Source organism: Burkholderia sp. LK4, from assembly GCF_001043615.1.
GTDB lineage: Bacteria > Pseudomonadota > Gammaproteobacteria > Burkholderiales > Burkholderiaceae > Burkholderia > Burkholderia cepacia.
In genome coordinates, this window is sequence record NZ_LDUL01000009.1 from 225,546 (window position 1) to 281,407 (window position 55,862).

Consider the following 55,862-nt stretch of genomic DNA (forward strand, 5'->3'; position numbering starts at 1 on the left):
TGGATTCGGTCACGCAGCAGAACGCGGCGCTCGTCGAGCAGGCCGCCGCCGCGGCCGCGTCGCTCGAGGAGCAGACGCGCCAGATGAAGACGGTCGTCGCAGGCTGGCGCGTCGCGGGCGGCATCGTGCTCGCGCCGTCGCGCGGTGTCGCGCGGCCGGTCGCGCATGAACCGGCGCCTGCGCCGGCGCTGACGTCGGAGCCGCGTTTCGACGCGGCGCCGGTCGCCGCGCTGCCGGCCCCGCCGGCCGCCGCCCAACCGGCACGGCGTGCCGCGCCGGCGCCGCGTGCCGCGGCCGCGTCGGGCGCCGGTCACGAATCGAAGCGCGCGGCCGATGCCGTTGCGCATGCGCCGAAGGACGCGCCGGCTTCCCGTGGCGCCGCCGCGGGCGGCTACGGGCCGCGTCTCGCGAAAACCGCCGCGCCGGCCGGCAAGCCGGCCGCGAAGCCCGCGCTCGTGCGCCCGGCGCTGAACGGCGAGAAGCCGGCGCCGGCCACGTCCGGCACGTCCGATGACGATTGGGAGACCTTCTAAATCATGTCGCACGCGCGCGCGCCGTTTCGACCCGATGCACCGGATGCCTCGCCTCGCGCGGGCGAGCCGGGGCGCGACTTCGCGTTCACGGGCGCGGATTTCGCACGCATCCGCGCGCTGATCCATCAACGCGCGGGGATCTCGCTGTCCGAGCACAAGCGCGACATGGCGTACAGCCGTCTCGCGCGCCGCTTGCGGGCACGCGGCCTCGACACGTTCCGCGACTACCTCGACCTGCTCGAGCAGGAAGACGATCCGCTCGAGTGGGAAGCGTTCACCAATGCGCTGACGACGAACCTGACCGCGTTCTTCCGCGAGTCGCACCATTTCCCGATCCTGGCGGATTTCGTGAAAGGGCGCCCGGCGCCCGTATCGGTCTGGTGTTCGGCGGCGTCGACCGGCGAGGAGCCTTATTCGATCGCGATCACGCTGATCGAGGCGCTCGGCGAATCGGCCGCGCGCGGCGCGTCGATCCTCGCGACCGACCTCGACACGCAGGTGCTCGCGAAGGCGGAGGCCGGCATCTACACGTATGACCAGGTCAAGCACCTGGCGCCGGAGCGGCTGAAGCGCTTCTTCCTGAAGGGCACGGGCGCGCAGGCCGGCCGCGTGAAGGTGCGCCCCGAGCTGCGCGCGATGATCCGCTTCGAGCAGCTGAACCTGACCGATGCGGACTACGGGATCGCGAAGCCGTTCGACGCGATCTTCTGCCGCAACGTGATGATCTATTTCGACAAGCCGACGCAGGGGCAGGTGCTGTCGCGCTTCGAGCCGCTCGTGAAGCCGGGCGGGCTGCTGTTCGCCGGCCATTCGGAAAACTTCACGTACGTCACGCAGGCGTTCCGGCTGCGCGGGCAGACGGTGTACGAACTGACCCGCGACGCCGCGCAGGGCGCGCGGCCGCGTGGCGCGCAGGCGCCCGCGTCGGCCGCGACGGCGTCGCCGGTGCGTGCGCGGGCCGCGGGCGCCGTGCCCGCCTTTGGAGAGCGCGGATGAGCGCACTGCCGATCGCGACCAATCGCTACTTCGACAATCACTTCGGCCTGCCCGGCGTGAAGCTGCTGCCGAACGAGTTCTACACGACGTCCGAGGACATGGTGCTGATGACCGTGCTCGGCTCGTGCGTCGCCGCGTGCATTCACGATCCGTACGCGGGCATCGGCGGGATGAACCACTTCATGCTGCCCGACGACGGCGCCGATGCGGGCGCGGCCGCGTCCGACTCGATGCGCTACGGCGCGTACGCGATGGAAGTGCTGATCAACGAGCTGATCAAGGCCGGCGGGCGCCGCGAGCGCTTCGAGGCGAAGGTGTTCGGCGGCGCGGCCGTGCTGGCCGGCATGACGACGATCAACATCGGCGATCGCAACGCCGATTTCGTGCGCCGCTACCTGGCGCTCGAACGCATCCGCATCACCGCGGAGGACTTGCAGGACGTCCACCCGCGCAAGGTCGCATTCATGCCGCGCACGGGCCGCGCGATGGTGAAGAAGCTGCGGCTGCAGGTGCCGGGCGTGACCGAGCGCGAAGCCGCGCTCGCGCGCGAGGCCGATCGCCTGCGCGCCGCGCGGCCGCGCCCCCACGTCGAGCTGTTTGCGGCGAAACGGCCGGCCGCGCCGCAGCCGGCGCGCCCGCGTATCGAGCTGTTCGGCGCACGCGGCGCGGCGCCGGGCGGCGCCGGCGGCTCCAGCGGCTCCAGCGGCTCCAGCGGCTCCAGCGGCTCCAGTGGCTCCAGTGGCTTACGGGCAGCGAACCCGCAAGCCGGCAGCCCGTATGCGGCGAACCTATCAAGAAAGCAGGAGGCATGACCGCAGTGCAGAAGATCAAAGTATTGTGCGTCGACGATTCGGCGCTGATCCGCAGCCTGATGACCGAGATCATCAACAGCCAGCCCGACATGACGGTGGTCGCGACCGCGCCCGATCCGCTCGTCGCGCGCGAGCTCATCAAGCAGCACAACCCCGACGTGCTCACGCTCGACGTCGAAATGCCGCGCATGGACGGGCTCGACTTCCTCGAGAAGCTGATGCGCCTGCGGCCGATGCCGGTCGTGATGGTGTCGTCGCTGACCGAGCGCGGCTCGGAAATCACGCTGCGCGCGCTCGAGCTCGGTGCGGTCGATTTCGTCACGAAGCCGCGCGTCGGGATTCGCGACGGGATGCTCGACTACGCGGAAAAGCTCGCCGACAAGATCCGCGCGGCGTCGCGTGCGCGCGTGCGCCAGGCGCCGCAGCCGCAGGCCGTCGCGCGCGCGGCGGACAGCCACGCGGCCGCGCCGATGATCAACAACCCGCTCGTCAGTACCGAGAAGCTGATCATCATCGGCGCATCGACGGGCGGCACCGAGGCGATCCGCGAAGTGCTGACGCCGCTGCCGCCGGACGCGCCGGCCGTGCTGATCGCGCAGCACATGCCGCCGGGCTTCACGAAATCGTTCGCACAGCGGCTGAACGGCCTGTGCCGGATCGCGGTGAAGGAAGCCGAGCACGGCGAGCGCGTGCTGCCGGGCCACGCGTATATCGCGCCGGGCCACGCGCACCTGTTGCTTGCGAGGAGCGGGGCGAACTATATTGCGCAACTGTCGGACGAGCCGCCGGTCAACCGGCACCGCCCGTCGGTCGACGTGCTGTTCCGCTCGGCGGCGACGCACGCGGGCAAGAACGCGATCGGGGTGATCCTGACCGGGATGGGCCGCGACGGCGCGGCCGGCCTGCTGGAAATGAAACGCGCGGGCGCCCACACGTTCGCGCAGGACGAAGCAAGCTGCATCGTGTTCGGGATGCCGCGCGAGGCGATCGCGCTCGGCGGCGCGGACGAGGTCGCGCCGCTCGCCGACATGAGCCGCCGCGTGATGGCGCGCCTGGCGACGATGGGCGACCGCGTGCAGCGCGTTTGAATGGAATGTCACGGGGCGCGTGCCACGATACGCGTCCCGACGGAAACGAATCTGGAAAGGAACGACGATGGACAAGAGCATGAAAATCCTGGTGGTGGACGATTTCCCGACGATGCGCCGGATCGTCCGCAACCTGCTCAAGGAACTGGGCTACTCGAACGTCGACGAGGCCGAGGACGGCCTCGCCGGCCTCGCGCGGCTGCGCGGCGGCGGCTACGACTTCGTGATCTCGGACTGGAACATGCCGAACCTCGACGGCCTCGCGATGCTGAAGGAAATCCGCGCGGACGCGACGCTCACGCACCTGCCGGTGCTGATGGTCACGGCCGAGTCGAAGAAGGAGAACATCATCGCGGCGGCGCAGGCCGGCGCGAGCGGCTACGTCGTGAAACCGTTTACGGCCGCGACGCTCGACGAGAAGCTGAACAAGATCATCGACAAGATGGCGAAGGCCGGGAGCTGACGTGAACGAGCCGATCCATGCCGCGCTGACGGGCGCCGGGTTCAGCGCCGACGGCCAGGCCGAAGGTGCCGATTACGCGAGCGACCGCATCCTCGCGCGCATCGGCCATGTCACGCGCACGCTGCGCGATTCGATGCGCGAGCTCGGGCTCGACAAGCATGTCGAGCGGGCGGCCGAAGCCGTGCCCGATGCGCGCGACCGGCTGCGCTACGTCGCGACGATGACCGAGCAGGCCGCCGAACGCGTGCTGAATGCGATCGAGGTGGCCAAGCCGATGCAGGCGCGCCTCCAGAGCGAAGCCGAAGCACTCGACGCGCGCTGGGCGCAGTGGTATGCGGCGCCGATCGAGCACGCGGAAGTGCGCGAGCTGATGGACGATACGCGGACGTTCCTGCGCACGCTGCCCGAATCGACGTCGGCGACCAGCGCGCAACTGCTCGAGATCATGCTCGCGCAGGATTTCCAGGACCTGACCGGGCAGGTGATCAAGAAGATCATGGACATGGTCTACCTGATCGAGCAGCAGCTCCTCACGGTGCTCGTCGAGAACATCGCGCCCGAGCGGCGCGAGCAGTTCGCGGCCACCGCGGCCGCGCTCGCCGCCGAGCAGATGAGCTCGACCGGCAGCCCCGAGTCGCTGCTGAACGGCCCGCAGATCGCGCCGGAAGGCAAATCCGACGTGGTCCAGGACCAGGGGCAGGTCGACGACCTGCTCGCCAGCCTGGGCTTCTGACCCTGCCGCGTGCATCGGCGCGCCTCCGTTTCGCGGGGGCGGCGCGATGCATGCGTCGCGCCGTTTCCACAACGTCCACCACGTTTACCCGGGCTAGCCGCCTGCGCACGCGCCGGTCGGCCTGCGTCGAATTGACACTTCGACACACTCAGCAGGCATACTACGCGTCAGCAGCAACGAAGCGTCATTCATACGACTCATACGTCGGCAGGCGGCGCGGGCACGATCGCCGCGCACGCTGCCACGAAGCCAGTCCCGTGGGAGGGAATGTGAAGCTGAAACGCTTGGGCCGCGCCGTCGCGCACGCGACGGCTGCAACGGGTGTGCTGTGGGCCGTCCACGCGCACGCCGAACTGGGCGGCGCACCGATGTCGCCGCCGGCGGACGATCAGGCCGCAAGCGTGCGCGCGCTGCAGCGCGCGATGCGTTCGGCGGACGGCGTGCAGGCGAGTGCCGCCGCCTATACCGTCCGCGAAATCACGCTCGGGTCGGGCACCGTCATTCACGAATACACGTCGGCCGCCGGCAGCGTGTTCGGCCTCGCATGGCAAGGGCCGACGATGCCGGATCTCGCATCGCTGCTCGGCAGCTATTTCCCGCAGTACACCGCTGGCGTCCAGGCGGCGCACAAGGCGCGCGGCTGGCGCGCGCCCGTGTCCGTCGATACGAGCGGCCTCGTGATCCGGACGGGCGGCCACATGGGCGCCTTCTCGGGCCAGGCGTGGCTGCCGGCGGCGCTGCCTGCCGGCGTGGCCGGCACCGACATCCAGTGACAGCGGGAGAGCGACCTTGAGCATTCCTCGTACATTCAAGCGCTGGCTCGGCGTGCTGGGCCTCGCGGCGGCGACGGCCATCCTCGTGACCGCATGCGGTGGCGGCGGCGGCGACGGCGGCGGCAGCAGCAACTCGGGCAACAACGGCAACAACGGTTCGGGCGGCTCGGACGGCAATTCCGGGAACACGGCCGTCATCAACGTCAACGCCGGCGTGGCGAACGTGATCAACATCCCGACCATCAGCGTGAAGGTCTGCGCGCCGGGCACGTCGAACTGCCAGGTGGTCAACAACGTGCTCGTCGATACCGCGTCCTACGGGTTGCGGCTCGTCGGCAGTGCGGTGTCGGGCGTGCTCGGCAGCCTCCCGCAGGTGACGAGCGGCGGCGCGCCGGTCGCCGAGTGCGGCAAGTTCGTGTCGAGCTATACGTGGGGTTCGGTGCGCACGGTCGACCTGTCGATCGGCGCCGAGCAGGCGCGTTCGCTGCCCGTGCAGATCATCGGCGACCTCGGCACGACGAACGTGCCGGCCTCGTGCACGAACGGCGGAGCGTCGGCCAACTCGGCGAGCGCGCTCGGCGCGAACGGGATTCTCGGCATCGGGCCGGCGCCGGTCGACTGCGGCACGACCTGCGCGACGTCGACGTCGTCGAGCAACAACTACTACGCGTGCCCGAACGGCGACAACGCGAGCTGCGCGGTCGCGCTCGTGCCGGTAGCGCAGCAGGTGGCCAACCCGGTTCATCGTTTCGCCGACAGCAGCGGGGTGAGCGTGACGATGCCGAGCATCTCGAACAGCGGGCAGGCCAGCGCAACCGGGACGCTGACGTTCGGCCTGCCCGACCTGACCGGGAAGACCGTGATGACGTCGACCACGACGGGCGACGTCAACGCGACGTTCCTCGGGCGCAACGTGACCGCGTTCTTCGATACGGGCTCGAACGCGTATTTCTTCAACGATTCGTCGGCGAACGGGACGGCATGCACGAGGAACACGCAGTTTTACTGCCCGGCGACTACGGTCAATGACTCGGCGACACTGACCGGCCAGAACGGCGTGTCCGGCACCGTGCCGATCACGTTCATGAACGCGGATTCGCTGTTCTCGAACCCGTCGACATACGCGTTCAACGACATCGCGGGCCCGTTCGGTTCGTCCAGCTGGCTCGACATCGGCATGCCGCACTTCTACGGCAGGACGATCTACTTCGGGATGGACAAGACCTCGACCGGCGGCGCGGCGCCTTTCGTCGCGTTCTGACGCGGCAGGGCCGCACGCTGAAAGGAACGGGGGCGAGAAATCGCCCCCTTTTTTTATCCGGCGGCCGCGCACGGCACGACCGGCCGGGCCGGAGCGCCGCCGCGTGCGGGAAGAGCGCCTACGATGTAATACCGGCGGCCGTGCCGGCACGACATCGAGGAGGCAGCGCCATGAGCCCGCGCATACAACGCATCACCCCGTTCCTTTGGTTCGACCGCGACGCCGAGGCGGCCGCCGGTTTCTACGTGTCGGTGTTCGACAACGCGCGCATCGTGCACGTCGCGCGCTACGGCAAGGCCGGCGCGCACGCATCCGGCAGCGCGGAGGGCGCGGTGATGACCGTCGCGTTCGAGCTCGACGGGCAGGCGTTCATCGCGCTGAACGGCGGCCCCGTGTTCCAGATCACGCCGGCCGTGTCGTTCGTCGTCAACTGCCGGGACCAGGACGAAATCGACCGCTATTGGGCGCGCCTGTCCGAAGGCGGCGACGAGCGCGCGCAACAGTGCGGCTGGCTGCGCGACCGGTTCGGCGTGTCGTGGCAGGTCGTGCCGGTGCAGCTGCCGGAACTGATGGCGGGCGATCCCGCGCGCGCCGAGCGCGTGATGGCGCAGGTGATGACGATGAAGAAGGTCGATCTCGCCGCGCTGCAGCGGGCGGCGGCGGGCTAGGCGCGTGCGCCGGCCCGTTGTCGGCGTGAACGGTGCCTCGCGGGGGCCATGGCCGGCAGGGGGCCGGGAAAGCCCGTGATCGGCGTATACGGGCGCTAGACCGGCGGCCGGCCGGCACGCCTCAGCTGCGTATGGTCGAGGAAGCGGTGGCCGGGCCCGTACGCGGTGCTTTCGATCCGGACGGCATCGGCCGGCGCGACCGGGCGCCCGGCGGCATCGACCGACACCGATTCGATCTCGACGACCGGCACGCACCAGGCCGCGCGGGCGCGTTCCGACGGTTCGCCGCGCGCGTCGGCGCAGCGGAAAGCGACGCTCGCGGGGACATCCTGCGCGCGCAGGGTTTGCGTCGACCCGTTCCACACATGGTGCAGGGTGATCGTGCCGGGGTGCGGTGCGTCAGGCGCCTGCGCGCCGGGCGGCAGGGCCGGCGTGCCTGCGCAGCCGGCTGCCAGCGCGCAGGCGAGCGACAGCGACGGAACGAACGAATGACGGAGCATGATGCGGTCAGGCCGGAATCGGGAATGACGAAGCGTAGCGCGCCTTGCGCGCCGGCGTAATACCGGCCGGCTAATCGAATGCGTCACTCGCAGCGATTATCGATCGTACCGGGTTTCATTCGGTTGTAATCAAGTGCCGGATTATCCGGGGCTGTCGTTTATGTCAGGTGTTAAAGATTATTAAAATGACGCGGCATGCAAGTCTGTGGCGCCGCATTCCGCTGCGGTATCCGTTCCCGCGCCGTACTGGCATGCGCTGCAGCCGGGCGAACGCATTACCCGCCATGTGAAAATAGATTGGAGTCCGCCGAAATTCAAACATATAATGCCGGCGTTGTTTCCGGGGTCGTCAATATAAAACAGGAGGGTAATAAGATGAATTTTTCAGAAGCCGTTCGTTCCGTACTCAATAAATACGCGACCTTCGAAGGCCGCGCGCGCCGTGCCGAATACTGGTATTTCGCGCTGCTCACCTGCGTGCTGTCGATCGTCGCGCAGGTCGTCGGCGCGGCGGGCCACGACGCGGGCCTGATCACGCTGCTGCTGCTCGTCGTGCTCGGCCTGATCTCGCTCGCGCTGATCATTCCGAGCATCGCGGTCAGCGTGCGCCGGCTGCACGATACGGGCCGCTCGGGCTGGTTCCTGCTGCTGGCACTGATCCCGATCGTCGGCGGCATCCTGCTGCTCGTGTGGATGTGCTCGCGCGGCACCGAAGGCCCGAACCGCTTCGGCGCGGACCCGATCGCGGCGGCCTGACCGACGCCTGCCCCGACGCGCGACGCTGTCGCGTCGGGGCCTGGTTTCGCGCCGCACCCGCTACACCGCTTCACTGCTTCACCAACCGCTTCACCATTTTCCCGCTTCGCGCCGTCGTCGCTCGGCCCGAAGCCCCAAGCCCCGCGCCCACCCTCGCGTCGCACCGGCCGGCCCGTTTCGCCGCCGCGCCGCACCCCGTTCCGTCCCTCTTCCGGCCCCGTCCGGCCGCGTTTGCACCGGCTCGCCCGATTCCCCGAAATACCCCCCTTTCCCGGCTTTGCTCGACCGATCGGTGTTTGACGCCTCCATGAATAATCGGTGTCACTGGAAAGCGGCATTCCGCCGTACCCGACTGGAGGCCCCGTGGCAGACGAGAGCGATCTCGACAAGACCGAAGCCGCCACTCCCAGGCGCCGCGAGAAGGCGCGCGAGGAGGGGCAGGTCGCGCGTTCGCGCGAACTGGCTTCGTTCGCGCTGCTCGCGGCCGGGTTCTACGGTGCCTGGCTGCTCGCGGGCCCGTCGGGCGGGCATCTGCAGGCAATGCTGCGCGGCGCGTTCCTGTTCGATCGCGCGACCGCGTTCGACACGAACCGGATGCTGTCGGCGGCCGGCAGCGCGAGCCTCGAAGGCTTCGCCGCGCTGCTGCCGCTGCTCGCGCTCACGGGTGTCGCCGCGCTGCTCGCGCCGATGGCGCTCGGCGGCTGGCTGATCTCGCAGAAGACGTTCGAACTGAAGTTCGACCGCCTGAACCCGATCTCGGGCCTCGGCCGGATCTTCTCGATCCAGGGGCCGATCCAGCTCGGGATGTCGCTCGCGAAGACGCTGGTCGTCGGCGTGATCGGCGGCGTCGCGATCTGGCGCAGCAAGGACGAGCTGCTCGGTCTCGCGATGCAGCCGCTCGGCGTGGCGCTGCCCGATGCGCTGCACCTGGTCGCCGTGTGCTGCGGCACGACGGTCGCCGGGATGCTGGTGGTCGCCGCGCTCGACGTGCCTTACCAAATCTGGCAGTACAACAAGAAGTTGCGCATGACGAAGGAAGAAGTGAAGCGCGAGCATCGCGAGAACGAAGGCGATCCGCACGTGAAGGGGCGGATCCGCCAGCAGCAGCGCGCGATCGCGCGGCGCCGGATGATGGCGGCCGTGCCGAAGGCCGACGTGGTCGTGACGAACCCGACGCACTTCGCCGTCGCGCTGCAATACACGGACGGCGAGATGCGCGCGCCGAAGGTCGTCGCGAAGGGCGTGAACCTCGTCGCCGCGCGCATCCGCGAACTCGCGGCCGAACACAACGTGCCGCTGCTCGAAGCGCCGCCGCTCGCGCGTGCGCTGTATCACAACGTCGAACTCGAACGCGAGATTCCCGGCTCGCTGTACTCGGCCGTCGCCGAAGTGCTCGCGTGGGTCTACCAGCTCAAGCGCTTCCGTTCGGAAGGCGGCGCGTTCCCGGCGGTGCCGGTCGACCTGGACGTGCCGGCCGACCTCGACAAGGGCGCGTCGGTCTCCGCCGACGACGAACGCGAGGAAGCCGAAGACACGCTCGGTAACGGAGGCGCGGCATGAGCACCCCGACCGGCCTGTTCGCGAAGCGCCAGAATCCGTTCGCGGGCACCAACCTGCGCGCGCTCGCGGGCCCGATCCTCATCTGCATGATCCTGGGGATGATGATCCTGCCGCTGCCGCCGATGCTGCTGGATCTGCTGTTCACGTTCAACATCGCGCTGTCCGTGATGGTGCTGCTCGTCAGCATGTACACGATGAAGCCGCTCGACTTCGCGGCGTTCCCGAGCGTGCTGCTGTTCTCGACGCTCCTGCGCCTGTCGCTGAACGTCGCGTCGACGCGCGTCGTGCTGCTCGAGGGCCATACCGGGCCGGACGCGGCCGGCCAGGTGATCGAGGCGTTCGGCCACTTCCTCGTCGGCGGCAACTTCGCGGTCGGCATCGTCGTGTTCGTGATCCTGATGATCATCAACTTCATGGTGATCACGAAGGGCGCGGGGCGGATCGCCGAAGTGTCCGCGCGCTTCACGCTCGACGCGATGCCCGGCAAGCAGATGGCGATCGACGCCGACCTGAACGCGGGCCTCATCAACGAGGAACAGGCGCGCAAGCGCCGCCTGGCCGTCTCGCAGGAAGCCGAGTTCTACGGGTCGATGGACGGCGCGTCGAAGTTCGTGCGCGGCGACGCGATCGCCGGCCTGATCATCATGGCGATCAACGTGATCGGCGGGCTGATCGTCGGGATGGTCCAGCACGACATGACGTTCGCCGCGGCCGGCACGAACTACACGCTGCTGACGATCGGCGACGGCCTCGTCGCGCAGATCCCGTCGCTCGTGATCTCGACCGCCGCCGGCGTGATCGTGTCGCGCGTCGCGACCGACGAGGACATCGGCACGCAGATCACCGGCCAGCTGTTCACGAACCCGCGCGTGCTGAACATCACCGGCGCGATCATCGTGCTGATGGGGCTGATCCCGGGCATGCCGCACTTCGCGTTCCTCGCGCTCGGCGGGGGCGCGATCTGGCTGGCCCGTACGCAGACGAAGCGCGCGGCGGCCCGCAAGGCGGCCGGCGACCTGACCGACATCGCACCGCCCGCCGTGCTGCCGTCCGACAGCCACGAGGCGACCTGGGACGACGTGCAGCTGATCGACCCGCTCGGCCTCGAAGTCGGCTACCGGCTGATCCCGCTCGTCGACAAGAACAGCGACGGCGAACTGCTCAAGCGCATCAAGAGCATCCGCAAGAAATTCGCGCAGGAAATCGGCTTCCTGCCGCCCGTGATTCATATCCGCGACAACCTCGAGCTGCGGCCGAACGCGTACCGGATCGCGCTGAAGGGCGTCGAGATCGGCGTCGGCGAAGTGTTCCCGGGCCAGTGGCTCGCGATCAACCCCGGCCAGGTGACGGCCGCGCTGCCGGGCGCCGTCACGCAGGACCCCGCGTTCGGGCTGCCGGCCGTGTGGATCGACGTCGCGATGCGCGAACAGGCGCAGGTGTACGGCTACACGGTGGTCGACGCGAGCACGGTCGTCGCGACGCACCTGAACCATCTGGTCGTCCAGCACGCGGCCGAGCTGCTCGGCCGCCAGGAAGTGCAGGCGCTCGTCGAGCGCACCGGCAAGGACGCGCCGTCGCTCGTCGAGGACCTCGTGCCGAAGACGATCTCGCTGACGACGCTGCAGAAGGTGCTGCAGAACCTGCTCGAGGAAGGCGTGCCGATCCGCGACATGCGCACGATCCTCGAGGCCGTGTCCGAACACGCGGGCCGCGGCGACGCGTTCGAGATCACGGCCGCGGTGCGGCTCGCGCTCGGCCGCGCGATCACGCAGCAGTGGTATCCGGGCGCGGGCGAGATGCAGGTGATGGGCCTCGACGCGAATCTCGAGCGCGTGCTGTCGCAGGCGCTCGCCACCGGCGCGAACCCGGGCCTCGAACCCGGCCTCGCGCACAACCTTCTGACCGGCACGCAGCAGGCGATGCTGCGTCAACAGAATCTCGGGCTGCCGCCCGTGCTGCTCGTGCAGCACGCGCTGCGCGCGATGCTCGCGCGTTTCCTGCGCCGCAGCCTGCCGCAATTGAAAGTGCTGTCGTACGCCGAAGTGCCGGACACACGCACGATCAAAGTCGTTAACGTCATCGGGGGTTCCGCTTGAACATTCGCAAATTCACCGGCGCAACGAGCCGCGACGCACTTCGTCTCGTGCGCGAGGCGCTCGGCGCCGACGCGGTCGTGCTGTCGAACCGCACGCTCGATGACGGCAGCGTGGAAATCGTCGCCCTCGCCGATTCGGACCTGGCCGCCGTGACGCCGCCGGCCGCGGCGCGCGCACGCATGGCCGCGCCGCGCGTGCCGGAATCGGTGCCCGCCGCCGCGGTGCCGGGCATCGTGTCGCGCCCGGGCGCGGCGCTCGCCCGCCCGGCCGTCAATCCGTATGCGGCAGGCGAAGGCGGGTTGCCGGACGTGTTCTCGTCGATGTTCGGCGCAAGCGCCGATACGGACGCGGGCTCGGACGACACGGCCGCGCCCGCTTCGACGCTCGATGCGGACCCGCTGGCCGGCATGCCGGCGGCCGCCGCCGCCGCCGCTCCCGCCGCCGGTGCGCCGGCCGCGGCTTCCGAACCCGCACCGTGGCTGGTCGAGCACGCGAAGCGCCTGACCCAGCAGCGCGATGCGCTGATGGCGCGCACGCAGGCGGCGCCTGCCGCGCCGCAGCCGAGCCCGCCGGCCCCGCAGGCCGCCGCGAGCGCGACGCCACCCGGCTGGGCGCGCGACATCGTGCGCGACGCCGAACGCCGGATGCCGGCCGCCGCGACCCGCGCGCCGGACCCGGGCGCTGCGCAGGCCGCGAAGGCGGCCGAGCGCACGCGCCTGTCCGCCGACGCCGCCGCCGCGGTGGCCGATGCGGTGAAGTCGCGCATCGAGCGGATCGTCAACGATACGGTGATGCAGGAGCTGGGCGAGCTGCGCGGGATGATGGAAGAGCAGTTCGACAGCCTGATGTGGCACGACCGCCAGCGTCGCAGCGCCGTGCATGGCGCGCTGACGAAGCACCTGTTCGCGGCCGGTTTCTCCGCGCAGCTCGTGCGGATGCTGGTCGACAACATGCCGTCCGGCGACGGCGCGCAGAGCTTCGAACAGGCGGCCGAATGGGCGCAGTCGGTGCTCGCGGCGAACCTGCCGGTGCTCGACAGCGAGGACGCGCTGATGGAGCGCGGCGGCGTGTTCGCGCTGATGGGGCCGACGGGCGTCGGCAAGACGACCACCACCGCGAAGCTGGCCGCGCGCTGCGTGATGCGCTTCGGCGCGAGCAAGGTCGCGCTGCTGACCACCGACAGCTACCGGATCGGCGGCCACGAACAACTGCGCATCTTCGGCAAGATCCTCGGCGTGCCCGTGCATGCGGTGAAGGATGCGGGCGATCTCGCGCTCGCGCTGTCCGAGCTGCGCAACAAGCACATCGTGCTGATCGACACGATCGGCATGAGCCAGCGCGACCGCGCGGTATCCGACCAGATCGCGATGCTGCACGGCGCGAACGCGCCGGTGCAGCGCCTGCTGCTGCTCAACGCGACGAGCCATGGCGACACGCTCAACGAAGTCGTGCAGGCGTACCGCAGCGCGGGCGAGCATCCGGACCTGGCCGGCTGCATCCTCACGAAGCTCGACGAGGCGACCCACCTCGGCGGCGTGCTCGACACGGTGATCCGCTACAAGCTGCCGATCCACTACGTGTCCACCGGCCAGAAGGTGCCGGAGAACCTGTACGTCGCATCGACCCGATTCCTGCTGAAGAGCGCGTTCTGTGTGCCGCGCGACGGCTCGCCCTTCGTGCCGCAAGACGAGGACATGCCGACGCTGCTTTCCGCACTGACCGCACGTTCCACCGCCGAGCTGCACGAGGTGCGATTTGGATAAACGAATCATCGACCAGGCCGAAGGGCTGCGGCGCCTGCTGGCCGGGCGCGCGTCGCGCATCGTCGCGGTGACGGGCGGGCCGGCGGGTGTCGGCTGCACGTCCACCGTCGTGAACCTCGCGGCGGCGCTCGCGTCGCTCGGCAAGGACGTGCTCGTCGTCGACGAGCGCGCCGACGTGCATTCGGCCAGCGCGACGCTCGCGGGCGCGTGGCTGCGTGACGGCGAGCGCACGCGGGTCGCGGCCGGCTTCGGCCTGTGCGCCGCCGCGCGGCTCGCGCGTGCCGGCTACACCGACGCGCAGCTCAGCGATTTCATCGACGGGCCGGCCGACATCGTCCTCGTCGACGCGCAGCTCGGCGCCGACGGTTCGTTCTCGGCGCTCGCCCGCGAAGCGCACGACGTGCTGGTCGTCACGCGGGTCGCCGCGCAGGCGATCACCGAGGCATACGCATGCATGAAGCGGCTGCATTTCGCGCACGCGCTCGCGCAGTTCCGCGTGCTGACCAATCACGTCGGCAGCCACGCGGATGCGAAGGTCGCGTTCGACAACCTCGCGGGCGTCGCGAGCCGCTACCTGACGGTGTCGATCGACGACGCGGGCTGCGTGAGCGCCGATCCGCTCGTCGAGCATGCGCGCGAGCTGACGCGCGCCGCGGTCGACGCGTTCCCGTCGTCGGCCGCCGCGCGCGACTACCGGCAGATTGCCGCCGACCTGCTGTACTGGCCGATGCGCCCGCGTTCGGGTGCGGGCCGCGCCGTGCACGCGGGCGGCAAGCCGTCGTATGAGGCGGGCGCGGCACACGCCGCATGAGCGCCACCGGAAGGAGAGAGCCATGATGTACAACGCTCAAGGAAAGATGTCCCAGGCCGACGTGCTCGCGCAATATGCGCCGCTCGTGCGTCGCCTCGGGCTGCAGCTCGTCGCGAAAATGCCGGCGAGCGTCGACCTCGACGACCTGATCCAGGCCGGCATGATCGGCCTGATGGACGCGGCCGGCCGCTACAAGGAAGACCAGGGCGCGCAGTTCGAGACCTACGCGACGCAGCGCATCCGCGGCGCGATGCTCGACGAGCTGCGCAGCAACGACTGGCTGCCGCGCAGCCTGCGCAAGACGTCGCGCGAGGTCGAGCACGCGGTGCACCAGGTCGAGCAGCATCTCGGCCGCTCGGCGAGCGAGACCGAGATCGCGCAGCACCTGAACATGCCGCTCGACGAGTACCAGGGGATGCTGCAGGACCTGCACGGCAGCCAGCTGATCTACTACGAGGATTTCGATCGCGCGGCCGACGACGAGCCGTTCCTCGACCGCTACCGCGTCGACCACGCGGACCCGCTGTCGGCACTGCTCGACGAGCACCTGCGCGAAGCGCTCGTCGAGGCGATCGAGCGGCTGCCGGAGCGCGAGAAGCTGCTGATGTCGCTGTACTACGAACGGGGTCTGAATCTGCGCGAGATCGGCGCGGTGCTCGAAGTGAGCGAATCTCGCGTATGCCAGCTGCACAGCCAGGCCGTCGCGCGCCTGCGCGCGCGGCTGCGCGAACAGGCGTGGGTCGGCGCGGAATCCTGACCCTTTACCGTTCCTGACGGCCGCGCGCGTCGACGCCGCGCGTTCGGCATCTGCATCCGTGTGCGCATTCTGCGCGCCGATTTGCTACAATCCCCTCCGTTTTCCGAGGAGCGTTGCGACGGACCCCTGCGTCCGCCAGGCTCGGAAAGCTTCACCAAGCAGCCGTGCGGCGCGCGTATCGCGACCGTCGCACCGGCCCCGCTTCCTGAACGGCGCTCACGTCACCAATCTAGAAACTTTTTAGAAAGGAGGGCGTGATGAACGCCATTATCGATTCCAAAGTCTCCAACGATTTCGTCGTCGCCGACATGGCGCTGGCCGGCTGGGGCCGCAAGGAACTGAACATCGCCGAGACCGAAATGCCGGGCCTCGTGCAGATCCGCGACGAATACAAGGCGCAGCAGCCGCTGAAGGGCGCGCGCATCGCGGGTTCGCTGCACATGACGATCCAGACCGGCGTGCTGATCGAGACGCTGAAGGCGCTCGGCGCCGACGTCCGCTGGGCATCGTGCAACATCTTCTCGACGCAGGATCACGCGGCTGCCGCGATCGTCGAAGCCGGCACGCCGGTGTTCGCGTTCAAGGGCGAATCGCTCGACGAATACTGGGAGTTCTCGCACCGCATCTTCGAATGGCCGAACGGCGAATTCGCGAACATGATCCTGGACGACGGCGGCGACGCAACGCTGCTGCTGATCCTCGGCGCGAAGGCCGAGAAGGACCGTTCGGTGATCGCGAAGCCGACCAACGAGGAAGAAGTCGCGCTGTACAAGTCGATCGCGAAGCACCTCGACGCGGACCCGACCTGGTACTCGACGCGCCTCGCGCACATCAAGGGCGTGACCGAAGAAACCACGACCGGCGTGCACCGCCTGTACCAGATGGAAAAGGACGGCCGCCTGCCGTTCCCGGCGTTCAACGTGAACGACTCGGTCACGAAGTCGAAGTTCGACAACCTGTACGGCTGCCGTGAATCGCTGGTCGACGGCATCAAGCGCGCGACCGACGTGATGATCGCGGGCAAGGTCGCGGTCGTCGCGGGCTACGGCGACGTGGGCAAGGGCTGCGCGCAGTCGCTGCGCGGCCTGGGCGCGACCGTGTGGGTCACCGAAATCGATCCGATCTGCGCGCTGCAGGCGGCGATGGAAGGCTACCGCGTCGTGACGATGGAATACGCGGCCGACAAGGCCGACATCTTCGTGACGGCCACCGGCAACTACCACGTGATCAACCACGATCACATGAAGGCGATGCGTCACAACGCGATCGTCTGCAACATCGGCCACTTCGACTCGGAAATCGACGTCGCGTCGACCCGCCAGTACCAGTGGGAAAACATCAAGCCGCAGGTCGACCACATCATCTTCCCGGACGGCAAGCGCGTGATCCTGCTGGCCGAAGGCCGCCTCGTGAACCTCGGCTGCGCGACCGGCCACCCGTCGTTCGTGATGTCGAACTCGTTCGCGAACCAGACGCTCGCGCAGATCGAGCTGTTCGTGCGCGGCAACGAGTACGAGAACAAGGTGTACGTGCTGCCGAAGCATCTCGATGAAAAGGTTGCGCGCCTGCACCTCGCGCGCATCGGCGCGAACCTGTCCGTGCTGTCCGACGAGCAGGCTTCGTACATCGGCGTGCAGAAGGACGGCCCGTTCAAGCCGAACCACTACCGCTACTGATCCGATGCGCCGCCGCCGCGGTGCCGTGCGCGCGTCGCCGACGCGCACCCGGCACGGCGGCACGGCGCGGGATCGCCGGCTGCCGCGGCGCGCCTTCGGGCACCCGCGGCGGCCGGCGGCGGCCACTGATCGTACCGATCGACAACCGAACCGGAGCACTCCATGAGCGTCATCCTCACCTGGGTCATCAACGCGCTCGCGCTGCTGATCATCACGTACCTCGTGCCGTCGATCCACATCAAGAGCTTCGGCACGGCGCTGATCATCGCGGTCGTGCTCGGCCTGATCAACACGGTGATCCGCCCGGTGCTGATCCTGCTGACGCTGCCCGTCACGATCGTCACGCTCGGGGTGTTCATCCTCGTCGTGAACGCGTTGTGCTTCTGGTTCGCGTCGTCGCTGCTGAAGGGCTTCGAGGTGTCGGGGTTCTGGTCCGCGTTCTTCGGTTCGATCCTGTACAGCATCGTGTCGTGGCTGCTGTCCGCCCTGATCTTCGGTCAGCGCGACATCGGCTGAGGCCTGAGCCTGTTCCCACCGAATCATGAAACCGATCGAACTCTCGTTTGAATTCTTCCCGCCGAAGACGGCGGAAGGCGTCGAGAAGCTGCGCGCCACGCGTGCGCAACTGATGCCGCTGAAGCCGAAATTCGTCTCCGTGACGTTCGGCGCCGGCGGCTCGACGCAGCAGGGCACGCTCGATACCGTGCTCGACATGCAGAAGGACGGCCTCGAGGCCGCGCCGCACCTGTCGTGCATCGGCTCGTCGCGCGACAGCTTGCGCGCGATCCTCGACCAGTACCGCTCGTACGGCATCCGGCACATCGTCGCGCTGCGCGGCGACCTGCCGTCCGGGATGGGCGCGGTCGGCGAGCTGCGCTATGCGTCCGAGCTCGTCAGCTTCATCCGCGCCGAGCATGGCGACTGGTTCCACATCGAGGTCGCCGGCTACCCGGAGTACCACCCGCAATCGCGCTCGCCGAAGGCCGATCTCGAGAATTTCGCGCGCAAGGTGAAAGCCGGCGCGAATTCCGCGATCACGCAGTACTTCTTCAACGCCGACGCGTATTTCCGCTTCGTCGACGATGCGCGCAAGCTGGGCGTGGACGTGCCGATCGTGCCGGGCATCATGCCGATCACGAACTTCTCGCAGCTGATGCGCTTCTCCGAGATGTGCGGTGCCGAAGTGCCGCGCTGGGTGGCACGCCGGCTCGAGAGCTTCGGCGACGATCGCGAGTCGATCCGCGCGTTCGGCGCGGACGTCGTCACGGGCCTGTGCCAGCGTCTGGTCGACGCGGGCGTGCCCGGGCTGCATTTCTATACGCTGAACACGGCGGCCGCGACGCGGACGATCTGTGAACGGCTCGACGTGTAGGCGCGCTCACGTGCCTGCATGTGCGAAAGCCCCGCCGGTTTCTGCCGGCGGGGCTTTTTTTCGAGGGTTGCGGAGCGGGGCCGCGTGCGTCAGCGCTGCGCCTGCATCAGCGGCGGGCGGCGGTCGAACCACGGCCGCGCCTGTTCGAGCTGCCGTGCCAGCCTGAGCAGCAGCGCGTCGTCGGTGTGGCGCGCGGCGAACTGCACGCCGATCGGCAGCCCGCGCGCGTTCCAGTAGAGCGGCACCGACATCGCCGGCTGGCCGGTCAGGTTGAACAGCTCGGTGCAGCCGGCCCACGTGAACGCCTTTTCCGACGACCTCGCGAGCATTTCCTTCAGCAGCGGCTTCACCGGCAGCGCGGCGAGCACCTTCATCTGCGCCGATTCGAACGGCGTCGGCTGCAATTCGCCGATCTTCACCGGCGGCCCCGCGAGCGACGCGCACAGGATCGCGTCGTAACGCGACACGAGGCCGGAGACCTGCACGGTGAGCTGGCGCTGCCATTCGAGCACGTCCGGCAGGCGGGTGCGCGCGAGGCGCCGGCCGACCACGGCCATCGCCCACGTCGCGGCTTCGAATTCGCCGCGCTTCGGCGTGCGGCCGGTCAGCGCGCGCGCGCCGAGCACCATCTCCTCGGCGATCGTTGCCCACAGCGTGAGGAAGGTTTCGGCCGTGCGTGCGTAGTTGACGTTCAGCGTCGCCGGCTCGACGTGGTGGCCGAGCGATTCGAGCAGCGCGGCCGCGTCGTCGAGCGCCGCGCGGGTGTCGTCGGCGAGCGCCGGCGCGAGCATCGGGTCGAGCACGAGGCCGATCCGCAGCGGGCCGGGCGGCGTGTCGAGCTCGCCGAGGAACGTGCCGGGCGCGCCGGCCGGCAAGGTCTGGCCGGTCGTCACGTCGAGCAGCAGCGCGCTGTCGCGCACACTGCGCGTGACCGCATGCTGGACGACCAGCTCGCCGTTCGACGGCCGGTCGACGAGGACCGGGTTGCGGGTCGGCTTCAGGCCGAACAGCCCGCAGCACGACGCCGGAATGCGGATCGAGCCGCCGCCGTCGGACGCATGCGCGAGCGGCACGATGCCGGCCGCGACGGCCGCGGCCGCGCCGCCGCTCGAGCCGCCGGGCGTGTGGTCGAGATTCCACGGATTGCGGCACGCGCCGAACAGTTCGGGTTCCGTGTACGGCATCTGGCCGATTTCCGACGTGTTGGTCTTGCCGAACACGTTGAGCCCGGCCGCGCGGCTTCGCGCGATCACCGGCGAATCGTCGTCCGGCACGAAATACCGGTAGTGCCGGCTGCCCATCGACAGCGGCAGCCCGGCCACCGCCGCGCCGAGATCCTTGACCAGATACGGCACGCCGGCGAACGGTGCGTCGGCGCCGCCGCCGTCCGGCGTGGCGACCGCACGCTGGCGTGCGGCTTCGTAGTCCTGCAGCACGATCGCGTTGATCGCACTGTTGACCGCTTCGGCCTGGCCGATCGCGGCGTCGAGCAGTTCGCGCGGGCTCGCCTTGCGTTCGCGTACCAGTGCGGCGAGGCCGATCGCGTCGTGCGCGAGATAGTCCGAGTGCATCGCAGTCACCCCCGTTGTGACGCGTGGCGATGTCGGCAGCATAACGCGGGCCCGCTGCGAGGGGCCCGCTGCCGGCCGTTTTTAGAGGTGCTCGGCGAGGAAGGTCAGCGTGCGGCCGTGCGCGAGCGCCGATGCGCGCTGGTTGTACGACGCGCGATCCGTGCAGTTGAAGCCGTGCTCGGCGCCCGGATAGACGTGGAACGACGCATGGCCGTGGCCGGCGAACGCGGCCTTCACCTGGTCGACGGCCGTGAGCGGGATGCCGTGGTCGTTTTCGGCGTAGTGGAACAGGATCGGCTGCGTGACCTTGCCGGCGAGGTCGAGCGCGTTCTGGATGCCGCCGCCGTAGTAGGCCACGGCCGCGTCGATCTTGCCGGTCGCGGCCGCGCGGTACGCGAGCTGGCCGCCGAAGCAGTAGCCGATCGCGGCGATCTTGCCGGCCACTTCGGGGCGCGCGCGCAACGCATCGGCGGCCGCGCCGATGTCCGCGACCGCGAGGCCCACGTCGGTCTTTTTCATCAGCTCGATGCCCTTGTCGCGGTCCGCGCCTTCATAGGTCAGCTCGACGCGCGGCTGCGTGCGCCAGAACACGTCCGGCGCGAGCGCGACGAAGCCGTCGGACGCGTACTGGTCGGCGACCGCGCGGATGTGCGAGTTCACGCCGAAGATCTCCTGGATGATGATGACGGCAGGGCCAGTGCCGCGCTTGGGCAGCGCGAGATAGCCGCCGAAGCTGTCGTTACCGGTCGGGATGTCGATCCATTGGGCAGTCACGTTCTGAACTCCTGGCGAACGGGGTGCGCGATGCGCGCCCCGGGGTGAAAGAGGCGGCCTAGTGTGCCACCGATCGTGTGACGGTGCAGGAAGCGCTCCCCGGGTGAGAGGGGCGGCCTCATGTGCCGCCGATCGTGTATCGGCGCAGGACGCGCGCCTGCTTCTCGCGCAGCGATCGTTTCGATCTCGATTATTCATTTTTCGGTGCAGCGCCGCTTCGATAGAGTCGATGTGCCAGCCTTTACAAAGCGCTTTCGCGCATCGTCATCGAAGGATTCGCCATGTCTGCCCGCCTGTTTTCCACGCCCTTTTCCGAACGCTTCGGCCTGCGCGTGCCGCTCGTGCAGGCGCCGATGGTCGGCGCGACCACGGCCGAGATGGTCGCCGCCGCATCGAACGCCGGCGCGCTCGGCAGTCTCGGCGCCGCCGCGTTCGCGCCCGAGCGCCTCGCGACCGAAGTCGAGGCCATCCGCGCGGCGACCGCCCGCCCGTTCGCGGTCAACCTGTTCGTGCTGCCGGACGCGACGCCCGACGCGGCGACCGTCGCGCGTGCGCTGGCCGCGATCGACCCGCTGAACGCGGCGCTCGGATTGCCGCCGGGCACCGCGCCCGCGCGCTACGCGCCGGATTTCCGTGCGCAACTCGATGCGCTGGTGGCGCTGCGCGTGCCCGTTGCAAGCTTCACGTTCGGCGTGCTCGACGCGGCCGACGTCGCGCGCCTGAAGGCCGCCGGCACCTACGTGATCGGCACGGCGACGCACGTGGCCGAGGGGCTCGCATGGCAGGCGGCCGGGGCCGACGCGTTGTCCGCGCAGGGCGCCGAGGCGGGCGGCCATCGCGGCACGTTCATCGGTTCCGCCGACGACGCGCTGATCGGCACGTTCGCGCTCGTGCCGCAACTGGTCGACGCGACGGGCCTGCCCGTGCTCGCCGCCGGCGGCATCATGGACGGCCGCGGGATCGCGGCCGCGCTTGCGCTCGGCGCACAGGGCGCGCAGCTCGGTACCGCGTTCCTCACCTGCATAGAAAGCGCGATCGCGGCGGACTGGAAGGCGCGCCTGCTCGCGAGCACCGATACGTCGACGCAGGTCACGCGCGCGATCACCGGCCGCCACGCGCGCGGGCTGCGCAATACGCTGATGGCGCGGCTCGGCGAACGCGTGGCCGACGTCGCGCCGTACCCGGTGCAGAACGCGCTGACGCAGCCGCTGCGCCAGGCCGCCGCGCGCGCGAACGACGGCGACTACCTGTCGCTGTGGGCCGGGCAGGGCGCGCCGCTCGCGCGGCGGCGCGGTGATGCGCTGACGACGTCGCAGCTCGTCGCCGCGCTCGATGCCGAATGGCGTGCGGCGGCTGCCTGAATCGTTCATGCCGGACGACGAAACGCGCGCTGTCACGCGCGTTTCATTCAATGATCCCGGGCACAAAATACCGAATCGAAATGCCCCGGGAATACTTTGAAGCGACCTTTCGGCGAAGCCTCGGGAATTAGCGGAAACCCTTATCCGGCGGGGCTTGCAGCGATATTCGAGTAGTCGTTCCAAAGTGCGCATATCGGTAGTGTTACCACTACCCCAAAAAAGTCCCACAAATTAATTTGATCACCTACACTTGCGCGCAAGTACGGACGGGCGGCTGCTAAAAGCGGCGGTTTTCACGTGCTTGAGGCCAAGTGCATGAACGATGCATCCGGCGAATCGTCCAGTGATTGCAAACACAGGGATGGCAGCGGGGCACCGGGCGATGGCGTTTTTTGGGACCGAACTGGAGACTTACATGAATATCAAGATGCAAAAGCTGTTGCCGATCACCGCCGCAGCGATGCTGTGCGCTGCAGCTGCAAGCAACGCGTCAGCCGATCAAGTCGTCAAGATCGGCCACGTCGCGCCGTTGACGGGCGGCATTGCACACCTGGGCAAGGACAACGAAAACGGCGCGCGTCTCGCAGTCGAGGAGATCAACGCGAAGGGTCTCACGGTCGGCGGCCAGAAAATCACGCTGCAACTCGACCCGCAGGATGACGCGGCCGACCCGCGGCAGGCCACGCAGGTTGCGCAGAAGCTCGTCGACGACAAGGTCGTCGCGGTGGTCGGCCACCTGAACTCGGGCACGTCGATCCCGGCCTCGAAGATCTACAGCGATGCGGGCATCGTGCAGATCTCGCCGTCGGCCACGAACCCGGCCTACACGCAGCAGGGCTTCAAGACCACGTACCGCGTGGTGGCCACCGATGCGCAGCAGGGCCCGGCACTCGCGAACTACGCGCACTCGAAGGGCATCAAGAGCGTGGCGGTGGTCGACGATTCGACCGCCTACGGCCAGGGTCTCGCGAACGAGTTCGAGAAGAAGGCCAAGGCGCTCGGCCTGAAGGTGATGTCGCATGACGCGACGAACGACAAGGCGGTCGACTTCCGCGCGATTCTGACCAAGATCAAGGGCGAGAATCCGGACGCGATCATGTACGGCGGCATGGACGCCACCGGCGGCCCGTTCGCGAAACAGGCGAAGCAGCTCGGCCTGCGCGCGAAGATCTTCGCGGGCGACGGCGTGTGCACGGAAAAGCTGGCCGACCTGGCCGGCGACGCGACCGACAACGTGGTGTGCTCGGAAGCCGGTGCCTCGCTCGAGAAGATGGCGGGCGGCGCGGCGTTCAAGGCGAAGTACGAGAAGCGCTTCGGCCAGCCGATCCAGATTTACGCACCGTTCACGTATGACGCCGTGTACATCATCGTCGACGCGATGAAGCGCGCGAACTCGACGGATCCGGCGAAGATCCTCGCCGCGATGCCGGCGACGAACTACTCGGGCGTGATCGGCACGACGACCTTCGACTCGAAGGGCGACCTGCAGCACGGCGTGATCTCGCTGTACAACTACAAGGGCGGCAAGAAGTCGCTGCTCGACGAAGTGAAGATGTAACGCAACAGGCGGTCAACAGAAGGGGTGAAAGCGCGCATGCGGCAACGCATGCGCGTTTTCTTTTGGGCGGTTCGACCCGGTGAGCGCCGTACCGTCAGATCTTCAGATGGGCGAGCACCTTCGGCGCGACCAGCGCGACGAGCGCCGCGCACAGCGCGACGACCGACAGGCCGATCGTCAGGTTCGCGGCCTGCGCGACCGCACCGATCACGACCGGGCCGAACAACAGCCCGAAATACGCGAGCCCCGCCACGTGCGCGAGCCCTTCGGCTGCGTGGATGCCTTTCACGCGCGCGGCGGCGGCGAACAGCACGGGCATCATGTTCGCGAGGCCGAGGCCCATCAGCGTGAAGCCGGTCAGCACCGCGACCGGGTTCGGCAGCAGCAGCGCGCCGATCATCCCCGCGCATGCGAGCGACGCGCTCGCGAATACGAGCTGCGGCGCGCCGAAGCGCGCACGCACGGCGTCGCCCGCGAAGCGCGCGATGGCCATCCCGCCCGAGAATGCCGCATACGCGGCGCTCGCGAGCGCGGGGCTCGCCGCGACGACGTCGCGCATGTAGACCGTCGCCCAGTCGTACATCGCGCCTTCGGCGACCAGTGCAATCAGCGCGATGCCGCCGAGCATCCACAACGCGGGCGAGCGCCAGCGGTTGCCGCCGCCATGTGCGTGTTCGTGGTGCGGCACGTGCGGCAACACGGCCGGGCTGGCGGCCACGAGCACCGCGGCGCTCACGGCTGCCGCGAGCGCGAGATGCACGACCGGCGCCATGCCGGCCGACAGCAGCGCGCCGCCGGCGGCCGCGCCCGCCATCCCGCCGATGCTGAACATCCCGTGCAGCGACGACATGATCGGCTTGCCGAGCGCGATCTCGACGGCGCTGGCCTCGGCGTTCATCGCGACGTCGAGCGTGGCCATCGAGAAACCGAACAGCGCGAGCACCGCGAGCAGCATCCAGTAGTCGGGCACGACGAGGATCAGCGCCGCGCACGCGGACATCACGAGCCCGCCGGCGAGGCACGCGGTGCGCGAGCCGACGCGGGTGATCCAGCGCGCGATGGTCAGCATCGCGGCGATCGAGCCGCCGGCGACCGCGAACAGCGCGATCGACAGCAGGCCGGGGCTCAGCGCGAACTTGTCGCGCACGGTCGGCACGTGCACGCCCCACGACGCGTACATCATGCCGGCGACGAAGAACAGCGCCATCGACGCCGTGCGCGCGCGCTGGCGGGCCGGCAGCGGCAGCACGCGATGCGCATCGGGCGGCGCGGCGAACGGGGACGACGATTCGGGGGAGGAGGGTTCGGACACGGAAAGGCTCGTCAAAGGAAATGCGCGGACGCACGCGGCGTCCGTCGGACCCGTCCGATTCTATCGAACCGCTTACGATCCTGCCGGGCGATGGCCGCTTGGCCGATGTCCGGGCGGTCGCGGTGCCCTCCGGGATTCGCCGCATTGGCCGTTCGACCGATGCGCGGCGTGCCGCGCCCGCGGGTAACATCGAAGCGCATGGCGTGCCCGGCGCGCCGCCCTTCGACCGCAGGAGTCCTCTTGAACATCGATCCCGCTCTCGCCCTGCATCTGCTGCACCGCTGCGCGCTCGGCACGCTCGCCACCCATGCGCGCGATCCGCAGGGCTTCCCGTATCCGACGGTCGTTCCGTTTGCACCCGATGCAAGCCATCGTCCGGTGATCCTCGTGAGCGGCCTCGCGGAGCACACGCGTAACCTGGCCGCCGATCCGCGCGCGGGCTTCCTCGTGGTCGACGCGTCCGGCGGCGACGTGCTGAACGCCGAGCGCGCGACGCTGCTCGGCCGGTTCGTGCCGCTCGGCGACGATCCGCACGTCACCGCGCGCTACCTGCGCTACGAGCCGGACGCCGCGCGTTATCTGGCGCTCGGCGATTTCACGTTCTGGGCGCTCGACGTCGAGCGGCTGCGCTATATCGGCGGTTTCGGGCGCATGGGCTGGGTCGACGGCACGCATCTCGATGCGCTGCCGCCGCTCGCCTTCGACGAGGAACAGGCGTTATGGGACGCGTACGAGGGCGGCGCGGCGCGCCGCGACGGGCTCGAATTGCTCGGCGTCGATCGTCACGGCGCCGACTGGCGACACGACGGCCGCCGCGTGCGCACGCCGTTCGATACGCCATTGGCCGACGCGGGTGCGTTGCACGAGCGGCTGATTGCGTGCGCGCGGGATGTGACGTGACGTCGCGGTGCGGGCTTGTCCGCGGTTTGTCCGTTTAGCGTGTTGCGCCGTCCGATTTTCGTAAAACTGTCGTCCGATGAAAGCTTCTATTTTTCCGAATGCAGGGTAATTGCGTATGTTGATAGACCTAATAGCCAATGGCTAATGTCCTAATCTCTGTGTAGGAACGTAAAAATTTGAGAAAAGGCCGCGACCGGTCAAAATGACACGAGTGAATTTCAATTGATCTCGGGATTTTCATGAATCTCGCTTCTATCAAATCTTTTTTGTGCTAATCTCTGCCTTCGAAAATCCGAGGCACATATATTTCATGAATGGTGAGCTGGCTGCAGACCGGCGCCATTAGTCAGATAGAAAGGGAAACTATGTCTTCTTACAAGGACCTGCTGGCCCAGCGGGAGAAGCTGGAGAAGCAAATCGAAGAAGCGAAGTCGCGTGAATACGCTGAAGTGCTGAATGACGTGAAGCAGAAAATTGCCGACTACGGCTTTTCGCTCGCCGAACTCGGTCTCAGCCGCGCGAAGGCAGGCAAGGTTGGCCGTCCGCGCGCTGGCGTCGCCGCGAAATACCGCGATCCGGAAACGGGCGCGACGTGGTCGGGCCGCGGCAAGCCGCCGCGCTGGATCGCGGGCAAGAACCGCGAACAGTTCGCGATTTAAACGTTTGTTTAAGTCGCCTGCGCTTCAAAAGAGCCGCGTGTCCGTTCAGGAGCGCGGCTTTTTTGTTTTCAGCGGCCGCCGCGCGCATGGCGTTGTCATGAAAATGTAATGATGGAGGGTGCGAATGGAAATACGACCTGTTCGCATAAGCGATTGATTTGAATAAGAAATTTGTGGGTATTGGCGGGATTCGCGGGGCACCCTTGATAGAATTGCGTACCGCACACCGATATCTCATATTTCATGTCCACGTTTTCCGGCGACGCGCAGAGCGCAGATAAGCACGCGGTTGCACGCAAGAGCACGTTCGTCAGTATTGTGCTGAATGTCGTGCTTGCGACATTTCAGATCGTCGTCGGCACGATTGCGCATTCGCAAGCATTGATTGCCGACGGGGTGCATTCGATTTCCGATTTGATCTCGGATTTCGTCGTGCTGGTTGCGAATCGGCATAGCGGCGCATCGCCGGACGCCGACCACAATTACGGGCACAGCCGCTACGAGACCGTCGCGTCGCTGTTTCTCGGCGCAATCCTGATTGCAGTCGGCGTCGGCATGCTGTGGCGGGCCGGCGACCGTCTCGTTAATCTCGAAAATATTCCGGCGGTACATTTTTCCGCGCTGGTCGTCGCGCTGACGGTGCTCGTGTCGAAAGAGGCGCTGTTTCGCTACATGCTGCGCGAAGCGCGGCGCGTGCGCTCGGCGATGCTCGTCGCGAACGCGTGGCATGCGCGTTCGGATGCCGCCTCGTCGCTCGTCGTCGCGATCGGCATCGTCGGCAGCCTGGCCGGCGTGCGGCTGCTCGATCCGATCGCGGCGGCGATCGTCGGCTTCATGGTCGCGCGCATGGGCTGGACGTTCGGCTATGACGCGTTGCAGGATCTCTCCGACCGCGCGCTCGATACGACCGACACGGCCGAGATCCGCGCGCTGCTCGCCGCGACGCCGGGCGTGCGCGACGTGCACGACCTGCGCACGCGCAAGATGGGCGATGCGGCGCTCGTCGACGCGCACATCCTCGTCGATCCGATGATCTCCGTCTCCGAAGGGCATTACATCGCGGAAACCGCACGTGCACGCGTGCTGCGCGACCCGCGCGTGCTCGACGCGCTGATCCACGTCGACCCCGAGAACGATGCGGCGCGCCGTCCGGCGCTCGCGCTGCCGCCGCGCGGCGAGATCGCGGCGCGGCTCGAGGCCGCGCTCGCGCAGCGCGGGCTGCATGTGGCGGCGATCAACCTGCATTACCTGAGCACGGGGCTCGAGATCGACGTGACGCTGGCGTGCGATCCGCACGACACCGATGCGGCGCTGGCCGGCCGGCTCGACGTCGACGCGCTGAAGCGCGAGTTCGGCGCGCGCCGGATCGGCTTCACGCGCACGATGCCTGCGCAGGCGTGACCTGCCGCCGGCGGGCCGCCCGCGCGGGCGTGTGCGTTACAGCCGTTACAGCGGCAGCTGCGTGTCGAACTTGATCTCGCGCAGCACGACGCTCGTGCGCACTTGCGACACGGCGGGGATCTTGAAGATGCGTTCGTGCAGGAACACGTCGTAGGCCTTGATGTCCGGCGCGACGATCTTGAGGATGTAATCGGCCTCGCCGGTCGTGCTGTAGCACTCGGTGACTTCCGGGCAGGTCGCGATCTCGCGCTCGAACTGCTCGACGCCGCCTTCGTTGTGGCGGGTCAGGTGCACGTGCGCGAGCGCGCAGACGTGCAGGCCGAGCTTCTCGCGATCGAGCAGCGCCGTGTAGCGCTGGATCACGCCCGACTGTTCCATGTCCTTGATGCGGCGCCAGCACGGCGTGCTCGACAGGCCGACCTGGTCGGAAATTTCCTGAACGGAACGGCGCGCGTCGAGCTGCAACAGGCGAAGGATTTTTTGCGAAAAGGAATCGAGCGTCACCTGCGCCTCCATGCGGCAGCAACAACATGCTGAATGTTAGAGGGCCGGGAAAGGAAAGGCAATCTGGCGTCGCGTTGCTGAGCGAGATTCGCTAATTTGCTCGCGGATCCGTGGGGTTTTGTCCCGCCCCCGCGTTTTCCGACCGATCGGTGTCCGACACCGCGAGGCCCGCGAGCGCGGCCTGCTGGCGGCGCAGGTCGGCGAGCATGTTGCAGAACAGCGCGCCTTGCTCGATCGCGTCGTCGAGCGCGACGTGAGTGTGCGGATGGTCGTCGAACCAGTGCTTCGGAAAACGCGGCTTGATCGCCTTGCGGTACGGCAGGCCCGTCATCGCGAACGCGAGCGTCTTGATGTCGAGCGCGGACCACGAGAACGGGCAGCGCCCGGCGAAGCGCATCATGTACCAGAACATGAACGTGAAATCGAAGCCGGCCGGCATCGCGACGAACACCGGCTTGCCGGGCAGCGCCTCGACCCAGTCGACGTACGCGACGAGCGCAGCCTCGGGCGCCTGCAGGTCGCGGCGGCACGCGGCCCATGCGTCGGGCTCGGTCTTCCACCACGCCTCCTGCACCGGGTGCGCCTGCGCGCCCGGCAGCGTCTCGAGGTTGGCCGAGAAGGTCGCGATCAGCTGCTTGTCCTCGGTATAGGCGGCCGACGCGAAGCTCAGCATCGAGTGCGGGCCGGGAATCGGGCCGTCGGCCTCGACGTCGGTGCTGACGTAGATTTCCGGGATGGCGGTCTGGTTCATCCGAATACCTTGTCGGACACGAACGGGTTCGTGCGGCGCTCGTCGCCGAACGTCGACACCGGGCCGTGGCCCGGCACGAACGTCACGTCGTCGCCGAGCGGCCACAGCTTCTCCTTGATCGAGCGGACGAGATCCTCGTGATTGCCGCGCGGGAAATCGGTGCGGCCGATCGAACCGGCGAACAGCACGTCGCCGACGATCGCGACGCGATGCGCGCGGCTGAAGAACACGACGTGGCCGGGCGTGTGGCCCGGGCAGTGATAGACCTCAAGCGTCTCGTCGCCGAACTGCACGGTGTCGCCGTCGTTCAGCCAGCGATCCGGCTCGAAGGTTTCGGCGGCCGGAAAGCCGAAGCGCTCGCTCTGCATCGGCAGCTTCTCGATCCAGAAGCGCTCTTCTTCCTGCGGCCCCTCGATCGGCACGCCGTAGTGCGTCGCGAGCGTCTTCGCGCCCGCGCAGTGATCGATGTGCCCGTGCGTGAGCAGCACCTTCTCGACCTGCACGTTCTGCCGCGCGACTTCCTGCTGGATCCGGTCGAGGTCGCCGCCCGGATCGACGACGGCGGCGCGGCCCGTCTTCTCGCAGACGAGCAGCGAGCAGTTCTGCTGGAACGGCGTGACCGGAATGAGCGTGACTTTCATGGAGGCACCGGCGGCTAAAAGGAGCGATTGTACCGGTCGCGCGTGCCGCTTGCCGGCCGCGCGACGCGCGTCGCGGTGCGCGCCTCCGGGCATTCCCGGAGCATGTCGATTGTTACAGCCATAGTGAGAATCAATGGTCCGCCGGCGGTGCTTTTCAGGACAGCGTTTTGATTTATGTATAATGCGCTCCATTGCGCGTGAATTTCACGCCATTCGCTGGTGTTTCGGCCCCGTTGAAAAGGGGTGTCGGAAGCACCGTCAAGCATCAGCCGCCGGGGAGTCCGGCGGTGTATCCAGCACCGAGCATTCGGTGCTCACGTCTTGTCCGGCCGGGTGCTGCGCGCCCGCCTGCGGCCCTGCTGCCGCGCCGCCGGATGAGGCCTGTGCCGCCGTTCCTGTGCGTTGGTCGTTTCGACGCGCGCGAACGTGAAAGCCATGTTCGATGGCGGCATGTGGGGTCTGGTCAGGCTGTTGGGGACAGGTTGCGCCAGACGTGAAAGCTAATCAGGACGGTTGCGGCATAGACGAAAGCCGCGCCCATGCTAGCCGCCTGCTCGCATCCGAGCGGGGCGTGCACGCATTTGCCGTCCGGGCCGCGTGTCCGCGCTGTGAAGCAGCGTGACGAAGGAGCGGCCCGAACCAGAAGGCGACACGTCGATGAACGTACGATTTCCGACTCGTTTCGGGACCATTGCATTATTTTTCGCGTTGACGGGCTGTGCGGTGCCACCCAGCCAGACCACCGGAAGCGCGAACCAGAAGAACGCGGTCGACAAGACGGCCGGTGCCGCGAAGGCGGACAACGACAAGCAGCAACTGAATTTCGATTCCGCACTGGCGTCGATGCCGGCTGCCGACGCCAAGGACGCGAAGAAGTCGTCGCTGGCGGACGCCGAGCCGATCGACGGCAAGGATGTGTCCGACTTCCGTCAGACGGGCCGCGCATCGTGGTACGGGCGGGATTTCCACGGCCGCCGCACCGCGAACGGCGAGCGCTTCAACATGAACGCGCTCACCGCCGCGCACCGCACGCTGCCGCTGTCGTCGTACATCAAGGTGACGAACGCGTCGTCCGGCAAGTGGGTCGTCGTGAAGGTCAACGATCGCGGGCCGTTCAAGCGCGGCCGTGTGCTCGACCTGTCGTATGCCGCTGCCAAGATGATCGGCCTCGTGCACGCCGGCACGGGCCGCGTGAAGATCGAAGGGCTGTCGCCGCAGGAAGCGCGCGAAGCACGCGACGAAATGCTCGCGTCGGTCTCGACGAAGTAACGCGGCGGATCGACCGCTCATGCAAAAGGGCTGCCCGAGGGCAGCCCTTTGTCTTTCCTGCACGGCGCGACGTCGGCACCGGTGTCCCGGTGCCGGCCGGCTCGCGCGTCAGCTTTCATCCTTCAGCGCGAGCGCACGCGCATACAGCGTGTTGCGCGATGCGCCCGTCAGCGCGGCCGCGAGCTTCGCCGCGCTCTTCACCGGCACCTCTTCCAGCAGCAGCCTGAGCAGCGCGTCGTGCGCGGTGTCGTCGGCTTCGCCGCTCGTCGCCGGCGCGCCTTCGACGACCAGCACGAATTCGCCGCGCTGCCGGTTCGCATCGCCGGCGAGCCAGGTCTGTCCTTCGGCCAGGGTGCCCTGGAACAGTTGCTCGTGTAGCTTGGTGAGTTCGCGCGCGATCAGCAGCCGGCGCGCGGGGCCGAATGCGTCGGCGAGCGCGGCGACGGTTTCGGCGATCCGGTGCGGCGCTTCGTAGAACACCAGCGCATACGGGTGCGATACCAGCGCCTGCAGCGCGGTCGCGCGCTGCCTGGCCTTCGGCGGCAGGAAGCCCGCGAACGTGAACGCGCCGGCCCAGTCGCCGGCCACGCTCAGCGCGGTCACCGCCGCGCTCGCGCCCGGCAGCGGGATCACCGCGAAGCCGGCGGCGCGCACCGCGTCGACGAGCCGTGCGCCGGGGTCCGAGATGCCGGGCGTGCCGGCGTCCGATACGTAGGCCACGCGTTCGCCGCCGCGCAGCAGTTCGATCACGCGCTGCGCGGCTTCGCGTTCGTTGTGCTCGTGCACGGCGACGAGCGGCTTCGACATCCCGTAGCGGGCGAGCAGCTGGCCCGTGTTGCGGGTGTCTTCGGCCGCGATGCGGTCGGCGAGGCCGAGCACGTGCAGCGCGCGCAGCGTGATGTCGGCGGTGTTGCCGATCGGCGTGGCAACCACGTAGAGCGCGGCTTCCGGGTAGTGCTGCGTTTGCGCGAGTTCGAGGAGGGCAGTCATGGCAGGCAATGCGCGCAATCGCGGCGCAAGCGGAACAAGGACGGCATTGTGCCACGCGGCGCCGGCGCGGCCGGGTGACGGGCGCGGTTTGCCGCGCGCCGGCGACAACTTTTCCGGCGCGGCGCGATCCAGGCCGGTCGGCGCGGCGTTCGAGCAGCGTGCGCGGCAGTTTCTCGAACGCCGCGGCCTCGTGTTCGTCGCGGCGAACGTGACGATGCGCGGCGGCGAGCTCGATCTCGTGATGCGCGAGGTCGACGGCATGCTCGTGTTCGTCGAGGTGCGCGCGCGGCGCAGCGTCCGGCATGGCGGCGCGGCCGCGAGCGTCGGCTGGCGCAAGCGGCGGCGCCTGGTGGCGGCCGCGCTCCAGTTCTGGGCGCGCCACGGCGCCGGTGCCGCGTGCCGCTTCGACGTCGTCGCGTTCGAGGCCGGGCGGCTCGAGTGGCTGCGCGACGCATTTCGTGCCGACGATGCGTAGCCGCGAGCTGTGACGAGATGTAAAGAGTTCTTGCCGGACCCCCGGAGAGCGTGCCGGAGTACGGTAAACTCGCCGCACCCACGATGTCGCGCGATGCGTGCCGCGCGCCCAGTTCACCAGGAATCGATGTCAGTCGAACGTATTCAGCAACATTTCCACGACAGCGCCGCGCTTCACGCCGAAGCGGCCGACGCACTGTCGCTGCCGATCGCAGCCGCGGTCGATGCGATGTTCGCCGCGCTGGCGAACGGCAACAAGATCGTCGCGTGTGGTGACGGCCCGTCGGCCGCCGCCGCGCACTACCTCGCCGTGTCGCTCGTCGGCGGCTTCGAGCGCGAGCGTCCGGGCCTGCCCGCGATCGCGCTGGCCACCGATGCGTCGCAGGGCGGCCTCACGGGGGCGGTGTCCGCCGAGCAACTGTTCGCCCAGCAGGTGCGCGTGCTCGGCCAGACCGGCGACATCCTGCTGGTGCTCGATCCGGGCGGCGCGTCGCCGCGCGTGCTGGCGGCGATCGACGAAGCGCACGAGCGCGAGATGACCGTCGTCGCGCTGACGGGCGGCGACGGCCATGCGGTCGCGGCCGCGCTGTCCGACACCGATATTCCGATCAACGTGCCCGCCGCCCGTGCGGCGCGCGTCCACGAAGTCCATCTGCTGACCATCCACTGCCTGTGCGACGGCATCGACGCGATGCTGCTGGGTGAGGATTGAACGAAGGAGAGCCGTCGATGAATCAAAGCCGCGTCAAACAGACGCTCGTCAGAACCACGCTGCTCGCCGCGCTGACGGCGGGCCTCGCCGTGTCGCTGCAGGGTTGTGTGCTCGGGATCGTCGGCGCAGCGGCCGGCGGCGGCGCGCTGGTCGCGACCGACCGCCGTACGCTCGGCGCGCAGACGGAGGATCGTGAGATCCAGGTCAAGTCGCTCACGCAGATCAACAACGGACTGCCCGACCAGTCGCACGTGAACGTCACGGTGTTCAACCGCCGCGTACTGCTGACGGGCGAGGTGCCGAACGACGCATCGAAGCAGCGCGCCGAGGAAATCGTGCGCGGCATCAACAACGTGAACGGCATCGTCAACGAGTTGTCGGTCGAGCCGGCGTCGTCGCTGTCGTCGCGCGCGAACGACTCGTACCTCGAGGGGCGCGTGAAGTCCGAGCTGATCGCGACGAAGGGCATCTCGGCGAACTACTACAAGGTGGTCAGCGAACGCGGCAACCTTTACCTGATGGGGCTCGTGACGGTCGATGAGGGCAATCGCGGCGCGGAAGCCGCCAGCCAGGTGCCCGGCGTCGAGAAGGTCGTGAAGGTGTTCCAGTATGTGAAGCCGCAGGACGCGCAGGCGCTGCAGGCGGCGTCGCCCGCGAGTGGCGCGTCCGGTGCGCAGGCCGCCGCGCCGGCGGATACCGCGACGGTGGGCGCCGTGCCAGACGCGTCGGTGCAGTCCACGCCGCTGCAGCCGCCCGCGCCGATCTCGAATTCGTCGAGCGTGCACCCGGGTAACCCGAAGGCACCGTCGCAATGAAGAGCATGCAGATGAAGCAATTGAAACCGTGGATGATGCAGGGCGCCGCAGCCGCGGCGCTCGTGGCGGGCACGCTGGGCGCCGCGCATGCGGATGTCGGCGACGGCCTGAAGGTGGCGCGCGGCAATGCGTGCATGGGTTGCCACGCGGTCGACCGCAAGCTCGTCGGCCCGTCGTTCAAGGAAATCGCCGCCCGCTACAAGGCCGATCCGCAGGCCGTGGCAAAGCTGTCGAAGAAGGTGAAGGAGGGCGGCTCCGGCGTCTGGGGCGCGATTCCGATGCCGGCGCATCCGCGCATGAGCGACGCCGACGCGCGTTCGGTGGTCGAATGGGTACTGGCTGGGGCGCCGTCAAAGTAAGGTATCGGGGGTGACTCAACCCCTATTGCCAAGCGCAGAAATGCGTGTGTATGATGGTCGACTGTTGGGGCGGTAGCTCAGCTGGGAGAGCGTCGCGTTCGCAATGCGAAGGTCGGGAGTTCGATCCTCCTCCGCTCCACCAAAGGAATTCGAAAGGCTCGATCGTAAGATCGGGCCTTTTGTTTTTGGGTTCCGCTGCGACGGTGGGCGTGGGCGGCACCGTCGGGTGCGCCGCTTTCGACGTGAGGCGCAAACTCGCCGCGCCTATGTCGCCAGCTCGTAGATAAATCTGAACGCCGGCACCGACAGCGCGGCGAACCCTACCGTAATGGCCGCAACGATCGCGATCCTCTTTCGCAGCAGCGCGAAGAGGGCGATCGACAGTCCGTAGAACACGCAGGTCAGAATGATGATCCACCAGAGCGCGGCGTAGCCTGCACCGCCTTCGAAATTCGATACGTTCTGCGTGATCCGGGTCGCGGCATAACCAGCGACGGTCATGCTCGCGGGCAGGCACAGCACCGAATACAGCACGAAGACGATGATCTGCCGCGGTGTCGGGTCGGGAGACGTCATGCTGGGCGCTTCATGTTTTGACGATCCGGCAACCCGCTTCCATCTCGAAATACAAATGTATACATTCGTATACAAACGCACTATGCTTTGAGCAATCGACTCGAGGGGGCTGAACGTCATGCAAACCGTATCGGTGCGAATTCCTGAAGACGATCTCGCGTGGCTCGTCGAGCTGCAATTGCCGGATGCGGCGAGTCCGAGCGACAAGATTCGCGCGTTGATTGCCGACGCGCGCCGTCGGGTCAAGGGCGCGCACGATTTCGTCCGCTGCGCGGCGCTGTTCAGGGAGCAGGTACGGCCCGTTCTCGACGTGATCGACGCGTACGAGCACGCCACGCATCAGCGCTCCGAAATCGTGACGCTGCTCGCCGCGCAACTTCCCGAACTCCTGGCCAGCCTGGTCACGGCGGCGCCGCCCGGCAAGCCGATCGGCGAAGCTGCTGGCGAACTTGAAGCGCGGCTGACCGCGAAGAGCATGCGCCTTTTGCTCGGCCTGCTGCGCCTTGCCGTGACCGGCAACCCTCCCGCCTACCATCCGGCCGTGCTCGATCCATACGTGCACGAGGTCAAGGAGCTGGCGAGCCTCATCCAGCCCGCCCAGGCTAATCCTTGAGCGGCCCGCGAAGCCTGCGTCTGGCGGCCGGGCCGGCCTGGCCCGTCTGAAATCCTGAAGGAGTGACAAGTCGTGACGACAGAACATTTCGGTATCCGAGTCAAAAGGTTGTTGACCGCGAACGTGCATGCGCTGATCGGCTCGCTGGAAAGCCGCATGCCGCAAGCCATCCTCGAGCAGTACCTGCGCGAATTCGACGAAGTGATCGCACAGGCGCGCGTGGTGCTCGGGCGGCACGAAGCCGCGCGCTATCAGGCGGCGAAGGCGATCGCGCGCATCAACAACGAGATCGAACGGCTGAACGACCTGCTCGGTACCGCGCTCGCCCGAAGCGACGATGCGGCCGTGCGTGCCGGCGCGGAGCGGCAGATTGAACTGGAGGACCAGCTTGGTGTGCTTCAGCAGTCGCTTCACGAGGCGAGCGAGCATGCGCAGGTCGCCGAGGCAGACCTGCTGGGCCTGCGCGCGAAGCGCGCGGAAATGGAGGCGGGGTTGCGCGAGTTGATCGCAGCGCGTGCGGCCGTGCCCGGCGACGTCGACCGCGGCACGGAGGGCGTGTCGGGCGCCGACCCGAAGGCCGAGCGGCTCGAACAGGGTTTCAACCGGACGATGGCCGGCGCGACCGGCACGACGGGGCTGGGCACCAGCCCTTCGTCTGCCGATCCGTCGCTGTTGTATCGTCTTGAAACGCTGCACAAGGAGCAGCGGATCGAGGAGCGTGTCGCCCTCCTGAAGTCGCAATCCGGAAAGCTGGCGGACGACATGTCCTGATGTACCGTTTCCGAACCTGAGAGCAAAACGATAATGACCTCTTCACTGATGCTGCCGGGCAACGCACCGTTCGTCGTCGCGATCGCGCTGATGATCGTGATCGGGGCGCTGGAGTGCGTGTCGATGCTGCTGGGGCTGAGCCTGACCGAGCATGCGAGCCACCTGCTCGTCATGCATTTCGGTCTCGACCATGCCGATGGCGGCGCCGATGCCGACGCCGGCATCGTCGGCCAGTTTCTCGGCTGGCTGCATGTGGGCCGGGTTCCGCTGCTGGTCCTGCTGATCCTGTTCCTGCTCGGCTTTTCGGTGCTGGGGCTCGCGCTGCAGACATCGCTGCAGGCGGTGGCGGGCTTCATGCTTCCCGACGTGCTGGCCGTCGGGCTCGCCGCGGTCGGGGCGCTGCCGTTCGTGCGGCATACCGGCAAGTTCGTCGCGCACTTTCTCCCGCAAAGCGAGAGCACGGCGGTTTCCGAGGCCGATTTCATCGGCCGCACCGCGCGGATCGTCACCGGCGAAGCGTCGCTCGGCAATCCGGCAGAAGCGCGGCTCGTCGACGACCACGGTCAGCAGCACTACGTCCGGGTGGAGCCGGACGAGGCGGGCCGCACTTTCGCGAAAGGCACGACGGTCCTGCTCGTGTCGCGCATTTCGGGCTCGCGTTATCACGCGATCGAGAATCCCCGGCCCGAACTGCTCTGAATCCCGTTTCGCCAGGCGGCTGCCGTTTCGTGCGGCGGGGGCTGGCGCACGTTGCTGTCACCATCCGTATACAGGAGTCGAACAAACATCATGATGAATGCACTCACATTCTGGGGCGCTGTCGCGTTGGCAGTGGTGGTGGGTATCTGCGTGATCGGCATGATTTTCGCGCGGCTTTACGTCCGCGCGTCTGCGGAGCGGGCCTTCGTCCGAACGGGGCTCGGCGGGCAGAAGGTGATCATGAGCGGCGGCGCGGTGGTGCTGCCGGTGTTTCACGAGGTCATCCCGATCAACATGAATACGCTGAAGCTCGAGGTGAGCCGGGCGACGCGCGACAGCCTCATCACGAAGGACCGGATGCGCGTCGACGTGGTCGTCGCCTTCTTCGTGCGGGTCGCCCCGACCGAGGAGGGTGTGTCGACCGCCGCGCAGACGCTCGGCCAGCGCACGCTCGCGCCGGAAAACCTGCGCGCGCTCGTCGACGACAAATTCGTCGACGCGCTGCGTTCGACCGCCGCGCAGATGACGATGCAGGATCTGCAGGACGCCCGCGAGAAGTTCGTGCAGGGCGTGCAGAACACGGTCGCTGAAGATCTGACGAAGAACGGGCTGGAGTTGGAAAGCGTGTCTCTGACCAACTTCAACCAGACGTCGAAGGAGTACTTCGATCCGAACAACGCATTCGACGCCGAAGGCCTGACGAAGCTCACGCAGGAAACCGAGCGGCGCCGCAAGGAGCGCAACGAGGTCGAGCAGGATACCGAAGTGGCCGTGCGTGAAAAGAATCGCGACGCACTCTCCCGCAAGCTCGAAATCGATCAGCAGGAGGCGTTCATGAAGCTCGAGCAGGAGCAGCAGGTCAAGACGCGCACGGCCGAGCAGAACGCGCGCATCGCTGCGTTCGAGGCGGAGCGTCACCAGGAGGCCGAGCAGAGCCGGATCGGCGCCGAGCGTCAGATCCAGGAATCCGAAATCCAGCGCGAGCAGGCGTTGCGTACCCGCAAGGTGGAAGCGGAGCGCGAAGTGCGCGTGAAGGAGATCGAGCAGACACGGGTCACGCAGATGGCGGCGATCGAACAGGCGAAAGTGACCGAAATCGCGCAGCAGGAGAAGGCGATCGTGATTGCGGAGAAGTCCGAAGCGCAATCGCAGGCGCAGGCCCGCGCGAGTGCGTCGCTTGCCGATGCAGTGCGCGCCGAGCAACTGGTCGAGACGACTCGCAAGACAGCCGAGGCGGATCGCGCGAAGCAGGTCGCGCTGATCGAGGCGGCGCAGGAGGCGGAAACGCAAGCGGTTCACATTACGACGCAGGCGCGGGCCGAGCGGGACGCGGCACAGATGCAGGCTGCAGCGATGGTCGAGCTCGCCGAGGCGGCGCGGAAGAAGGGGCTCGCGGAAGCCGAGGCACAGCGTGCGCTGAACGACGCGATCAACGCGCTGTCGTCGGACCAGACCAGCCTCAAGTTCAAGCTCGCGTTGCTGCAGGCGTTGCCGGGCGTGATCCAGCAGACCGTCGAGCCGATGAAGTCGATCGACGGCATCAAGATCATCCAGGTCGACGGGCTCAATCGCAACGGCACGGTGGACGGTGGCGCACCGGCTGCGGCAGGCGGCAATCTGGCCGAACAGGCGATGTCGGCGGCGTTGTCCTATCGTGCGCACGCGCCGCTGATCGATTCGTTGCTCGATGAAATCGGCCTGTCCGGCGGATCGCTCCAAGGCATGGTACCGACGATTCATTCTGGCAAGCCGGCGGCGGGGCCTGCAACGGCGCCGCATGCCGTGCCGGTGACACACCGCGCACCTGCGGCCGCCGATTCGCGTGAGGGCGGCCCCGAGACTGCATGACGCGGGACAGCAACGCAGCGGCTACCGGGCAGGCCGGAAGGCCGCTGCGCAGGATTGACCCGTTTCCGGCCGCCCACCATCAGGCTCACCCCCGCCCGAAACCCGGCCGCTTCGGATCGTAAGTCCACCCCGGCACGAGATACCGCATCGCGACCGCGTCGTCGCGCGCCGTCCCGCCGACCGCGTTATACAACGCATGCGCGGCCTCGACCTGCGCCATGTCGAGCTCGATCCCGAGCCCCGGCCGCTCCGGCACGGCCACCTTGCCGCCGACGATCGCGAGCGGCTCGCGCGTGAGCCGCGCGTCGCCTTCCTGCCAGATCCAGTGCGTGTCGATCGCGGTGATCGTGCCGGGCGCGGCCGCCGCCGCATGCGTGAACATCGCGAGCGACACGTCGAAGTGGTTGTTCGAATGCGAGCCCCACGTGAGCCCCCAGTCGCGGCACAGCTGCGCGAGCCGCACCGAGCCCTGCATCGTCCAGAAATGCGGATCGGCGAGCGGGATGTCGACCGCCTGCAGCCGCACCGCGTGATCCATCTGCCGCCAGTCGGTCGCGATCATGTTGGTCGCGGTCGGGATCCCCGTCGCACGGCGGAATTCGGCCATCACCTCGCGGCCCGAATAGCCGCCCTCCGGCCCGCACGGGTCCTCCGCATACGCAAGCAGGTGGCCTTGCCCGCGGCACAGCGCGACGGCCTCGTCGAGCGACCACGCGCCGTTCGGGTCGAGCGTCGCGCGGGCCTCCGGAAAGCGCGCCTTGATCGCGGCGATCGCTTCCATCTCGTCTGCGCCGGGCATCACGCCGCCCTTCAGCTTGAAATCGGCGAAACCATAGCGCTCGACGGCGGCCTCCGCCTGCCGCGCGATCGCGGCCGGCGTGAGTGCTTCCTCGTTGCGCAGCCGGAACCACGCGTCCGATGCGTGCGTTTCGTCGCGATACGGCAAATCGGTGCGCCGTCGGTCGCCGAGGTAGAACAGATAAGCGAGCATCGGCACCGCGTCGCGCTGCTGGCCTTCGCCGAGCAGCGCGGCGACGGGCACGTCGAGAAACTGCCCGAGCAGGTCGAGCAGCGCCGCCTCGATCGCGGTGATCACGTTGTCGAGCCGCAGGTTGATTTCGTGCGGTTGGCGCAGTACCGCCGCCTCGCCCGCCGACGTCACTTCGTGCCGGATCGTGCGGCCCGCACCCGTGCCCGTGCCGGACAGCGCCGCGCGCACTGCGTTGAGGGTGGCCTGATAGCGTCCGATCGACTGGTCGACCACGAGATCCGTCATGCGCTCGAGCGCGTGCCGGATGCCTTCGCCGCCCGGCACTTCGCCGACGCCCGTGTGCCCGCTGCTGTCGTCGAGGATCACGAGGTTGCGCGTGAAGTGCGGCGCGTGCGCACCGCACAGGTTGAGCAGCATGCTGTCGCGGCCGGCAACGGGAATCACCCGCATGCGCGTGACGCGCGGGGTGCCGGCATGGCGGGATTCGGACATCGGTTCGCTCCTGGTTCCGGTGATGCACGGGCCGTCGGCCGAGCCGGCGCGGCCCGCGCCGTTCATCGAAGCTCGACGCGGCGAATCTCGCCGACGACGAACACGTAGCAGATCACCGCGACGAGCGCGTGCGCGACCACATAGACGAGCGCGCCGTTGAACGAGCCGCTGCGGTCGACGATGTAGCCGATCGCGATCGGCGTCGTGATGCTGGAGAGGTTGCCGCACGTGTTGAGCAGCGCGCCGCTCAATCCTGCGATCTGGCGCGGCGCGGTGTCGGCGTTGACGGCCCAGCCGAGCGCGCCGAGTCCCTTGCCGAAGAACGACAGCGCCATGAACAGCACGACGAGCACGTGCGAATCGGTGTAGTTGCAGACGATCATCGACATCGACAGCAGCATGCCGAACACGATCGGCACCTTGCGCGCGACCGACAGCGAGCGGCCCTGCCTGAGCAGCGCATCGGACACGATGCCGCCGAGAATCCCGCCGAGGAACCCGCACACGGCCGGGATCGACGCAACGAGCCCCGCGTTGAGGATCGACATCCCGCGCGCCTGCACGAGATAGACGGGAAACCACGTGATGAAGAAATAGGTGAGTGCGTTGATGCAGTACTGCGCGACGTACACGCCGATCAGCATCCGGTTTCCCAGCAGCGCCTTGACGTGGCGCATCGACGGGCCGCCGTCGCGGCCGCCCGTCGCCTGGTCGATGTTGACGAGCGCACCGCCTTCGGCGAGGTAGTCGAGTTCCGCGCGGTTGATGGCCGGGTGGTCCTTCGGGTCGTACATCGTGCGGTTCCACACCAGGACGAACGCGAAGCCGAGCACGCCCATCACCGCGAACACCGACTGCCAGCCGAACGCGTGCACGAGCCAGCCCATCAGCGGCGCGAACACGACGGTCGCCGCGTACTGCGCGGCATTGAAGATCGCCGATGCGGTGCCGCGTTCGGCGGCCGGGAACCACGCGGACACGATCCGGCTGTTGGCCGGGAAGGAAGGCGCTTCGGCCGCGCCGACCAGGAAGCGCAGCCCGAACAGCAGCGCGAACGCGGCCGCGCCGCCGAAAAAGCCGATCGTGCCCTGCAGCAGCGTGAACAGCGACCAGAAGAAGATGCTGAACGCATAGACGATGCGCGATCCATAGCGGTCCAGCAGCCAGCCGCCCGGCAGTTGCGCGACCACGTACGACCAGCCGAATGCGGAGAAGATGAAGCCGATCTGCACGTGGCTCAGGTGCAGTGCGCGGGCGAGGCTCGGGCCCGCGATCGCGATCGCGGCGCGATCCGCGTAGTTGATCGTCGTGACCGCGAACAGGACGGCCAGCACCAGCCAGCGCACGCGGGTGCGCCGGGCCGTTGCCGACGCGGACGCCGTCAGCGCGTGAAGCGGATTCATGACTGTCTCCTCCGAAGGGCGGAAGGTGCCGTCGTGCGGCTGGCGCGTCGAAAGCGCGCGTTTCTGGGTGACGGTGCTGCCGGCCGGAGGCCGGACGCCGGACGCCGAGGCCCGTGCGGGCCCGAGCGGGGCGTCCGGATCATTCTGTCATGTCGATATTTGCGCTTTCATGCCAATTACTGACTTGATCGATTCAGCCTTTGAATCGATCGGCCGCGACGCGCGGGGCGCGGCTGGCCGACGATGCCGGCGTGCAATTCGCGCACGCAATCGAGGAAGGCCTGCCGCTGCCGGCTTCGTCGGCGTTCGGCGGCCATATGTCGCTCGACGACGTGCTCGCGAGCGTGCGCGACGCGGCGCGGCGACGCCGATACTGGGGAACTGACCGCGCCACGCGGTCGCCCGCCCGGCGGGATGCTGGCGATATTTTTACCCGGATGATATTGACATTCAATTTATACCCGGATGAAAATAGCGCCATTCCGATTCCTGCCTGCGGGCGACCACGATGACAACCTCCACGCTTCTTCCTTCGTACACGGTGTTCGACGGCCACCGGCGGCTCGCGACGGGCCCGCTCGCGTCGGTCGCGCTCGCGGCCCGGCAGGCCGGCGACGCGAGCGCCGGCACGATCCTGATCTTTGACGACGCGACCGGCCGCTCGATCGACCTCGACCTGCGCGGCACGCCGGACGAGATCCGCGCGCGCTTCGCGCCGCCGTCGGGCGACGACGTATCCGCAACGGTCGGCGAGCCGGCCGGGGCGGGCGAACCGCGCGGCCGCGGCCGGCCGAAGCTCGGTGTCGTGTCGCGCGAGGTCACGCTGCTGCCGCGTCACTGGGAATGGCTTGCCGCGCAGCCGGGCGGCGCGTCCGTCGCATTGCGCAAGCTCGTCGAGGACGCGCGGCGCACGCATGCGGCGGCCGATCGTCTGCGCGACGCGCAGGCGCGCGCCTACCACTTCATGTCGGCGATGGCGGGCGACCTGCCCGGTTTCGAGGAGGCCGCGCGCGCGCTGTATGCGAACGACCTGGCGCGGCTTGCCGGGCTGATCGCCGGCTGGCCGGACGACGTGCGCGACCATGCGCTCGCACTGGCGCGCGGCGATCTGCCGCCGTCCACCGACGACTGCTGAAAGGAGCTTCCGACGCAATGACCGTATTCGACCTGAATCGCGGCGCGATCGCGCCGGTGGCCGACGAGGCCGAGCTCGTCGACCTGCGCGTGACCGGTGCCGTCCCGCACGATCTCGACGGCACGTTGCTGCGCAACGGCCCGAATCCGCCGGGCGGCCGCTTCGAAGGGAACGACGTGCTGTCGTGGTGGCCGGAAGCCGCGATGCTGCACGCGATCGCGTTCGAAGGCGGCCGCGCGACCGGCTACCGCAACCGCTGGGCGCGCACGCAACGCTGGGCCGCCGTGCATGCACCCGGGCAGGCGCCGCATCTTCCCGACACCAATCCGAACGTGAACGTGCTGCAGCATGCGGGCGAATTGCTTGCGCTGGCCGAGGGCGGCGCGCCGCTCGCGATCACGGCCGCGCTCGATTCGCTCGGCGCGCCGGCTCGGCACGCGGGCTTCGGCGGCGGGATGACCGCGCATCCGAAGGTCGATCCGGTAACGGGCGAGCTGATTGCCTTTCGTGCGGACTGGCGTGCGCCGTGGCTGCGCTACGGCGTGGCCGACGCGCAGGGCGTGCAGCGCGTCGAGATCGAAATCGACCTGAACGCGCCGTCGATGATGCACGACCTCGCGATCACCGAAACCCGCAGCCTGCTGCTCGACCTGAACGTCGGCTACGACTTCTCGCTGCTGAAGCAGGGCCACCGGATGCCGCTGCGCTGGCACGACGACCGGCCCGCGCGCATCGGCGTGATCCCGCGCCACGGCGGCGCGGTGCGCTGGTTCGGCATCGAGCCGTGCTTCATCCAGCACGTCGTGAACGCGTACGACTGCGACGCGTCGTGCATCGTGCTCGATGCGGTGCGTTATCCGTGGTTCCTGCGGCTCGACGCGCGCACGGGCCGCTTCGCCGACAACCCGGTCGGCGAGCTGTGGCGCTACGTGATCGATACGGCGAACGGGCTGATCGACGAAGGGCCGCTCGCCGACGGCGGCATCGAGATGCCGCGCATCAACGAAAGCCGCACGGGGCGCCGCTACCGCTACCTGTATGCGGTGGAACAGCCGAACAATGCGGAAATGCGCGGCGTGATGCGCTTCGACCACGCGAGCGGCACGACGACGCGCTATGCGGTGCCGGCCGGCGACCAGAACAGCGAGCCGGTGTTCGTGCCGCGCCCGGGCGGCGTCGACGAGGACGACGGCTGGCTGCTGGTGATGGTCTACCGCGCGGCGACCGATACCAGCGACGTCGTGATCCTCGATGCGCGCGCGATCGACGCGGGGCCGGTCGCGACCGTGCACCTGCCGCGCCGCGTGCCGGCCGGGTTCCACGGCGCGTGGGTGCCGCGCGAGCGTTGAACGTGCGCGGCGGCGCGCATCACTGCGCGCGCAGCGCGTCGACGATCTTCAGCCGCGCGGCGCGCATTGCCGGCAGGAACCCACCGACGAGCCCCATCACGAGCGAGAACAGCAGCGTCTTCACGACGATCGCGGGCGTCAGCACGAAGCGGAACGACAGGTCCGCGAAGGTCTGGAAGTTGGTCGTCGAGAACGACGCGAACTGCATCAGCGACGCGCACGCGAGCCCCGCGACGCCGCCCACGAAGCCGAGCAGCAGCGCTTCCAGCAGGAACGCGGCGAGCACGTTCGTGCGCTTGAAGCCGAGCGCGCGCAGCGTGCCGATCTCGGCGACGCGGTTCGCGACCGATGCGTACATCGTGATCATCGCGCCGATCATCGCGGCGATCGAGAAGATCGTCGACAGCGTGATGCCGAGGATGTTGATGAACTTCGACAGCGCCTTCGACTGGTCGCCGTAGAAGGTCCGCTCGCGTTTCGCCTCGTCGGTCAGCCGCGGGTCGACGTCGATGTCGGCCTTGAAGCGCGCGAAGCCGTCGGCGCCCGGGATGCGCAGCACCATCGACGAATAGCTGGTGCGCCGGAACGACTGCATCAGTTGGTCGACGTCGCCCCAGATCTCCGAATCGAAGCCGCTGCCGCCCGCGTCGAAGATGCCGACGATGGTCCAGTCGCGCTGCGCGAAATGCAGGCTGTCGCCGAGCTGCGTGCCGCTGAAGCCTTTCGCGATCGCGCTGCCGACGATGATTTCCGACGAGCCGGGCGCGAACATGCGGCCGGCGGCGAGCGTCACGTGCGGGCGCAGCGCGAGGCCGGCCGGCGACACGCCGCGGATCACGACGTTCGACGGCTTGCCGGTCGACGTCTTCACCAGCGAGATCAGCACGACCGCTTCCTTCGACACGAGCGGCCGGCCGTCGGGGCCGGGTGCGACGGCCGGGTGCATCTCGAGCGCGTTGGCCTGCTGATGGTCGATCGAGCTCTGGATCTCGGTTTCGGCGCCCTTGCGGATCACCACCGCGTTGTCGGGTTCGCCGGTCGAGACGAGCGTCTTCGTGAGCCCCGCGTCGAGCATCTGCACCGTCGCGAACACGAAGATCACGAGCGCCATCCCGCCGGCGGTGAGCGCGGTGGTGAGCCGCCGGGTCCACAGGTTGCGCGCGATGTAGTTGAGCGGGATGGCCATGCGTGTCGTTATCCGATCGCCCGCAGGCCTTCGACCACGCGCACGCGCGCCGCCTGCCACGCCGGCACGATCGCGGCCGCGAAGCCGACCGCGACCGAGCACGCGGCCTGCAGCGCGACCGTCCCGGTCGACACCTTGAACACCGGGAAGATGCCGCCTGCCGCCTGCTTGAACAGGCTCGCGGCGGGCGGTGTCGCGAGGATCCCGAGCCCGCCGCCGGCCACCGCGATCACGACCGATTCGCCGAACACGATCAGCGCGAGGAACCCGGGGCCGAAGCCGAGCGCCTTCAACGTCGCGTATTCGGCCGTGCGTTCGCGCGCGCTCATCGCCATCGCGTTGGCCATCACGGCCATGATGATCAGGATCACCACGTACGACACCAGGCGGATCGCCGCGATGATCTGGTTCGACATCGCGACGAAGCCGAGCTGGAACGCCTGCTCGGTTTCGGTCAGCGTCTCGGCGAGCGAGTTCCTGAACACCGCGTCGACGTTGCGTGCGATCGCCGCGCCGTCGTCGGGGTTCGCGACCCCGAGCACGAATACGCCGACCTGGTCGGCCTGCTTCGGCGTGCGCTGCCGCACCGTCTCGTTCAGGTATTCCCAGTGAAACACCAGCTGGCGCGTGATCGTCGAATCGTCGCGGCCGTCGAGAATCCCGCGCACGACGAAGTCCCACGTACCCGGATAGATCGTGCCCTTCAGCGGGATCACGTCGCCGACCTTGAAGCCGAACTGATCCGCGAGCTGGCGCCCGACCAGGCAGCCGCGCCGGTCGCGGTTGTAGTCGGCGCGCTGCTGCCCGGGCACGATGAATTCCGGGTACAGGTCGAGGTAGTTGTCCGATACGGCGAAGCTCGCGAAGAAGTTCTTCGGGTCGCGGTAGATGCCGCCGAACCAGTTCGAGCGCACCACGGCCGTCACGCCTTCGACGCCGCGGATGCGGTTCTCGTAGCTCACGGGCAGCGGGAACACGAGCGAGATCGCGTTGCGCGTGACGAGCCGCCCGCTGGACGCGGCGGCCGCGCCCGCGTACCACGCGTCGACCACCGTATGCAGCAGCCCGAACGCGAGCACCGCGATGGTGAGCCCGAGCACGGTCAGCAGCGTGCGCAGCCGGTGCCGCAGCGCGTTGCGCGCGATCAGCTTCAGCACGTACATCGCGCGCGCACCCGCAGCCGGTCAGCCGGCGTGCCCATCGATCAGCTCCCCTTTTTCCAGGTGCACGAGCGAGCGCGCGGCGCCGGCCGCGTGCGCGTCGTGAGTCACCATGATGATCGTCTTGCCGAGCTCGGCGTTCATCCGCTGCAGCATCGCGAGCACGTCGGTGGCCGACGCGCGGTCGAGGTCGCCGGTCGGCTCGTCTGCGACGATCAGCACGGGGTCGGTGATCAGCGCGCGCGCGATCGCGACGCGCTGCTGCTGGCCGCCCGACAGCTCGGACGGGTAGTGGCTCGTGCGGTCGCCGAGGTTCACCATGTCGAGCACGAGCTCGACGCGCTCGCGCCGCTCGCGGCGCGACAGGTGCGTGAGCATCAGCGGCAGCTCGACGTTCTCGAACGCGGTGAGCACCGGCATCAGGTTGTAGAACTGGAAGATGAAGCCGACGTTCGCCGCGCGCCATTCGGCCAGTTGCGCCTCCGCGAGCAGCGAGATGTCGAGCCCGCCCACGCGCAGCTCGCCGCTGTCGGGCCGGTCGATGCCGGCCACGAGGTTCAGCAGCGTGCTCTTGCCGGAGCCGGACGGCCCCATCAGCGCGACGAAGTCGCCTTCGCCGATGTCGAGCGTGATGTCGGTCAGCACCGGCACGATCTGGTTGCCGCGCCGGTACGACTTCGCGACGTGGCTGAGCTCGACGAGGGGCGGCGGGGCGTCGTTCACGCGTGCGTTACTTCTTCGCGACGGTCACTTTCGCGCCGTCCTTGAGCTTCGTGCCCGGCGCGAGCACGACCGTGTCGCCGGGCTTCACGCCGCGGATCGCGACGAGCTCGCCGATCCGCATGCCGGCGGTCACGGCCGTTGCATGCACGACGTCGTCCTTCACGACGAACACGACCGGCCGGCCGTCGCGCTCGACCACCGCGCTCGCCTGCACGGCCGTCACGGGCTGCCGGTCCTGTGCCGACACCGGCTTCGACAGGAACGCGATCTTCGCGCTCATGTCGGGCAGCACGCGCTCGTCGCGGTCGACGAAGCGCACCTTCACGAGCACGGTGGCCTTCGAGCGGTCGACGGTCGGCACAATGCGCGACACGCGGCCCGCGAAGCGCATGTCGGGCAGCGCATCGAGCTGGATCTCGCACGGCTGCTCGGCGCGGATCTTCGCGATGTTCGATTCGGCGACGTCGGCCTCGACCTCGAGCGTGTCCATGTCGGCGATCGTCACGACCGCGCCCTTGCTGTCCGACGCGGACGAGAACGGCGTGATGTTGTCGCCGACGTTCGCGTGTTTCGCGAGCACGATGCCGTCGAACGGCGCGCGGATCACCGTCTGGTCGACCGCGACCTGCGCGGCCTGCGCGTTGGCGTCGGCGGACGCGATCGCGGCCTCGCCGCTGCTGAGCGATGCGCGCGCCTTGTTCACGCGGGCCGTATCGATGTCGAGCTGCGCGGCCGGCACGGCGCCCTTCGGTGCAAGCGCCGCGGTGCGGCGCAGCGCGATTTCGGCGTCCTTCAGCTCGGCCTGCTGCACGCCGAGGTTCGCGCGGGCGACCTTCACCTGGGCGAGCGCCTGCGAGAGCGACGCCTCGACGTCGCGGCTTTCGAGACGCGCGATGATTTCGTCCTTCTTCACGCGCGTGCCTTCCAGCACGCCGAGCCATTCGACGCGCCCCTGGCCTTTCGACGCGACCGCGGCCTTGCGCTGCGGCACGACGTAGCCGGTCGCATTGAGCTGCGTGTCGTTCTGGTACGGGTAGGCGGACGTGACGGTGGTGGTGTCGACGGCCGGCCGGCCGGTCAGCGCGAGGCCGGCGGCGATCGCGACGACCACGATCGCGGCGGCGGCCGCATAGCGGGGCCACCGGCGCGGGCGGGGCGCCGATGCGAGCGGACGCCGGTCGATTTTCAGTTTGTCCAGATTGTGATCGGGCAATTTGAGCGCCTCGAGACGGCGGCGGCCCTGTGTCGGTATCGGGGCCGGCCGCGATCCGGTTTCCGGGGAAAGGGACGGATGGACGCCAGTATAAGCGTCGCCTCGGCGGCGTGCGAGCGCGTTCGCGGCGCCGCGGCTGCGGCGGCCGAACCGGTCACGGACAGGGAAATACGGGTACGCCTCCGGGGAAACCCGAAGGGTGCAAGCAACGTGTCAACTCGTCGCGAATGCGGTGCGTTATGGAACCAGTGCGTCAGGTTTTGTCGCGACGGAACGGCGGAAGCCGGCCTCGCGGCCTGGGGCTCCGATGCGAATGCCTCGCATCTTTACTTACCGGTACGTTTGATTTTTTCTCCGCTAAAGGAAGAACAATGAAGAAGACGCTCGCTTCGATCATCGCTGCAGCATTCGCGCTCGCATCGGTTTCGGCATTCGCACAGGAAGCAGCATCGGCACCGGCTGGCGACACGTCGGCTGCCGCACCCGCCAAGAAGGATCACAGCAAGCCGAAGCACCAGCTGAAGCACCACGGTTCGAAGAAGGGCCAGGCGAAGGCTGCAGCCGCATCGGCCGCCGGCACGAACGACGCAGGCGCGCAGAACTGAGCGGCTTGCCGCCACGGCCGGCGTTGCCGGCCATCGGTCGGCCAACCCCGCATGCTCCGGCATGCGGGGTTTTGTTTTTTCAGGGGCTCGATTCCCCCGGTTCGTCGACCCGGACGGGCGGCGGCGCGCACATCGCGTCGACGACCGTGCGCATGCGCCGCCAGTGCGAGCCTTCCCAGAACACGCGCCGGCACACGTCGCACGCGGCGAAGCGCCGGTGCCGCTGCCGGACGCCGGCCGGCACGCGCGGCGCGGCGGCGGCCGCGTCGAGCGGATGCAGCGGTGCATTGCAGCGCAGGCATAACCGGAACGGGCGCATGTGCGGCGCCAGATCGAGCCGCTCGAACAGTTCGCGCAGCTGGTCGGCCGGCTGCAGCGCGTGCAGGTAGCAGCCGCGCTCGACCGCACGCCGCTTGAGCAGCTCGCGGTCGCGGGTCAGCACGATCCGGCCCTCGCGCGCGGCGAGCGCCGCCAGTTCGTCGTCGCGGTAGTGGTTGTCGTAGCAGGTGTCGAAGCCCGCGAGGCGCAGCAGTTGCGCGAGGCCGCCGAGATGCGCGTCGGCGACGAAGCGCCATTGCGCCGGCGGCGGCGCGGCGACTCCGCGGGCTGCCGGTTGCGCGCGCTCCGGAAAGGCTTCGACCCGGTCGCCGTCGTCGAGCGGCCGGTCGAGCGCGGCCGGCACGTCGTTGATGCACAGCCGGCCGATTTCGGTATGCGGGACGCCGAGCGCCTCGATCGCGTGCTTCACCGTCGCATCGCGCGCGCAGGCGTGCCTGAACGCGCGGTCGCGCTGCGCGCGCGGGAGAAAGGCGTTCAGTTCGTCGTGGAAGCGGAAGGTCGCGGTCGCCATGCGCGCAGTATGGCACCGCGCATGGCCGGCCGCGTGCCCTGCAGGCGCCCCGCATCTGTGTTTAACTCCCCGCTTCACGGAGCGAAGGAGCGGGAAATGGATCTCGGATTTATCGGGCTGGGCGAAATGGGGCAGGCAATCGCGACGAACCTGCTGAAGGCCGGACACACGGTGCGGGTCTGGAACCGGTCGCGCGAGCGCGCCGAGCCGCTGGCCGCGGTCGGCGCGCAGATCGTCGACACGCCGGCCGACGCGTTTCGCGGCGACGCGGTGTTCTCGATGCTGGCCGACGATGCCGCCGCGCGCGAGATCTTCGACGAAACGCTGCTCGCGCAGGCGCCGCGCGGCCTGATCCACGTCAACATGGCGACGGTGTCGGTCGCGCTGGCCGAATCGCTCGCGCACGCGCATGCGTCGCGCGGCATCCATTACGTCGCCGCGCCGGTGATGGGGCGCCCCGATGTCGCGGCCGCCGCACGCCTGACGATCATGGCGGGCGGCCCGGCCGAGGCGATCGACCGCGTGCAGCCGCTGTTCGACGCGATCGGCCAGAAGACCTGGCGGTTCGGTTCGCTGCCGCAGCACGCGAACGTCGCGAAGATCGCCGCGAACTTCACGCTCGCGTCGGCGATCGAGACGCTCGGCGAGGCGTCCGCGCTGCTGGGCGCACACGGCGTCGCGATGCGCGACTTCCTCGACGTGATCACCGGCAGCGTGTTTCCGGGGCCCGTCTACGAGGGTTACGGCTCGATGATCGCCGAGCGGCGCTACGAGCCTGCGCGCTTCAAGGCGCGCCTCGGGCTGAAGGACGTTCGCCTGGCGCTGGAAGCCGGCGACGCCGTGTCGGTGCCGCTGCCGGTGGCGAGCGTCGTGCGCGACAACCTGCTCGACGCGCTTGCGCACGGCGGCGGCGAACAGGATTTCGCGGTGCTCGGCGAAGTCGCGCTGCGCCGCGCGGGCCGCTGATCCGCCCGCGACAGAAGTCGGGCGCACCGGCATAATCGACGTTTCGTTTTCCTTGCATCGAGGCAGAGGCGGTCATGAACTTGCATACGTGGTGGCTTTTCGTGGCGACGGTGTTCGTCGTGTCGGCGATTCCGGGCCCGAACATGCTGCTGGTGATGACGCACGGCGCGCGCCACGGGCTGCGCCGTTCGGCATGGACGATGGCAGGCTGCCTCTCCGCGCTGGTGCTGATGCTGTCGGTGTCGGCGGCGGGCCTCGGGGCCGTGCTCGAGGCTTGGCCGGCGATGTTCAACACGTTGCGCTTCGCGGGCGCGGCCTACCTGATCTACCTCGGCGTGAAGGCGTGGCGCGCACGCGTGGACGACGAGCAGCCTGCCGCCGACGTCGAAACCGTGTCGCGCCAGGCCACGCCGGCATCGCGCGGGGTGCTGTTCCGCAACGGTTTCCTGGTCGCGGGCAGCAACCCGAAGGCGATCCTGTTCGCGGCCGCGCTGCTGCCGCAGTTCATCAATGCGGCCGAGCCGACGCTGCCGCAATTCGGCATTCTCGTCGTCACGTTCGCGGTGATCGAGGTGAGCTGGTATCTCGTCTACGCGTCGTTCGGCACGCGCATCGGCGCGACGCTGAAGAGCCAGAGCGTTGCGAAGATCTTCAACCGGCTGACGGGCGGGCTGTTCGTCGGTTTCGGTGCGATGATGGCGCTGGTCCGTCACTGATTTCGATCCGACGCCGGTACGCCGAACGCCCCGTCCCTCGCCAGAGGGCGGGGCGTTCCGCTTTTGGGGGCTCGATTCACGCGCGCGGGCGAGTCAACGCCGCTGCGCCGGCGTCGCGTCCGGCCGAGAGCCCGAAGACGGCGGCCGCGCCGGCGAACGCGAACCCGACGCCGCACACCGCGCTCCATCCGCCCCACGCCCACGCACTGCCGGCGAGCGCCGCGCCGAGCGCGCCGCCGATGAAGAACAGCCCGACGAACAGCCCGTTCAGGCGGCCGCGCGCGGCCGGGTTCAGCAGGTTGATCGCGCGGCGGCCGATCGTCTGGTCGACGATCACGCCCGCGTCGAGCAGCGCCGCGCCGCCGGCCAGCAGCGCGAGCGCGAGGCCGCGATGCGCGTGCGCGTCGAATCCGAACCAGCCGGCACCCGCGATCCCGAGCAGGGCGAGCGCCACGAGCATCGCGCCGTGCGCGATCCGCTGCGCGGCCGGCCCCAGGCCGCGGTCGCCGGCACGGCCCGCGAGCGGCGTGACGATCGCGCCGCTCGCGCCGGCGAACGCGAACCATGCGATCCCGTGCAGGTCGAGGCCGAACGGCGGCTGCGCGAGCCGCAGCCCGACCGCGGTCCAGAATGCGCTGAACGCGGCCATCGCGAGCGCGGCCGACAGCGCATGCCGGCGCAGCACCGGCTCGTCGGCCAGCAGGCGCCCCATCGACGCGAGCAGCGCGCGGTAGCCGGCCGTGATCGACGGCGTGCGCGACGGCAGGCGCAGGGCCAGCACGACGGCGATGGCAGCGTTCGCAAGCGCGGCCAGCAGATAGAAGCCGCGCCAGCCGGCCGAGCCCGCAATCAGGCTCGCGAGCGGCCGCGACAGCAGGATGCCGAGCATCAGCCCGCTCATCACGTTGCCGACCGCGCGGCCGCGCTGCGCCTCGGGCGCCATCGCCGCGGCCATCGGCACGAGCATCTGGATCACGCTCGACGCGCCACCGGCCACGAGGGTGGCGAGCAGGAACACGGTGCCCGACCGCGTGAACGCGGGCAGCGCGAGTGCAGCCGCGCATGCGGCCAGCGTCGCGACGATCAGGCGGCGGTTCTCGAGCAGGTCGACGAGCGGCACGAGCAGCACGAGCAGCACGAGCCCGGCCGCGTAGCCGAGCTGCGGCAGCATCGCGACGAGGCCGGCAAGGCCGGGCGGCAGATGCAGATCGGCACTGATCGGGCCCGTCAGCGGTTGCGCGGCGAACAGATCCATCACGATCACGCCAACCGTCGCGGCGAAGAACAGCGTCATGCCCGCGCTCAACGCGGGCGGCGTGCCGGCGGGCGTGCTTTCGGCCGTGCGGACGGCGGCGGGGCAAGGGTTGGCGGGGCAGTTCATCGGAAGCCTGGCGAGTGGTTCGAAGGAGTCCCCATCGTAGGTGCCCGATGTTTATGCGACAATTGAAATATCTCTAACATGATTATGCGAGTTTGTTTTGAATACGCGTGATCTCCAGGCGTTCGTCGCGGTGGTCGACAGCGGGTCGATGGTCGCCGCGGCCGCGAAGCTCCACCTGACGCAGCCGGGCCTGACGCGGCGCGTGCAGAATCTCGAAACGCTGCTCGGCATGCCGCTGCTCGAACGGCAAAGCAAGCCGCTGAAGCCGACTGCCGCCGGGCGCGACGTCTACGCGCTCGCGCGCAACGTGCTGGGCGCGGTCGACGAGCTGATGGCGGCGGGCGCGCCGGACAGCGAGCCGTCCGGCGAGCTGCGCATCGGCGTGCCGCCGTTCCTGTCCGAGCTGGCGCTCGAGCAGCCGATCGACCGGCTGCGCGACGCGTTCGGGCGCCTCACGCTGCGCGTGACGGCCGGCTGGTCGCCGGCGCTGATGCAGGGCGTCGAGCGCGGCACGCTCGACGTCGCGGCCGTGATGGTGCCGGCGAGTTCGGTACTGCCCGATACGTTCACGTCGACGCTGCTCGGCACCCAGCCGACGGTGCTCGTCGCCGCGCGCGACTTTCCGCTGCCCGACGGCCCGTTGTCGATCGACACGCTGTCGCGTTTTCCGTGGGTGCTGAGCCAGGACGGCTGCGGGATGCGTTCGGCGCTGAGCCGCACGCTCGGCGCGGCCGGGCTGCCGTTCGACGTCGCGGTCGAGGCATTCGGCTCGGAGCTGCAGCTGTCGCTCGTCGCGCGCGGCGCGGGCATCGGCATCGCCGCGCCGAACGCGCTGGCGCGCAGCGCGCACCGCGATGCGCTGAGGGTGGTGGAAACGGCGGGACTGGAGACGCGGATCAACGTGTGGATCGTGCACGGCGCGCTGCCGGGCCGGCTGGTGCGGCCCGTCGCGCTGCTGCGCGATGCGCTCGGCGAAGTGCTCGACCGGGAAAACAGGGTGGGGTCAGATGCAGTGAAGGCGATCTAGAGTCGGTATTCGAGGGAAAGTCCGTATTTTCTCTACGGAAATGTTGCATTGCGGAAACCGATTCGCTAGAATTGCTCCTGTCTCCTCCATGTCTCCTCTGATATGGATTCAGCCCGCCTCTTAGGCGGGCTTTTTTTTGCCTGCGATTTTGCCGCGGCATGCCATGCGTCGTCCGTCGCGGCGCTCAGAACTTGTACGTCATCCCGACGTAGCTGATGATCGGGTCGGCCTTCAGGTCCGATTTCGATTCCGAGAGCACCGTGCCGTCGGCCGCCTTGATCGTCACCGTCGACGTCGTCTTCAGCGGGATGTACGTCACCGACGCGATCAGCCCGAAATGCTCGGTCATGTTGTACTGCAGGCCGGCGTTGAACACCGGCTGCCATGACGACGACGCCTTCGCCTCCACCGATGTCGTACCCGGCTTGCCCGCGCCCGCCGCGAGAATCGCGCCGAGGTTGTCCTGGGTCTGCTTGATGAAGTTCGTGTTGAGCTGAAGGTCGCTGAACCAGTTGTACGACACGCCGAGGCCGAGGAACGGCCGGAATTTCGCGGTGGCCTGCCCGAAGTAGTACTGCAACAGCACGGCCGGGCTCCACTGCCGCACGCTCTTCACGATCGGGTTGACCGACGCGAGCCCGATGTTCTGCGTGCCGAGCGCGCCGGCCGGGCCGGGCGGCTTGATCGTGCCCTGGCCCGACACCTTGAACACCGGCGGCACGCCGGCCACCGACGTGACCGCGATGTGGTCGGTCAGGAAGTGGCTGACCGTCAGGCCGACGGTGTCGGCGCCGCTCGTGTGCAGCCCGGTGCCCGGCGACGTGAACGACGGCGGCAGCCGCAGCGGCGTGTTGATCGGTGTCGGTGCGACGTTGGTCGTCATCGGCGTGCTGCTCTGCTGCGGCATCACGTGGAACCAGCCCAGCGTGACGACGTTGCTGCCGGCGCTCTGCGCGTGCGCGGCGAGCGGCGCCAGCACGGCGGCGCCGGCCGCCGCGCAGCGTAAGGTTCTCTTCATCACGGCATTCCCCTCCGCTTACTGGACGAACGCGCCGATCGTGAAATACGGCGTCGATCCTGCGTTGTCGAGGAACCCGAACACGCCACCCGTGAAGATGAACTTGCCGGTCGGCGTCGTGCTGCTGGCACCCGTGTGGATCGTCGTGACCGTGCCCGGCACCTTCTGCGTGTAGTCGAGATCGAGCGCGGTCGCGAGCGAGGCCTGCGACGCGTTGAACGGATCGAGCAGCGTCGCCTGGTTGTTCGCCAGCGCCGTGGTGCGGTAGTCGAACTGGCTGTCCACGCCGATGTACTCGCCGTTCTGCGAGCCGACCGCGACCGTCGTCTGCGGCGCGAGGATCGAGATGCTCGATTCGTCGTCGGCGGTGAGGCCCGGCACCCCGTTGCTGTCGGGCGTCGGGTTCGGGTTCGCCACCCCGGTGCGCACGAGGATCGGCACGAGCTGGTTGCGCAGCTTGCCGACGATCAT

At 68.5% G+C, this 55,862-nt stretch carries 57 protein-coding genes, 1 tRNA gene, 1 pseudogene and 1 riboswitch (2 of these 60 cut by a window edge); of the genes and pseudogenes, 40 read left to right on the forward strand and 19 right to left on the reverse strand.

Annotated elements, in window-relative coordinates:
• The 9 genes from VK92_RS05175 to VK92_RS05215 form a co-directional block, all read left to right on the forward strand.
• On the forward strand, positions 1-533 hold the 3' end of the coding sequence (locus tag VK92_RS05175) for a methyl-accepting chemotaxis protein (RefSeq protein ID WP_048025311.1). Its footprint begins 1,435 nt before the window's first position; the window shows 533 of its 1,968 coding nt (coding positions 1,436-1,968); its start codon lies beyond the left edge, outside the window; the stop codon is at positions 531-533.
• Between the two features lie 3 nt (positions 534-536).
• A complete protein-coding gene (locus VK92_RS05180; protein ID WP_048025312.1) occupies positions 537-1,529 on the forward strand; it encodes a CheR family methyltransferase in 993 nt (330 codons plus the stop codon).
• Positions 1,526-2,341: a chemoreceptor glutamine deamidase CheD gene (gene cheD / locus VK92_RS05185; protein WP_048025313.1), complete on the forward strand. Its 816-nt coding sequence runs from the start codon at positions 1,526-1,528 to the stop codon at positions 2,339-2,341. Before VK92_RS05180 ends, cheD begins: the two co-directional genes overlap by 4 nt.
• Positions 2,338-3,429, forward strand: a complete 1,092-nt coding sequence (locus tag VK92_RS05190; protein WP_042977249.1) for a protein-glutamate methylesterase/protein-glutamine glutaminase — start codon at positions 2,338-2,340, stop codon at positions 3,427-3,429. Before cheD ends, VK92_RS05190 begins: the two co-directional genes overlap by 4 nt.
• Before the next feature lie 67 nt (positions 3,430-3,496).
• Positions 3,497-3,892: a chemotaxis response regulator CheY gene (cheY, locus tag VK92_RS05195; RefSeq protein WP_006485893.1), complete on the forward strand. Its 396-nt coding sequence runs from the start codon at positions 3,497-3,499 to the stop codon at positions 3,890-3,892.
• Between the two features lies 1 nt (position 3,893).
• The gene (gene cheZ, locus VK92_RS05200) at positions 3,894-4,625 is read left to right on the forward strand and encodes a protein phosphatase CheZ (protein ID WP_021162684.1); all 732 of its coding nucleotides are present in this window, start codon (positions 3,894-3,896) and stop codon (positions 4,623-4,625) included.
• Between the two features lie 269 nt (positions 4,626-4,894).
• Positions 4,895-5,398 (forward strand): DUF2844 domain-containing protein, encoded by a 504-nt coding sequence (locus VK92_RS05205; RefSeq protein ID WP_048025314.1) that lies wholly within the window; start codon positions 4,895-4,897, stop codon positions 5,396-5,398.
• A 16-nt stretch (positions 5,399-5,414) separates the two neighbouring features.
• Positions 5,415-6,659 (forward strand): DUF3443 family protein, encoded by a 1,245-nt coding sequence (locus VK92_RS05210; protein WP_048025315.1) that lies wholly within the window; start codon positions 5,415-5,417, stop codon positions 6,657-6,659.
• A gap of 170 nt (positions 6,660-6,829) precedes the next feature.
• Entirely contained in the window at positions 6,830-7,327 is a 498-nt protein-coding gene (locus VK92_RS05215) for a VOC family protein (RefSeq protein ID WP_048025316.1), read from the forward strand.
• A gap of 95 nt (positions 7,328-7,422) precedes the next feature.
• Here VK92_RS05215 and VK92_RS05220 read toward each other — a convergent pair whose 3' ends face one another.
• Entirely contained in the window at positions 7,423-7,827 is a 405-nt protein-coding gene (locus tag VK92_RS05220) for a hypothetical protein (RefSeq protein ID WP_048025317.1), read from the reverse strand.
• 375 nt (positions 7,828-8,202) lie between these two features.
• On the opposite strand from VK92_RS05220, the gene VK92_RS05225 reads away from it, so the two are divergent.
• The 9 genes from VK92_RS05225 (at position 8,203) to metF (ending at position 18,618) form a co-directional block, all read left to right on the forward strand.
• Positions 8,203-8,583: a DUF805 domain-containing protein gene (locus VK92_RS05225; RefSeq protein ID WP_021162679.1), complete on the forward strand. Its 381-nt coding sequence runs from the start codon at positions 8,203-8,205 to the stop codon at positions 8,581-8,583.
• A gap of 363 nt (positions 8,584-8,946) precedes the next feature.
• Complete coding sequence (gene flhB, locus VK92_RS05230; protein ID WP_021162677.1) at positions 8,947-10,143, forward strand: flagellar biosynthesis protein FlhB; 1,197 nt, start codon at positions 8,947-8,949, stop codon at positions 10,141-10,143.
• Positions 10,140-12,239 (forward strand): flagellar biosynthesis protein FlhA, encoded by a 2,100-nt coding sequence (flhA, locus tag VK92_RS05235; RefSeq protein WP_021162676.1) that lies wholly within the window; start codon positions 10,140-10,142, stop codon positions 12,237-12,239. The genes flhB and flhA overlap by 4 nt, the downstream gene beginning before the upstream one ends.
• Complete coding sequence (flhF, locus tag VK92_RS05240; RefSeq protein ID WP_048025318.1) at positions 12,236-14,002, forward strand: flagellar biosynthesis protein FlhF; 1,767 nt, start codon at positions 12,236-12,238, stop codon at positions 14,000-14,002. The genes flhA and flhF overlap by 4 nt, the downstream gene beginning before the upstream one ends.
• A complete protein-coding gene (locus VK92_RS05245) occupies positions 13,995-14,813 on the forward strand; it encodes a nucleotide-binding protein (RefSeq protein WP_021163904.1) in 819 nt (272 codons plus the stop codon). Before flhF ends, VK92_RS05245 begins: the two co-directional genes overlap by 8 nt.
• 22 nt (positions 14,814-14,835) lie before the next feature.
• Positions 14,836-15,570, forward strand: coding sequence for an RNA polymerase sigma factor FliA (locus tag VK92_RS05250; protein ID WP_006484033.1), 735 nt, complete (start codon positions 14,836-14,838; stop codon positions 15,568-15,570).
• A 99-nt stretch (positions 15,571-15,669) separates the two neighbouring features.
• Positions 15,670-15,795, forward strand: a riboswitch (S-adenosyl-L-homocysteine riboswitch).
• A gap of 32 nt (positions 15,796-15,827) precedes the next feature.
• The gene (ahcY, locus tag VK92_RS05255) at positions 15,828-17,246 is read left to right on the forward strand and encodes an adenosylhomocysteinase (protein ID WP_048025319.1); all 1,419 of its coding nucleotides are present in this window, start codon (positions 15,828-15,830) and stop codon (positions 17,244-17,246) included.
• A gap of 162 nt (positions 17,247-17,408) precedes the next feature.
• Positions 17,409-17,762, forward strand: a complete 354-nt coding sequence (locus VK92_RS05260) for a phage holin family protein (RefSeq protein WP_006477367.1) — start codon at positions 17,409-17,411, stop codon at positions 17,760-17,762.
• A gap of 25 nt (positions 17,763-17,787) precedes the next feature.
• Positions 17,788-18,618, forward strand: a complete 831-nt coding sequence (metF, locus tag VK92_RS05265; RefSeq protein ID WP_021164275.1) for a methylenetetrahydrofolate reductase [NAD(P)H] — start codon at positions 17,788-17,790, stop codon at positions 18,616-18,618.
• 89 nt (positions 18,619-18,707) lie between these two features.
• Here metF and VK92_RS05270 read toward each other — a convergent pair whose 3' ends face one another.
• Positions 18,708-20,189 (reverse strand): amidase, encoded by a 1,482-nt coding sequence (locus VK92_RS05270; protein ID WP_048025320.1) that lies wholly within the window; start codon positions 20,187-20,189, stop codon positions 18,708-18,710.
• 81 nt (positions 20,190-20,270) lie between these two features.
• Positions 20,271-20,963, reverse strand: a complete 693-nt coding sequence (locus VK92_RS05275; RefSeq protein WP_027788631.1) for a dienelactone hydrolase family protein — start codon at positions 20,961-20,963, stop codon at positions 20,271-20,273.
• 281 nt (positions 20,964-21,244) lie between these two features.
• Between VK92_RS05275 and VK92_RS05280 the strand changes: the two genes are divergently transcribed.
• Complete coding sequence (locus VK92_RS05280; protein ID WP_048025321.1) at positions 21,245-22,324, forward strand: NAD(P)H-dependent flavin oxidoreductase; 1,080 nt, start codon at positions 21,245-21,247, stop codon at positions 22,322-22,324.
• 415 nt (positions 22,325-22,739) lie between these two features.
• On the forward strand, positions 22,740-23,882 hold the full coding sequence (locus VK92_RS05285) for a branched-chain amino acid ABC transporter substrate-binding protein (protein ID WP_027788629.1): 1,143 nt from the start codon (positions 22,740-22,742) through the stop codon (positions 23,880-23,882).
• Between the two features lie 94 nt (positions 23,883-23,976).
• On the opposite strand, the gene VK92_RS05290 is transcribed toward VK92_RS05285, so the two are convergent.
• Positions 23,977-25,194, reverse strand: coding sequence for an MFS transporter (locus VK92_RS05290; RefSeq protein WP_048025322.1), 1,218 nt, complete (start codon positions 25,192-25,194; stop codon positions 23,977-23,979).
• A gap of 240 nt (positions 25,195-25,434) precedes the next feature.
• Here VK92_RS05290 and VK92_RS05295 point away from each other — a divergent pair, with 240 nt between their 5' ends.
• From VK92_RS05295 to VK92_RS05305, 3 genes are all read left to right on the forward strand, one after another.
• The gene (locus tag VK92_RS05295; protein WP_048025323.1) at positions 25,435-26,094 is read left to right on the forward strand and encodes a HugZ family pyridoxamine 5'-phosphate oxidase; all 660 of its coding nucleotides are present in this window, start codon (positions 25,435-25,437) and stop codon (positions 26,092-26,094) included.
• Positions 26,095-26,459: 365 nt separating this feature from the next.
• Positions 26,460-26,753: an H-NS histone family protein gene (locus tag VK92_RS05300; protein WP_006491875.1), complete on the forward strand. Its 294-nt coding sequence runs from the start codon at positions 26,460-26,462 to the stop codon at positions 26,751-26,753.
• Between the two features lie 243 nt (positions 26,754-26,996).
• Complete coding sequence (locus tag VK92_RS05305; protein ID WP_048025324.1) at positions 26,997-28,154, forward strand: cation diffusion facilitator family transporter; 1,158 nt, start codon at positions 26,997-26,999, stop codon at positions 28,152-28,154.
• A 45-nt stretch (positions 28,155-28,199) separates the two neighbouring features.
• On the opposite strand, the gene VK92_RS05310 is transcribed toward VK92_RS05305, so the two are convergent.
• From VK92_RS05310 to VK92_RS05320, 3 genes are all read right to left on the reverse strand, one after another.
• Positions 28,200-28,670 carry an Lrp/AsnC family transcriptional regulator gene (locus VK92_RS05310; protein ID WP_006477376.1) on the reverse strand — a complete coding sequence of 157 codons (471 nt, stop codon included), beginning with the start codon at positions 28,668-28,670 and terminating at the stop codon, positions 28,200-28,202.
• Positions 28,671-28,749: 79 nt separating this feature from the next.
• A complete protein-coding gene (locus VK92_RS05315; protein ID WP_021158625.1) occupies positions 28,750-29,409 on the reverse strand; it encodes a glycerol-3-phosphate ABC transporter permease UgpE in 660 nt (219 codons plus the stop codon).
• On the reverse strand, positions 29,406-30,050 hold the full coding sequence (locus tag VK92_RS05320) for an MBL fold metallo-hydrolase (protein WP_021158624.1): 645 nt from the start codon (positions 30,048-30,050) through the stop codon (positions 29,406-29,408). Before VK92_RS05320 ends, VK92_RS05315 begins: the two co-directional genes overlap by 4 nt.
• A gap of 657 nt (positions 30,051-30,707) precedes the next feature.
• On the opposite strand from VK92_RS05320, the gene VK92_RS05325 reads away from it, so the two are divergent.
• Positions 30,708-31,319, forward strand: coding sequence for a septal ring lytic transglycosylase RlpA family protein (locus VK92_RS05325; RefSeq protein ID WP_027788623.1), 612 nt, complete (start codon positions 30,708-30,710; stop codon positions 31,317-31,319).
• 108 nt (positions 31,320-31,427) lie between these two features.
• Here the strand turns inward: VK92_RS05325 and rsmI are convergent, their stop codons facing one another.
• Positions 31,428-32,309 (reverse strand): 16S rRNA (cytidine(1402)-2'-O)-methyltransferase, encoded by an 882-nt coding sequence (gene rsmI / locus VK92_RS05330; RefSeq protein ID WP_048025325.1) that lies wholly within the window; start codon positions 32,307-32,309, stop codon positions 31,428-31,430.
• Between the two features lie 46 nt (positions 32,310-32,355).
• Between rsmI and VK92_RS05335 the strand changes: the two genes are divergently transcribed.
• From VK92_RS05335 to VK92_RS05355, 5 genes are all read left to right on the forward strand, one after another.
• Positions 32,356-32,784 (forward strand): YraN family protein, encoded by a 429-nt coding sequence (locus tag VK92_RS05335; RefSeq protein WP_196491136.1) that lies wholly within the window; start codon positions 32,356-32,358, stop codon positions 32,782-32,784.
• A gap of 126 nt (positions 32,785-32,910) precedes the next feature.
• On the forward strand, positions 32,911-33,495 hold the full coding sequence (locus VK92_RS05340; RefSeq protein WP_048025327.1) for an SIS domain-containing protein: 585 nt from the start codon (positions 32,911-32,913) through the stop codon (positions 33,493-33,495).
• A gap of 17 nt (positions 33,496-33,512) precedes the next feature.
• Positions 33,513-34,310: a BON domain-containing protein gene (locus VK92_RS05345; protein ID WP_027788619.1), complete on the forward strand. Its 798-nt coding sequence runs from the start codon at positions 33,513-33,515 to the stop codon at positions 34,308-34,310.
• Positions 34,307-34,669, forward strand: coding sequence for a c-type cytochrome (locus tag VK92_RS05350; protein ID WP_021158617.1), 363 nt, complete (start codon positions 34,307-34,309; stop codon positions 34,667-34,669). The genes VK92_RS05345 and VK92_RS05350 overlap by 4 nt, the downstream gene beginning before the upstream one ends.
• A gap of 66 nt (positions 34,670-34,735) precedes the next feature.
• Positions 34,736-34,811 (forward strand) — tRNA-Ala (locus VK92_RS05355).
• Positions 34,812-34,933: 122 nt separating this feature from the next.
• On the opposite strand, the gene VK92_RS05360 is transcribed toward VK92_RS05355, so the two are convergent.
• Positions 34,934-35,365 carry a hypothetical protein gene (locus tag VK92_RS05360; RefSeq protein ID WP_231616432.1) on the reverse strand — a complete coding sequence of 144 codons (432 nt, stop codon included), beginning with the start codon at positions 35,363-35,365 and terminating at the stop codon, positions 34,934-34,936.
• Here VK92_RS05360 and VK92_RS05365 point away from each other — a divergent pair.
• The 4 genes from VK92_RS05365 to VK92_RS05380 all read left to right on the forward strand — a co-directional run bounded on the left by VK92_RS05365 (position 35,364) and on the right by VK92_RS05380 (position 39,176).
• A complete protein-coding gene (locus VK92_RS05365) occupies positions 35,364-35,858 on the forward strand; it encodes a hypothetical protein (protein WP_048025329.1) in 495 nt (164 codons plus the stop codon). The two genes, VK92_RS05360 and VK92_RS05365, sit on opposite strands and share 2 nt — an antisense overlap.
• Before the next feature lie 72 nt (positions 35,859-35,930).
• Positions 35,931-36,629: a PspA/IM30 family protein gene (locus VK92_RS05370; protein ID WP_048025330.1), complete on the forward strand. Its 699-nt coding sequence runs from the start codon at positions 35,931-35,933 to the stop codon at positions 36,627-36,629.
• Between the two features lie 33 nt (positions 36,630-36,662).
• Positions 36,663-37,328, forward strand: coding sequence for a YqiJ family protein (locus VK92_RS05375; RefSeq protein WP_048025331.1), 666 nt, complete (start codon positions 36,663-36,665; stop codon positions 37,326-37,328).
• Positions 37,329-37,418: 90 nt separating this feature from the next.
• Positions 37,419-39,176 (forward strand): flotillin family protein, encoded by a 1,758-nt coding sequence (locus tag VK92_RS05380; RefSeq protein ID WP_165589110.1) that lies wholly within the window; start codon positions 37,419-37,421, stop codon positions 39,174-39,176.
• Positions 39,177-39,261: 85 nt separating this feature from the next.
• Here VK92_RS05380 and VK92_RS05385 read toward each other — a convergent pair whose 3' ends face one another.
• Positions 39,262-40,659: an enolase C-terminal domain-like protein gene (locus tag VK92_RS05385; RefSeq protein WP_048025355.1), complete on the reverse strand. Its 1,398-nt coding sequence runs from the start codon at positions 40,657-40,659 to the stop codon at positions 39,262-39,264.
• 62 nt (positions 40,660-40,721) lie between these two features.
• Positions 40,722-42,062 (reverse strand): MFS transporter, encoded by a 1,341-nt coding sequence (locus tag VK92_RS05390; protein WP_048025332.1) that lies wholly within the window; start codon positions 42,060-42,062, stop codon positions 40,722-40,724.
• Between the two features lie 206 nt (positions 42,063-42,268).
• Here VK92_RS05390 and VK92_RS43385 point away from each other — a divergent pair.
• The 3 genes and pseudogenes from VK92_RS43385 to VK92_RS05405 all read left to right on the forward strand — a co-directional run.
• Positions 42,269-42,412: pseudogene (locus VK92_RS43385) on the forward strand (glutathione S-transferase family protein); the annotation flags it as partial.
• Between the two features lie 158 nt (positions 42,413-42,570).
• Positions 42,571-43,197, forward strand: coding sequence for a DUF2239 family protein (locus tag VK92_RS05400; RefSeq protein ID WP_048025333.1), 627 nt, complete (start codon positions 42,571-42,573; stop codon positions 43,195-43,197).
• A gap of 17 nt (positions 43,198-43,214) precedes the next feature.
• Positions 43,215-44,546, forward strand: a complete 1,332-nt coding sequence (locus tag VK92_RS05405) for a carotenoid oxygenase family protein (protein WP_048025334.1) — start codon at positions 43,215-43,217, stop codon at positions 44,544-44,546.
• Between the two features lie 19 nt (positions 44,547-44,565).
• On the opposite strand, the gene VK92_RS05410 is transcribed toward VK92_RS05405, so the two are convergent.
• From VK92_RS05410 to VK92_RS05425, 4 genes are read right to left on the reverse strand one after another with little or no spacing between them, the layout of a single operon-like run.
• Complete coding sequence (locus VK92_RS05410) at positions 44,566-45,732, reverse strand: ABC transporter permease (RefSeq protein WP_048025335.1); 1,167 nt, start codon at positions 45,730-45,732, stop codon at positions 44,566-44,568.
• Positions 45,733-45,740: 8 nt separating this feature from the next.
• Entirely contained in the window at positions 45,741-46,895 is a 1,155-nt protein-coding gene (locus VK92_RS05415; protein WP_027788610.1) for an ABC transporter permease, read from the reverse strand.
• A 21-nt stretch (positions 46,896-46,916) separates the two neighbouring features.
• Entirely contained in the window at positions 46,917-47,615 is a 699-nt protein-coding gene (locus tag VK92_RS05420; protein ID WP_027788609.1) for an ABC transporter ATP-binding protein, read from the reverse strand.
• A gap of 7 nt (positions 47,616-47,622) precedes the next feature.
• The gene (locus tag VK92_RS05425; protein ID WP_048025336.1) at positions 47,623-48,828 is read right to left on the reverse strand and encodes an efflux RND transporter periplasmic adaptor subunit; all 1,206 of its coding nucleotides are present in this window, start codon (positions 48,826-48,828) and stop codon (positions 47,623-47,625) included.
• Positions 48,829-49,199: 371 nt separating this feature from the next.
• Here VK92_RS05425 and VK92_RS05430 point away from each other — a divergent pair, with 371 nt between their 5' ends.
• Positions 49,200-49,433 (forward strand): hypothetical protein, encoded by a 234-nt coding sequence (locus VK92_RS05430; RefSeq protein ID WP_021158594.1) that lies wholly within the window; start codon positions 49,200-49,202, stop codon positions 49,431-49,433.
• A 79-nt stretch (positions 49,434-49,512) separates the two neighbouring features.
• Here VK92_RS05430 and VK92_RS05435 read toward each other — a convergent pair whose 3' ends face one another.
• Positions 49,513-50,283, reverse strand: a complete 771-nt coding sequence (locus tag VK92_RS05435; protein WP_048025337.1) for a Mut7-C RNAse domain-containing protein — start codon at positions 50,281-50,283, stop codon at positions 49,513-49,515.
• Positions 50,284-50,304: 21 nt separating this feature from the next.
• Here VK92_RS05435 and VK92_RS05440 point away from each other — a divergent pair, with 21 nt between their 5' ends.
• Both VK92_RS05440 and VK92_RS05445 read left to right on the forward strand, forming a co-directional pair.
• Positions 50,305-51,249, forward strand: a complete 945-nt coding sequence (locus VK92_RS05440) for an NAD(P)-dependent oxidoreductase (RefSeq protein ID WP_225723200.1) — start codon at positions 50,305-50,307, stop codon at positions 51,247-51,249.
• Between the two features lie 74 nt (positions 51,250-51,323).
• Complete coding sequence (locus VK92_RS05445; protein WP_021158591.1) at positions 51,324-51,965, forward strand: LysE family translocator; 642 nt, start codon at positions 51,324-51,326, stop codon at positions 51,963-51,965.
• Positions 51,966-52,041: 76 nt separating this feature from the next.
• Here the strand turns inward: VK92_RS05445 and VK92_RS05450 are convergent, their stop codons facing one another.
• Entirely contained in the window at positions 52,042-53,346 is a 1,305-nt protein-coding gene (locus tag VK92_RS05450; protein ID WP_048025339.1) for an MFS transporter, read from the reverse strand.
• A gap of 97 nt (positions 53,347-53,443) precedes the next feature.
• Between VK92_RS05450 and VK92_RS05455 the strand changes: the two genes are divergently transcribed.
• Complete coding sequence (locus VK92_RS05455; protein ID WP_021158589.1) at positions 53,444-54,373, forward strand: LysR family transcriptional regulator; 930 nt, start codon at positions 53,444-53,446, stop codon at positions 54,371-54,373.
• Between the two features lie 184 nt (positions 54,374-54,557).
• Here VK92_RS05455 and VK92_RS05460 read toward each other — a convergent pair whose 3' ends face one another.
• On the reverse strand, positions 54,558-55,391 hold the full coding sequence (locus VK92_RS05460) for an OmpW/AlkL family protein (RefSeq protein ID WP_042974143.1): 834 nt from the start codon (positions 55,389-55,391) through the stop codon (positions 54,558-54,560).
• Between the two features lie 18 nt (positions 55,392-55,409).
• Positions 55,410-55,862 carry the 3' end of a DUF2957 domain-containing protein gene (locus tag VK92_RS05465; RefSeq protein ID WP_048025340.1) on the reverse strand. It continues 798 nt past the right edge of the window, so the window shows 453 of its 1,251 coding nt (coding positions 799-1,251); its start codon lies beyond the right edge, outside the window; the stop codon is at positions 55,410-55,412.

Excerpts from the sequence above, each read along its gene's own strand:
- VK92_RS05450 (WP_048025339.1), bottom strand. The coding sequence starts at position 53,346 with ATGAACTGCCCCGCCAACCCTTGCCCCGCCGCCGTCCGCACGGCCGAA.
- VK92_RS05325 (WP_027788623.1), top strand. The coding sequence starts at position 30,708 with ATGAACGTACGATTTCCGACTCGTTTCGGGACCATTGCATTATTTTTC.
- ahcY (WP_048025319.1), top strand. The coding sequence starts at position 15,828 with ATGAACGCCATTATCGATTCCAAAGTCTCCAACGATTTCGTCGTCGCC.
- VK92_RS05285 (WP_027788629.1), top strand. The coding sequence starts at position 22,740 with ATGAATATCAAGATGCAAAAGCTGTTGCCGATCACCGCCGCAGCGATG.
- metF (WP_021164275.1), top strand. The coding sequence starts at position 17,788 with ATGAAACCGATCGAACTCTCGTTTGAATTCTTCCCGCCGAAGACGGCG.
- VK92_RS05440 (WP_225723200.1), top strand. The coding sequence starts at position 50,305 with ATGGCCGGCCGCGTGCCCTGCAGGCGCCCCGCATCTGTGTTTAACTCC.
- cheD (WP_048025313.1), top strand. The coding sequence starts at position 1,526 with ATGAGCGCACTGCCGATCGCGACCAATCGCTACTTCGACAATCACTTC.
- VK92_RS05360 (WP_231616432.1), bottom strand. The coding sequence starts at position 35,365 with ATGACGTTCAGCCCCCTCGAGTCGATTGCTCAAAGCATAGTGCGTTTG.
- VK92_RS05190 (WP_042977249.1), top strand. The coding sequence starts at position 2,338 with ATGACCGCAGTGCAGAAGATCAAAGTATTGTGCGTCGACGATTCGGCG.
- rsmI (WP_048025325.1), bottom strand. The coding sequence starts at position 32,309 with ATGACTGCCCTCCTCGAACTCGCGCAAACGCAGCACTACCCGGAAGCC.
- VK92_RS05380 (WP_165589110.1), top strand. The coding sequence starts at position 37,419 with ATGATGAATGCACTCACATTCTGGGGCGCTGTCGCGTTGGCAGTGGTG.
- VK92_RS05225 (WP_021162679.1), top strand. The coding sequence starts at position 8,203 with ATGAATTTTTCAGAAGCCGTTCGTTCCGTACTCAATAAATACGCGACC.
- VK92_RS05405 (WP_048025334.1), top strand. The coding sequence starts at position 43,215 with ATGACCGTATTCGACCTGAATCGCGGCGCGATCGCGCCGGTGGCCGAC.
- VK92_RS05390 (WP_048025332.1), bottom strand. The coding sequence starts at position 42,062 with ATGAATCCGCTTCACGCGCTGACGGCGTCCGCGTCGGCAACGGCCCGG.
- VK92_RS05300 (WP_006491875.1), top strand. The coding sequence starts at position 26,460 with ATGTCTTCTTACAAGGACCTGCTGGCCCAGCGGGAGAAGCTGGAGAAG.
- VK92_RS05215 (WP_048025316.1), top strand. The coding sequence starts at position 6,830 with ATGAGCCCGCGCATACAACGCATCACCCCGTTCCTTTGGTTCGACCGC.
- VK92_RS05180 (WP_048025312.1), top strand. The coding sequence starts at position 537 with ATGTCGCACGCGCGCGCGCCGTTTCGACCCGATGCACCGGATGCCTCG.
- VK92_RS05410 (WP_048025335.1), bottom strand. The coding sequence starts at position 45,732 with ATGGCCATCCCGCTCAACTACATCGCGCGCAACCTGTGGACCCGGCGG.
- VK92_RS05350 (WP_021158617.1), top strand. The coding sequence starts at position 34,307 with ATGAAGAGCATGCAGATGAAGCAATTGAAACCGTGGATGATGCAGGGC.
- VK92_RS05385 (WP_048025355.1), bottom strand. The coding sequence starts at position 40,659 with ATGTCCGAATCCCGCCATGCCGGCACCCCGCGCGTCACGCGCATGCGG.
- cheY (WP_006485893.1), top strand. The coding sequence starts at position 3,497 with ATGGACAAGAGCATGAAAATCCTGGTGGTGGACGATTTCCCGACGATG.
- VK92_RS05250 (WP_006484033.1), top strand. The coding sequence starts at position 14,836 with ATGATGTACAACGCTCAAGGAAAGATGTCCCAGGCCGACGTGCTCGCG.
- VK92_RS05305 (WP_048025324.1), top strand. The coding sequence starts at position 26,997 with ATGTCCACGTTTTCCGGCGACGCGCAGAGCGCAGATAAGCACGCGGTT.
- VK92_RS05460 (WP_042974143.1), bottom strand. The coding sequence starts at position 55,391 with ATGAAGAGAACCTTACGCTGCGCGGCGGCCGGCGCCGCCGTGCTGGCG.
- VK92_RS05310 (WP_006477376.1), bottom strand. The coding sequence starts at position 28,670 with ATGGAGGCGCAGGTGACGCTCGATTCCTTTTCGCAAAAAATCCTTCGC.
- VK92_RS05415 (WP_027788610.1), bottom strand. The coding sequence starts at position 46,895 with ATGTACGTGCTGAAGCTGATCGCGCGCAACGCGCTGCGGCACCGGCTG.
- VK92_RS05260 (WP_006477367.1), top strand. The coding sequence starts at position 17,409 with ATGAGCGTCATCCTCACCTGGGTCATCAACGCGCTCGCGCTGCTGATC.
- VK92_RS05315 (WP_021158625.1), bottom strand. The coding sequence starts at position 29,409 with ATGAACCAGACCGCCATCCCGGAAATCTACGTCAGCACCGACGTCGAG.
- VK92_RS05430 (WP_021158594.1), top strand. The coding sequence starts at position 49,200 with ATGAAGAAGACGCTCGCTTCGATCATCGCTGCAGCATTCGCGCTCGCA.
- VK92_RS05400 (WP_048025333.1), top strand. The coding sequence starts at position 42,571 with ATGACAACCTCCACGCTTCTTCCTTCGTACACGGTGTTCGACGGCCAC.
- flhA (WP_021162676.1), top strand. The coding sequence starts at position 10,140 with ATGAGCACCCCGACCGGCCTGTTCGCGAAGCGCCAGAATCCGTTCGCG.
- VK92_RS05435 (WP_048025337.1), bottom strand. The coding sequence starts at position 50,283 with ATGGCGACCGCGACCTTCCGCTTCCACGACGAACTGAACGCCTTTCTC.
- VK92_RS05345 (WP_027788619.1), top strand. The coding sequence starts at position 33,513 with ATGAATCAAAGCCGCGTCAAACAGACGCTCGTCAGAACCACGCTGCTC.
- VK92_RS05270 (WP_048025320.1), bottom strand. The coding sequence starts at position 20,189 with ATGCACTCGGACTATCTCGCGCACGACGCGATCGGCCTCGCCGCACTG.
- VK92_RS05340 (WP_048025327.1), top strand. The coding sequence starts at position 32,911 with ATGTCAGTCGAACGTATTCAGCAACATTTCCACGACAGCGCCGCGCTT.
- VK92_RS05445 (WP_021158591.1), top strand. The coding sequence starts at position 51,324 with ATGAACTTGCATACGTGGTGGCTTTTCGTGGCGACGGTGTTCGTCGTG.
- VK92_RS05365 (WP_048025329.1), top strand. The coding sequence starts at position 35,364 with ATGCAAACCGTATCGGTGCGAATTCCTGAAGACGATCTCGCGTGGCTC.
- VK92_RS05375 (WP_048025331.1), top strand. The coding sequence starts at position 36,663 with ATGACCTCTTCACTGATGCTGCCGGGCAACGCACCGTTCGTCGTCGCG.
- VK92_RS05320 (WP_021158624.1), bottom strand. The coding sequence starts at position 30,050 with ATGAAAGTCACGCTCATTCCGGTCACGCCGTTCCAGCAGAACTGCTCG.
- VK92_RS05220 (WP_048025317.1), bottom strand. The coding sequence starts at position 7,827 with ATGCTCCGTCATTCGTTCGTTCCGTCGCTGTCGCTCGCCTGCGCGCTG.
- VK92_RS05280 (WP_048025321.1), top strand. The coding sequence starts at position 21,245 with ATGTCTGCCCGCCTGTTTTCCACGCCCTTTTCCGAACGCTTCGGCCTG.